Here is a 57671-nt window from a genome sequence, read left to right as displayed (position 1 = left end):
GAATGGCAAACAAAACCCAACAAAAAACTAAGTACCCAGGTGTTTATAAAGACCTAAAATCAGGTAAATTTTTTTATCAGATTGAGTTAGGTACTGATAAAGTAACAGGTGAAAGGATAAGGAGGAAAAAATCAAAAGATAGATTCGGGAATATCTTTACATCAGCACTTCAAGCGCATAAAGAAGTTACTAGGATAAAAAGAGAGTACCATAAAGCAGATGGCTATTCTTTTTATCATATGAAGTATCGAGAATTTATGGACACAGTATATATTCCTTACTATCGTTCATATGTCGAGACCTCAACGTTTAATACTAGATATCCAGCTTTACAACTGATTATTGAAAAATTTGGTGATATAAAACTACGTGAAATAAGCGTGACCGATGTTGATAATTTTAAGATTTGGCTACTGACAGACGAAAACAATGGAGGCTCAGGTTACAGTCAATCATATGCTTCCCTAGTTTTTGGTATGTTTCGTAAAACACTTGATAAAGCTGTCGAAAGAAATTTTCTTGAATACAATATTTCAAAAAAAGTAAAGGCAATTCCGAAAGGAAAGCAAATTGTCCCTTATTGGACAAGGACGGAATTCGAGTTAGTCTTGCAACAAATATGCCTAGATGATGTATATGAACATTTGTGTTTTGTAATGCTATATTTATATTATACGACTGGTATTCGAGTTAATGAAGGAACTGCTTTGTTTTGGAGTGATATTGCATTTGAGCAACAACAATTACGCATCCACCACATGCTTGAGGTTCAATCAAGAAAAAAATACATTAGAAAAGAATATACAAAAACAGATGATGGCAAAAGAATCATTGAATTAGATGATACAACTGTCAGTATATTGAGACAATGGCGAGAAATACAAACTCAAATAGGACTTGGTAAAGAAAATGACTTTATATTTACTTACGATGGTTACCCTATGATAAAGTCAACAATAAATCGAATATTAAATAGATATGCAGAGCTTGCGGGCGTTCGTAGGATTCAACCTAAAGGTCTAAGACATAGTCATGCAAGCTATGTTTTAAATGAGTTAAAAGCTTCTATTCTTGCGCTTTCAAAGAGATTAGGACATTCAAGTCCTGAGATAACTTTGCGTCACTATGCTCACTTGTACAGTGGTGCTGATAAAGAGATAGCCCAGTTACTCACTAATGCAATTAACATACAAACTGCACATGAAACTAGAGTAAAATTTAATGGAAACCAACATATGAAAAAATCAATCCCCCCTAAAACACCCCCCTTTGATGTATATACTACTTCTAATCCCTTGTCCCACAAGGGATAGGAGGATACCTGTTTCAATTGAGTGGGAATAATATATAAGAGTAACTTTGGCTAAGAATCCTTGATTTAACAGCATTCTAACTCCTATACAAAGCATTTAAATGAGATAAATTGGTTTGAACTGTCTCCAAATTGTCTCCAAATGAAGCTCAAGGTTGGGCTTCTTTTTTTATCTGTTACTCGTAGCAAAAAGAGATAGTGATGCTTATTATTCACTATCTCTTAATTTTAAATTCAATTGTTTTATCTAATCTTAAGAAGTTCAAAATTCTGTTTCACCACATTACTTAGAATAATGAATCAATAGATGACCTAATCTTTGCTGTTTCAAGTAATTGGATTGTTTGCATCCCAAGTGCATATTTTCCTTGGAGAGCACCTAATACAATACAAAATAAAATAAAAATTGCAAGAGCTTTGTTATACCAAGAACGAAGCTTTATATAATTTCCTGTAATTTTATTAGCTGCTCTATCTTGCACCCTTAAAATAGCATCGTCTAAATCTTTTACGGCTTTCAGAACTTGAAAACTATACCCCAACATTTCCATGAGTTCTTCTTTAGAATAGGTATTCATAAATTTATCTCCTCACACTCACAATATTGTAAATCAGTTCCATTTTATCCATGTCTACGTCTTCTTGCTCCTGCAAGACCTAGACCAGCTAAGACAACTCCAATGCCCATCAAAACAATATTATCCTCTGAGCCTGTATTTGGCAATGTATGAGCACGTTCAACACGTGAATAAGTTACTTTTTCTCCAGTGGCAGTTTGTTGAACAGTAATTCCTGCCTGTGGCTTATAAACTGTCGGAGCGACAACTGTCTTTTCATTATCAACATTGTCAATAACATTCAAATCTTGACCTTTATCACCATCTTTCGGTACTCCCACAGTTGTTTGTGGTTCTTCTGATGGTTTGCTGAACAAATCATTGAAGTCTACTGATGGCAATACTGGTGCTGTTGGTGCATCTTTTGGTGTTGCTGTTACTTCATCTTCAGTAATCACTGTGTTGAATTCTTCTTGCAAGGCAAACAAGGTTGCAAGGCGGTCTGCCTTAGCTTGTGATGCTTCAGCTTTCGCTACCAATTCAGAGAGCAATGCGCTTGACTCACCCTTAGCCACTTCGGCGTCGCTTAGGCGCACCTTAGCAGCTTCCAAATCAGCAAGCAATTGGTCTTGATTTGCAAGCAATGATTTCAATTCAGCAACTTTAGCCTTAGCTGTTGCCAAGTCAGCTTGTACATCTGCAAGTTCACCCTTAGCTGTTTCCAAGTTTGCAAGAGCTTCTTCTTGTGATGCGAGAGCTTGACGCAAGGTAGCGTTTGCTGTTTTAGCCGTTGCACTTGCATTGTCAAATGCCATTTGTGCTTCTGCAATTGCCGCAGTACGTTTTGCATTTGCAAGGGTAATGTCAGTCTTAGCTTGCTCCAATGTAGCAAGAGCGGATACTGCTTGATTCAATGCGTCAGATGCAAGTGACTGTTGCGCAAGCAAGGCTGATTTCTCAGCTTCAAGGGCAACGACTGCGTCTTTAAGCGCTTGGCTATTGTCTACCACTGTAGTTGTGACATAATTAAATGTACGTTTTGGCAAGAATTTCAAACGCTCACCGTTGTAAGTTTGTGTCAACTTACCATCTACTGTGGATTGTTGGAAAAGAATAGTGCGGGCATCATTATCAGATAAAAGCGCAAAATATTGACTTGTTCCGTCGGTTGCCATACCGACAGCCAAATTCCCGGTAGCATCACTTAACAGATGATTACGGTGACCGAATGTCACGCGCATATTACTATATTCACTAAACCATCCAAGTACCAAGTTATATGCTAATTCAGAGTGTGATAGAGCTTTTGATGTGTTATTAGTGGCGCTCACGAAACTGTAATTATCTTTTGCGATTGATTCGCCCAATTTATTGATATCATATCCATTGGTAGTGTCAGTTAATGTACTATTGTGTGAAAAATCGGTTGCCAATTCTTGCGCTCGTGTGGTTGCAAAGTCTACAAAACTATCGGTTACTTTCAACGCGATATCTTCTTGAGTCATACCATATCGTGGTGTCAATGTAATACCGTTGATACGACGCAATTCGTTAATGATATTCACCACTTCTTCTGATACTGCTTTCGCATCAAATGTGTAAGTGAATGAACCTGTTTCAGCCAATTCTTTAGCTTGTTTAGCTGTTAATTCAACTGTTTTGGTGTCTTCACCATCGAAAATGACGGTTTCAAATTGACGTGCGTAATCAGCTGGATTTGCGTCAGGGAATGTTTCACGGATAATGTCTTCCATATCACGGTCAGCACCTGTTGCTTCAACATAATTACTTGATGCTACTGTTTCAGTATCGGTTGTTGGTTTGTAGTTATCAACAGCTTCTTGTGCCGTTGCAATTTTACCGTCAGTTGCGGCAATTTCTACGGCTGTTTTAGCTACTTCAGCTTCTTTTTCAGAAATAGTGCTCTTAGTTTCAGCAATTTGAGCATCTACACTTTCAGCAGTTACTACTGGTTGTGCTTTCGCTTCTTCCAAAGTCGCTGATGCTTGAGCTTCAACTGCATTTGCTGTGTCAGCAGATGCTTGTGCTGTTGCTACTTCAGCATTCGCTGAGTCTACAACTTCTTGAGCTGTATCGACAGCCGTTTGAGCTTGTGCTACAGCTTCTGTTTGAGTAGCCACTTCAGCTTCAGCTGCTGGAAGAGCTTCTTGTGCTGTAGATGCTTGTGCTACGGCTTCAGTCAATGTTTCTACTGCTTGAGTTTCAGTCACAAGCGTTTGGCGAGCTGCTGTATCGACAGATGTTTGTGCTTCAACAGCTTGTGCGTCTGCTGTTGCGACTTCTTGTGCTTGTTCCACTTGTTCAGCAGAAATAGTAGTTGGTGTTGCTGTTACGACTGTTTCAGCGGATTCAGCCACTGGAGTAACCACTTCGTCAGCTTTTACCTGAAGATTTGTAGCAGATGCTCCAAGGGCGATGGTTAAAGCAAGTGAATTTACAACTTTTCTTTGTGTTCTCATATGATTCCCCTTTTTTTAATGTAAACAAAAAATATTTGTTTAAGACTATTATAGCATATAAAATTAGTCTGTAGACTAATTTATTTATTATTTTTAGTATAAAAACTAGTTATATTTGATTTCATTTCCTCGTATCATTTATATAGTAGTGAGGAAGTGAAAACAAATGACATTAAAACAATATATCGGTACACGTGTTCGACAATTACGAAAAGAGAAAAATCTGAGTCAACAACTGTTAAGTGAAAAAGCAGAGGTCGGAATAGACTATATTTCCAATCTCGAGACAAAAGGTTCGAATATAAAAGTTGATACACTTGAAAAAATCATTTCTGCTCTTGAAATTGAAGTGTCTGATTTTTTCCAGGTAGTAGATTCAACCACAAATTACAATGTTTTGAACGAGTTAAACAAACTTCCGATAAAGAAACGTGAAGAACTGGAAGAGATCATTCTGTTAATGATAAAAACTCTGCAATAAGAATAAATGTACAAAAAAGGCTTTAGCTAGTATTTATATGCTAACTAAGGCCTTTTGTTTTCTAGCTTAAAACTCTAACTAGTACCGTTTTGGAGGGGATAGAAAATGCGATGTAATGATGTCATCCAGTTGTTCAGCAATACTTGCAAACTGCAGGTTTAAGTCCAAATTTTTGACACTAATCTGGTTTCCATGCATTTGGTAGACCTGATTAGGTTGAATATCTATATCGGTTTTAGCGTATAGAAGCATTCCCGCTACTGTATCGTTTGTATCTGACAGGCGATAAGCCTGATTTTTCACATAGGTAAAAATCTGGTATAGATTATTTGAATGGAGTGTGCGCTTATCAAAGCGAATCTGTGTGTTACTAGAATAATATTTAGCATCAATAATCAATATAGTATCTTTATATTTGAGGTAAATATCACTCTGCATGATGGGGAGCATTTCTCCAAAACCATCATCTAGTGCCCAAGGTATCTGAGAGGCGGTAACCTGTATTTGGGGATAATGCTTTTTATAATATCCAAGAATGAACTTCTCATATAGCAAGGATTCCCTCCGCTCATCAAGAAAATTCATCAATTTCTTATTCCCCTCCCTCTCTGTATGAATTAATCCATTCACTACCAAATAGCAGATTGACATTAGTAATTGATACGATTGATTGTTTCGATTATATTGTAAATTCCAATTGATTGAGTGTAGATTAATTTTTGAGACTTCTCCAAAGAAAACTAAGAGTTTTCTCAATTTCTTTTTCCTGTCCCTGCTTATATCAGCTTTTAGCAGTATCTCAATGCTTGCTTTGATAATGCGATTCATTGTACTGTCAAGAGAAAAATCATCGTATTGGCAAACAAGTTGTTTTCTACGCCAATTCGGAGGTGTTAAAGATTCAGCGATATGTATTTTACCTTTAAGTGCCGAGAGTGACTCGGTTTGAGAACGATACTCTCGACCAAGTCCTCTTTTCACCTGTATCGAGAGGCTAATGATCATTATTTCCGCCAGTAGATCTGCAGCATTTTTAAATTCTTCAGTAGCGATCCGTTTATATTCCTGCTTATGAAGGATTTTGAATGCGTAGGATAGCATATAGTAGATATTTTGGACAGGTATCACTGGATGGTACTCCTTAACTTACTACTCCAATCATGAATTTTTGTCGGTTCATCAAACCAATATTCTTTCAAGAGGGGAATCAGTTCATATTCAACAATGGCTTCTAGCAAACCTTGGTCCAGTACTTCTGCCGATAAACCGCAGAAGTAACTATGCCCAATACAGAAGCTATCTCCCAGTACTTCCTCTGTTGAAATGGCCTGATTTAGCTTTTCTACACAGGAAATGAGTCTATCGAATTTTTCGTTTTTCAGATTTGTTTGATAATATTTGAATCCCGCAGTTGAAAAACCTGGCTTAATGTCAAAGAAGGCAAAGCGACGTCTCAGTGCATAATCAAGTAGGGCTAAACTCCTATCTGCGGTATTCATCATGCCGATGATATATAGATTTTCTGGAATTGAGAATTGCTCATCCGAGTAGAGGAGCTGTAAAGACTTGCCTCGTTTGTCATTTTCTATCAGCATAAACAGTTCACCAAAAATTTTGCTCAAATTTCCCCTGTTTATTTCATCAATAATAAAGAAATAATCATGACTCTTGTCAGACTCTGCTTTTTTGCAGAAAGTATAGAATGCCCCTCTTCTCAGCTCAAAGCCACTTGTCGAAGGTCTAAAGCCCATGATGAAGTCCTCGTAGGAATAGCTTTGGTGAAACTGAATTGTCCTGACCCTTTCTAAATCTGGTTTACCCATTAATGAAAATGCTAGGCGTTCTGCAACAAACGTCTTTCCAACTCCTGGAGCTCCTTGTAAGATGATATTCTTTTTCATTTGGAGTATGGAGGTTAATTTATCATACTCTTCTTCTGTCATATAGACTTCTGATAGGAAGTGATTTTTCGTATAGCTATCTTCTACTACCTCTTCTCCACCTATCTCGTTTCCAGTATCAGCTTCATCAGCCAGTGGAGAAATTGCTCTAGCACTTCTTTCCTTCTCTTCTTGATTGATCTGTTTAGAGTATTTCCAAGCCATGGATGATAATTCTTTAAAATCTTTCAGTTTGCTCTCTGCACTGTTTAAATATTGAAGTATGGAATCTGAAATATAAGAATACTCATCGGCAGAAATTTTTGACTTCATCTTTGGCAATTTTTGGACAATGTCAGTTGGAATCTCCCCAGACTCATACACATACGCTTCATTTTGCCTATCTAAGTTCAAGAAAAAGTCAGGAGCAATCCAATACAAGGCCATCGTAATCTTGCTGTTACCATTTCCTTTCTTGTTTATAGCCAAATCAAAATAGTGTGAAAATTTTTCTTTCTTCTCAGCCGTAGGCTCCTTGCTATAGGTCAAAGCAGCAATGAAAAGTTCCCATAAGTCATCAATATCTTTCTCATCACGATCTCCGATGAAGTAATAGAAAGTCGCATTCTGATTATTCAGTACTGGTATGCTTTCAAAAGAGGATGGGATTTCCGCTTGGAGGTGGAATAATTCTGCTATAGCTGTCAGAATTTTGATGCGATTCTCTTCTGTTATTTTCTTATTGAAGAGTCCAAATATCGTAAAAGGATCAATATCTATCAGTTGATTGTCCTTTTCTAACGTGGGCATATGTATCTTTGTTTTGGTATAGATAGCTTTTACTTTTTCAACCAGCTCTGCTCTATTATCTTTATAGTCTACTAATTTCCAAGCAAATTCCTTATAAAAGTTTACCCAATTGAATTGATTTTGTTCATCCATAGTATCCTCCAACGGTGTTGTATCTACACCTATTAAATTATGAGTTCGAATTTACCTATATTTTATCATTAAACATTCCTGTCGTAAACTTAGAATTTATATACTAGCGTAACCGTTTAATGCGGTACCTCAAAATAGTTGCTTTTGATATTTTTATATGATAATATGTGACTGAAAACATTTTAGAAAGGTGTGATGGCTGTGCTGAAATACTCGAAAGTGCTGTTACTTGTCTTGCTTATTGCCACTGGACTATCTTGTATCGGAATCTACTGGCTCGAAAAAGAGCAAAATAGACTATTAAATGAGCAGTGGCATTCCTTGAACATACGCATTATTAATGATCTAGGAACAAAAATTGATGCCATAGGTGGTCCGCAAAATCCGCGTATCATTGGATTCTATCAGCAAGATGACACTACTGCTATTAGCCAGCGGATTGGTACAGCTTCTGAGGAGGAACTGAAAATAGCTAAACCTGACAATCTATTCTAGAAAGAGTGGATTGTTCTTTATCCTCAAACGCGTAGCAGTCCCTTTGAAAATACTTCTGCCTATGCAGTAATGAAAACCAGTATCAAGGCTGACTGGCTCCATGTGACTACTTCGTCAGAGACGGAATTAGATATTTTTTATGAGAAGGCAGATGAAAGCTTGCTGACCTTGGAAGACTTGGTGCAAGACAAGGAGAGTTTTCGTACTACACTAAAAACAATCCTAGTTTCAGCTAAAAATGAGGCTGAAATTCAAGTTCAAAAAGATATTTTAGAAATGTTTGAGAGTGATGATTGGTCTGCTATTCCCTTTTCTTATACTGAAAAATCTCTGATATTGGAGAAAGCTATCATTTCAATTTCTGCATTTGTAGATAGTCTAAATCCCTACTATTTTTCAGAACAAACCCTTGCAGATTTGCGTTTATCAGAAGAATCGCGTCAGGCTTTGGAAGATTCGGTAGATAAGACAATTAGCACCTATCCTTGAATAAACGGTGGGAGTGGGAAAGTCGTTATGGATGTCTTTCCCAGCTTCTTTTTATTTTTGTTTAACAAATTAAACCTTTTTATGGATTTGAAAAATATTTTTTGTTATACTTGTGTTATGAAAACATCAACACTTGGAAAGTTACTAGAATTACCAAATTTTCACCACTTCTACACCGTTCCAATTAGAGAAAATACGGAGTCTTCTGGAAATTATATAATTGTTTTTGAACAGGACAAGCAACCTGTATTTGTTGATTTGAAAAATGAGACTGGTCACACTCGTGAGGTACGCTTTGCCAGTCATTTTGACAGCGCCGGTCTTCTGGTCGGATTAGGAGCCATTCCTATCAATTATTGGCCTACCTGCCAGATTCTTGGTGTGAAGAAAAATAATAATCGACGAGGGCTTAGTATATCTAGTCTGATGGATGGTTATGGACGTCTACCTATTTTTAAGGAAATGGCAGAGCGTTATAGAGTGCGTGGGCAGTCAACCATTTATGACCCCTACCGTTATTCGTATACTATTGATGAGAAAAAGGTTATTAAGGATAATCAATTAACCCTTATTCCAAAGGAAGAATACGAAAAGATAAAAGATTTCCATCCTTTTTTGCAAACAAAGCATGGAAATGTTTATGCAGTTCCTTGTTTCTATCAAGACAGAAAACGAAATCAGATTACTAAAATCTATATTATGGGCTGGTACTTTTATGAGAAGCAATTAAAAATATCTTGGAAACCTTCTCATTCTCGTAAAAGCCGCTGGCGTTCTTCGCTTGTTTCAGTTGATAAATTATCGGACCGCTTCTTCTTTCAAGGAGAATTGTATAAAAAAGGAACCTATCCAGTGTTCCTTGAAGACCTTACAATAAAAAATAAGGCCTACCAACATCGCCTGGATAGGGAGTTTGCAGCCTTTTTAAGTATTATTGAAGAACAAAAACGGAGGGCACAGCTCCGTGTTAAGTAGAAAATGGTTAGGTTGGTAAATTACCGACTATCATTTTTACGATTATCTTTTAGTTTTACAACGACTCGAAACTGGCGATCAGGATGATTTTCTGTATTGGACATCTGAATGTGAATGTCATGTCTAACCAACTAGAGAATCATTATGGTTGATAAACAATTTGATAATCTGCATTGATAATGACACCGTTTTGGTAAATAGTGTAACGGGCATTATCATCACCTTCCAAAATATTATAAGGAATAGATTCGGTGCGCGTGTAGTTACCTTCGATGACGCGCCAATTGTTTTCGCCTAAAATTGAGTTGGCATAATCAATCGTTTTGGGTCCACTATCCAACTGGACGCCCGTTTCAGTATTTTTTAATGGGTCTATACCGCTAGTGGCTGAATTGGTCAAGCGATAATAGACATCTACCACGTCTGCCGCTGTTTCTTGGCTTATTACAATCATTCTATCGCGCGTAGAGTCAGTAGTGTCTGTCTCAGTTGTATTTGCTTGTGTTCCTTTGGGAATCATTAATAGTGTTACATCGCCAATCGTTGTGTCTACATAGCCTGTTTCAAAAATTCCGTCAGTTATTTTTCCGCGGCCAAGTAAGGACTGGCTATCTGCTACTAATCCTTTGCTATTGAAGACTAGTGAATTTCCTTGACTATTTTGCCAGGTGCCTAGTATACTATCGTAATTGCCTTGCATTAGAGCATCTATATCCATAGAACTAAGAGAAATCTCACGTTGGATTGTTGATGAAGTGCTTGTATTGGCATTAGAAACCTGGGTATCAGCAGTTGAGGTACTTGCGGAACTGCCCTTCTTTTCAGTTTGACAGGCAGAAAGCGACATGATAGTGAGCAAGCCAAGAGCGAGTGCTAAATATTTTCTTTTCATTCTAGCTATCTCCCCTCTAATCCCTATGAATAGTAAAGCCAGTTGCCTGCTTGGTTGCCATAATGGTCATATCAGAAATCTGCACGTGTGCAGGTTGATTTGCAACAAATAGCGTACAGTTGGCAATATCATTTGCTTGAAGAGCATCGATTCCTTGATAGACTGTCGCTGCTCTCTCTTTATCTCCATGAAAACGAACTTGGCTAAAATCAGTCTCAACGATACCGGGTTGTAACGTAGTTACCTTGATATTTTTATCAATCGTGTCAATACGGATCCCGTCTGAAAGCACCTTGACAGCTGATTTGGTTGCAGCATAGACAGCAGCTCCTGCATAGGCGTAAATACCGGCTGTTGATCCAATATTGATAATATGACCCTCATTATTTTCAACCATTTGTGGCAATAACTGACGTGTTACAGTTAGTAATCCTTTAATATTGGTATCAATCATTGTCATCATGTCAGTCAAATCATAGTCTTGGAATTTGTCCAATCCCAATGCCAGGCCAGCATTGTTTACCAAAATATGAATTTGTCCAACTTCTTCTAAGATTTTTTGACAATTTACAATCGTTTGTTCCATATTTGTAACATCAAATGAACGAACTGATACCTGAACATGGTATTGCTTTTCAATATCTTGCTTAATTTCTTCTAGTTTGTCCAATCTTCGTCCTGTAATGATGATATTATCACCATTAGCAGCAAACACATAAGCGATTGCTTTGCCAATGCCACTACTTGCACCTGTAATCAATACATTTCGTTTCATCACTCTGTCTCCTATTCTCTTTATTATACTACAATTTTACCTAGTTTGTAAAAATGCTGTAGTTAAAAAAACTCATCAGATTTCCGATGAGTTTGATAGGTATTAAAATAAATTAATGAGGCGCATCAGGTGCATATTAAAACGAACCTGTCTAGCATAGTAGATATTTCCACCATTTACATATAACTTCCCACCATTTAGCAAAGCCAAAGGATGAAAATAGGTATACGTTTCTTCTGTAGTATTCCCTAAGCTTGGTGCTACTACTGTTCTGGAGTATTCTTTCGCTAAAGAAAGTGTATGTTCTCCACCATGCTCAGCAATATAGTCAATATAGGCTGGACCGAAATTATACGCCTGAACTGCTGTCCAAACCTCTACTCCTTTTTCCTCAGCCAACCGTAGGTTTTCTGTCAGGTAGATAATTCCTTGCCTGATACTCTCTCTACTATCCGTGATGGTGTTAGCATAGCCAGTAGCGGACTCACTTGATTGCATGACATCTGCTTCTAGTCCCTTGGTTTCTGTGTAAATCATTGCTAGGACTAGTTCTTCATTAGCTGGTGTGTCGTTTTCTGCCAATACTTCTTGTACCATAGTTTGATAGGTCATCACTTGCTTGACTGCACTGTAGGTTTGATAAAATTTGTAACCGAGAAAAATCAGCAAAAGAAGTATCAGCGTACGTATCAGTTTTTTCATTTACTTGCTCTTTATGTCTTCAATATTTTTGATAAGAATAGAATAGGTCCCGTTGTCATTTTGAATAAACTCAACCGATTCTGCATCCTCATAGATTGCATTTGGCACAATCAACTCAATTCCGTTTGATAAAGATAGCTTCTGATTTTCAAATTTCTTAAGTTGACGGCTACTATCAATTTCATCGAAGGAAATCTTATCAGGTATGACCTCTTTCAGTTGATCGACGAAATTTAAACGAGCGGTCAGGTTGTTGTCGAATAACTGATCAGCCAATTTTTCAGGTGAAAGCTCGTTATCTTCTTCCAAATTGTTGAAAATAGCTGACTTGACTTTCGATTGAAATTGAAAATCGCCTTGATGGAAATTGTCAGCAATCTTCTGTGCAGTTTGCTCTACTGCTTTGATTGATTTTTTTGCAGAAATAGCTGGTGTAACTTGCAGAAGATTATCTGAGAAATAATTGAGGAAGGCTCCATTGTGTTTGATTCTTTTCTCAATCAAATGATACTTCCGCGTTTGAAGATTGACAATCAAGGCTTCATCAGGTGCTGAACCCGCTCCAGGTAAATTGTTCTGGGTGATTTTTAAAGGACTTCCACTTTCCAGACCAACATGGGCGAGATTTTCACGTAAGGCAATTCTTAGAAAGGCGAAATGCTCCACACCATTTCGTTCAAACTCAATAAAGATTAAATCATTGGTCTTGAGATTTTCTGAAATGGAGAATTCCTCTTTCCAGAGATTAGCAATCTTGACAGAGTTGGTCAGTAGGTCGCCATCTAAATAGTCAAGAAAAGGATTGTCGGGGTTAAATTGTCCTGTTTTTGCTTCATCAGAAAAGACACGTTCAATCTTTTTACGCAAATATTCTTCTATTTTGGGGCTAACAGTCAAAAGCTGGTCGGCAAGGACCAGCTCTGTATCATCAGGACTAAATTGATGTATGATGGCTTTTTTTACAAATATATCCATTATAAACCTTCGTAAAGTGGGAATTGATCTGTCAAAGCACGCACTTCTTGACGGACTTCCTCAAGAGCGGTTTCATTTTCTGCATTTTCAAGTGCTTTGATAGTTAGTTGTGCAACCTTGCGAGCTTCCTCTACTCCAAAACCGCGAGCAGTAATGGCCGCAGAGCCAATACGGATACCGCTTGTTTTGAATGGTGAGAGTTTTTCGTAAGGAATTGAGTTTTTATTGAGAGTAATATTTACTTCATCCAAGAGATGCTGAGCAACTTTACCATTTTCAACAACTTTGGTCACGTCAACGAGGAAGAGATGGTTGTCTGTTCCACCTGTGATGACTTTAAAGTTAGGGTTTGCAAGGAAGACTTCGGCCATGGCCTTGCTGTTTTCAATCACTTTTTGAGCATAGTCTTTGAAATCTGGGTCCAAAACTTCTTTGAAAGATACGGCTTTTGCAGCAATAACATGCTCTAATGGACCACCTTGGATGCCTGGGAAGATAGCTGAGTTGATTTTTTTGATGAGCTCTTCATCATTGGTCAAAATCAAACCACCACGAGGTCCACGAAGTGTTTTGTGAGTTGTTGTTGTTGTGATATGAGCGTGAGGAACTGGGTTTGGATGGAGACCAGCAGCTACAAGACCAGCAATATGAGCCATATCTACCATCAGTTTGGCACCAACTGCATCTGCAATTTCACGGAATTTAGCAAAGTCAATTGTACGTGCATAGGCTGAAGCACCTGCTACAATCAATTTTGGCTGTACTTCTTTTGCCTGTTTTAAAATTGCATCGTAATCAAGCAAGCCAGTTTCTTCGTCAACATTGTAAGCGACAAAGTTATAAGTTTGACCCGAGAAGCTAACGGATGCACCGTGAGTCAAGTGACCACCTGCAGCTAAGTCCATTCCCATAACAGTGTCTCCTGGCTCAATCAAGGCCATGTAGGCAGCACAATTGGCCTGACTTCCTGAGTGTGGCTGAACGTTAGCAAATTTTGCACCGAATATTTCTTTAGCACGTTCAATAGCTAAACTTTCAACTACGTCAACGCATTCCGTACCGCCATAGTAACGACGACCTGGGTAACCTTCTGCGTATTTATTGGTCAAAATAGAACCTTGAGCTGCCATAACAGCTTTAGAAACAACGTTTTCAGACGCAATCAATTCGATATTATTTTGTTGGCGTTTTTCTTCAGCTTGGATAGCTTCCCAAACTTCTTTATCAAATTCTTTGTAGTTAACTTTGTCAAAAATCATGTACGGTACTCCTTTGTATTGGGCTAAATGTGCTTGATAAAACGCTTCTGCATTTTATCGGAGTGATAGCCATTCTTTTCGTAGAAAAGATGGGCTTGGAGACGACTTTCAGCAGAATTGAGGCGAATAAAATGGTAGTCCTCTTTCTGTGCAATTTGCTCAACGGCTTTCAGCAGACTTGCTCCAATCCCTTGTCCTTGATGACTAGGCAAAACAGCTAGTCCGAGAATATTGAGACCTGTATCTGAATAGAGACTTTCATAGACCTGTGCGTGAATATAACCTTGCACTGCGCCACTTATGTCATCTATATAGACCAACAAGATATGCCCCAATGTGCTCGTGCATCTAAAAAACTGTCGCTCAGTTTGTTCTAATGAACAATCATACCCTAAGGATTGAGCATTGATTTCTCGGATGACTACCAAGTCACCTTTCTCAATGGGACGAATCATAAAACTACCTCAAATTCTATTTCGGGAATGGCTTTCTGAATCTCTTCGCGGCTGATAGCACCTTGGCGCAAAATCCGCGCTTTCTGTCCAGAAAGGTCCAAAATCGTTGAATCAATACCTGTTAGAGCTTGGTCATCCTCAATGCCAGGCAAATTAACTGAAAATTGTGCCTGGATATCCGAAAACTTCTTGCCACTTTCGTTTCCTGAAATATTGGCGGACGGCCCAATAAGTGGGCCAGTCTCTGAAATCAAACGCAAGGTTTGTTCGTGATTGGGGAGACGAAATCCAACAGTATCCAGTCCAGAATTAACCCAAAAAGGAACATTATCGTTCGCTTTCAGGATAATCGTTAGTGGTCCTGGCATAAATCTATTATACAGTTTTTCCAGATAATGGGGTGGATTTTGACTGAAAAAATAAATATCGTTCAGATTTGAGACATTTAAGTTCATTGCCTTGTCCCTCGGACGCTGTTTCAACTGATAGACGCGATTGACTGCATCTTCATTCAAGGCTTGGGAAAAAAGCCCATAGACTGTTTCAGTTGGAAGGATAACAGCACCACCATTTTCAAGAATTGTTCGGAGTTTATCCATTGTCATCCGCGACAACCTTTCTATCTTGACCAAATTGGTCTTTGAGGACTCGAATTCGCTTTTTGGGGAAATGCAGAGCGAGTAAGTCGGTTAGGTCTTGCCCTTGTTTATATCCAATTTCAAAGTAGAGTTTTCCATTTTTCTTCAAAAATGCCCCTGCTTGCTCCGCAATTTGTCTATAAATAGCCATGCCATCTTCTTCCGCAAATAAGGCCAGATGTGGCTCAGAAGTCAATACATTGAGTCCAACTTCATCTGTGTCATCTGGTGAGATGTAAGGCGGATTGGAAACAATGAGGTCATACTGACCTGTCACAGCTTGCAAGACATCCGATTCTAAAAAGTGAACTGAGACCTGATTGGTTCTTGCGTTTTCCTGAGCCACTGCTAGGGCATCCTTTGAAATGTCAACCGCTACCACTTCCCAATCAGGTCTATCTTTTGCAAGGGAAATAGCTATGGCACCGCTTCCTGTACCGATGTCTAAGATTCGCAAACCTGCTCTGCTATTTTCCTGCAAAATCAAATCGACTAATTCTTCCGTTTCAGGTCTTGGAATCAAGACTCGCTCATCTACCGTGAACTCCAAGCCATGAAAATCAGCCTTGCCGATAATGTACTGGGCAGGTCGGTGCTGGGAAAGTTGCTGAAAAATCGCATCAATCTCTTCTTTGTCATTCGGTGTAACTTCCTGACGGAGCAGGAGGAGAAATTCCGTAAAGTTCAGTCCCTTTAAGCCACGAAAGGTGAAGGACAGGGATTCTGCCTCTTCACCAATTGCGACTAATTGTTCTTCGTATGCTGCAAATAATTGAGCGTAATTCATTATTTGTTAAGCTCTTCTAGTTTTTGCGTCTGATCGTAGAGAACAAGGGCATCTACGACTTCGTCCATCTTACCTGACAAGATAGTATCCAGCTTTTGCAAGGTCAAGCCGATACGGTGGTCTGTCACACGGTTTTGTGGGAAGTTGTAAGTACGGATACGCTCTGAACGGTCACCAGTACCAATGGTTGATTTACGCTCTGCATCCTGCTCATCTTGGGCAATCTGTGCAAAGTGGTCCGCAACACGGGCACGGATGATCTTCATGGCCTTTTCACGGTTTTTCTGCTGGGTCCGTTCTTCCTGCATCTCTACTTTGATGTTGGTCGGCAAGTGAACGATACGCACGGCAGTTGCAACTTTGTTGACGTTCTGTCCACCAGCACCAGATGCGTGGTAAATATCGACACGAAGATCTTTTGGATCGATGTCGTATTCCACTTCTTCAACTTCTGGCATGATGAGAACGGTTGCTGTTGAGGTGTGGACACGACCTTGGCTTTCTGTCACAGGGACACGTTGGACACGGTGAGCTCCTGATTCATACTTGAGTTTTGAATAAACGGATTGACCAGAGACCATGGCAACCACTTCCTTGATACCGCCGACACCATTGTAAGAAGCCTCCATGACTTCAAAACGCCAGCCTTGACCTTCTGCATACTTTTGATACATGGTCAAAAGGTCTCCAGCAAAGAGGGCAGCTTCATCACCACCTGCGGCACCACGGATTTCCAAGATGATATTTTTGTCATCGTTAGGGTCTTTTGGTAAAAGAAGGATTTTGAGCTTTTCTTCGTAAGCCTCTTTATCAGCCTTAGCTTGTTTGAGTTCTTCCTTTGCCATTTCCTCCAAGTCAGCATCACCAGAAGATTCCTTTATCATCTCTTCTGCATCAATAATGTTTTGAAGTACAGTCTTATATTCACGGTAGGCTGTAACCGTATCACGAGTTGCAGCTTCTTCCTTAGACAACTCCATAAAACGCTTGGTATCGCTGACTACGTCAGGGTCAGACAACAATTCACCAAGTTCCTCATAGCGGTCCTCCACCGCCTGTAATTGATCGTAGATGTTCATAAGATTAAGATACAAAGCCCGTTAAGCAAGCACAGTCAAAATTCCTATTTTGACACAGCTTGTAGGGCGTGTTCATTTCCTTTCTGTAATATGTAGGTCATGAAACAGGCACAGTTCGTAGCCCGTATTCAATTCCTTTCTAAATATTTGACCGAACACACTTCCAGTTAGCTTGTAGGGCGTGTTCATTTCCTTTCTGTAATATGTAAGTCATGAAAATTGGCACAGAGTCATAGGCAAATTCAGTTCTATATAGATGCTAGGTTTACAGCCGCTTCTCATTTCATTTTCAAAAATTAGGGTAAATCTTTAATTTCTGGTGAAAAATAATGTTTGCGACAGACAGGAATGTAGGTTTCATTGCCACCAATTTGGATTTGTTCTCCTTCATAAGTAGGTTTTCCATCCTGCGTTCTCAAAACCATTGTCGCTTTTTTAGAACAATATTGGCAGATTGTTTTGATTTCATCTAATTTATCAGCCAATAAGAGCAAATGTTGGGAACCTTCAAACAGTTCATTTCGGAAATCATTTTTAAGACCGAAAGCCATAACGGGTACATCTAATTCATCGACTACGCGAGCAAGTGCGTAGACATGATGACGTCGAAGAAATTGTGCTTCATCAATGAGAACACAGTAAGGACGCGGTTCCATTTTTTCAATAAAACCAAAGATATCCATATCATCGTCAATCGCCACTGCATCTCTTCGCATGCCTATACGACTGGATACAACACCAAAGGCATCACGAGTATCAAGTGCAGATGTCATGATAACAACAGGTTTTCCTTGTTCTTCATAGTTGTGGGCAACCTTCAAAATCTCAATGGTTTTTCCTGAGTTCATTGTCCCATATTTATAATATAATTGAGCCACTTTCTCTTTCCAATCTTAAATTTTCACTCCCTCCATTTTATCATAAAATGGTCCTTATGGAAATAGAAAAACAAGCCCGTTTTGAGCTTGTTTGATATTAAGACCAGGGGAATGATAAGAAATTTCCGACACACTCAAAAATGATTTTAGCTGCCGTTGGTTTCCACTTGTAGAGCATAACGCAACCATATATTAGGCTGTAAAAAGAAAATGCAAGAAACAAAGGTCCTTCCCAGATACTCTTGGCAAAAACAGTTGCTACTAGATACAAACATAATCCAGCGAGTAGGAACGATAAAATCATACGGTATTTATAGGCCATGAGTAATCCCTCCTTTAAGGATAGTATAGCAAACGATGTAAACGCTGTCAATGTTTTTCTTACTCACACCCAACTCCATCTCCATCACGGTCTAAATGACTACCGTAACCTGGTTCACCACGATAGATTGGTGCAGCTCCTGCTTGTCTAACTGCCTTACAATTTGGATAATATGTGTTTTGAGATGGTGTAGCAGCAAATTGCTGAACTTGGCTTTGTGCTTCTGCTTCTGCAACTTTTTGCGCTTCGGCGGCGAGACGTTCTTCCTCCTCTTTACGTGCTTTCTCAGCAATAGCTTTTTCAGCATTCCAATATTTGATAATGACTTTGCTATCTTTTTTGATGACCTTATCATTCATCTCGTTAAAAGATTTTCCATCAATCTCGACCGCAATGATTTGTCCATTTTTAGCAATTTCATTGGTTTCTGTTGCTACTTCAGATACTTGAGAAAAACCACCGTCAGTAAACAATTTTTTAGTATCTGCAGCTGTTTTTGTTGAAATGGATGATGGCAGTTCAGCGAAGCTAGAGAAATCGTAGTAGGTGATTACAATGGGGGTTGATTTTTTGCTGATAATCTCCTGTTTGGTGGGCAATTGAAGCTCTGCGCCACCCAGACTAATTTTTTGAATTTTTTCGTGCTTTGCTTTATCCTTGTCCGCAACAGCAGTCCACTTGATGTCTGTAAATCCTGCTGTTTTTAGCTGTTTTTCGAGCTCTGGTTTTGTTTTAGCCTCTGCTAGATTTTTTGGTAGTTTGATGTTATCTTTGCTAACGTCAAAATAGGTTAATGTAACAGGGAGACTAGTAGAGTAAAAATGATTGGATTGATAGGTGTGATTTCCGATTTGAAGGCGATCAATCTTATCTTTTTTGTCCGCATTGCCTTCTTCTACTAGCAGAACAGGAGTTAGTTCGACTTGTTTAAAACCTGAATCTTTCAGCTCTTTCTCGACATCTGCTAAATTTTTAGAAGCTGGTAGTTTGAATTCAACGGCATCTTTTTTGGGAACATGGTAGGAGATTGTAATTGGGATATTTTTTAAAGCCCGTCCTTCCTTCCAATCTTCTCCGTCAACAGAGACGAGTTCGACAAGATCGCTTTCACCTATTTTTCCAAATTCTAAATCAGTAATTTCCACCCCCTGAATATTTTTAAAACCTGCTTCCTGAAGATGTTTTACGACTGTTACATACTGTTGTCCATAAAGGTCATCTTTTTTCGGAAGCTCAGCAGTCATTAATTGTGAACCGATAAATGTTGTAAGTAGGACACCGCCAGTTATTCCTGCTGTTTTCCGATTAAGAAACTTTCTAGATTTTTTTATTGACGTTTTGCTAACTATCTGAGTTGCTTTTTTCTTAAACATAAATCATTCTCCTTATTGTTAATCGTGATATTATTATAACAAAATATAAATATATTTTGCAATACATTATGAAAATATCCTTGGAGAATCATAAAAACTATGGTACAATAAACGAAAAATAAAGGAGGAAATATATGCCGTTTGTACGTATTGATTTGTTTGAAGGACGCTCAGAAGAACAAAAGATTGCCTTAGCACGTGAAGTTACCGAAGTTGTATCTCGTAATACTAATGCGCCAAAAGAAGCCATTCATGTCTTCATCAATGACATGCCTGAAGGGACTTACTACCCACAAGGTGAAATGAAACGTAAATAAGAGAAAACACTCTTGCAACAAAATGCAGGAGTGTTTCTTTGTATCAAGTTTATTTCTTATCGTCTTCATCCATGCTGAGAACGCTGAGGAAGGCTTCTTGTGGAACTTCGACAGAGCCGATGGCTTTCATCCGTTTCTTACCAGCTTTTTGTTTTTCCAAGAGTTTGCGTTTACGGGAAACGTCACCACCATAACACTTGGCCAAAACGTTTTTGCGAAGGGCCTTGATGTCGCTACGGGCAACGATTTTCTGACCGATTGCTGCCTGGATTGGTACTTCAAATTGCTGACGAGGGATGATTTTCTTGAGTTTGTCCACGATGATTTTCCCACGTTCGTAGGCAAATTCCTTGTGGACGATAAAGCTGAGAGCATCGACCTTATCCCCATTGAGGAGAATATCCATTTTCACCAACTTGGATGAACGGTATTCAGAAATCTCATAGTCGAAGCTGGCATAACCACGAGTGGATGACTTAAGCTTGTCAAAGAAGTCAAAGACAATCTCCGCAAGTGGAATTTGGTAGATAACATTGACACGGTTATCATCAATATAATCCATAGTCACAAAGTCACCACGTTTCCGCTGAGCCAATTCCATGACTGCACCGACGTATTCCTGCGGTACCATAATTTGCGCTTTAACGTAAGGTTCTTCGATAGTAGCAATCTTTGTTGGGTCTGGGAACTCAGATGGGTTGGCTACATCAATCATTTCACCGTCTGTCATGTTGACATGGTAGACTACCGACGGTGCTGTCATGATGAGGTCAATGTTAAACTCCCGCTCAATCCGTTCTTGAATAACATCCATGTGCAAGAGGCCCAAGAAACCACAACGGAAACCAAAGCCGAGGGCCTGCGATGTTTCAGGTTCGAACTGCAAGCTGGCATCGTTGAGCTGGAGCTTTTCCAAGGCTTCACGGAGGTCATTGTACTTGTTGGAATCAATTGGATAGATACCTGCAAAGACCATTGGGTTCAACTGTTTGTAGCCTGAGAGTGGCTCACTGGCTGGATTATCCGCTAAGGTTACTGTATCACCGACACGGGTATCAGCCACAGTCTTGATAGAAGCTGCGATATAGCCAACATCTCCAACTGCTAGGAAATCACGACCAATGGCTTTTGGTGTGAAAATTCCGACTTCTGTTACATCGAAGGTCTTGCCATTGCTCATCATCTGGATGGTATCACCTGGCTTCACGACACCATTGACGATACGAACTTGGAGGATAACCCCACGATAAGGGTCATAGACAGAGTCAAAAATCAATGCTTGCAATGGAGCTTCGACATCACCAGTCGGTGCTGGAACCTTCTCCACGATCTGCTCCAAGATTTCCTCGATACCAATACCTGCCTTAGCTGATGTTGGCACTGCTTCTGATGCATCCAAACCAATCACATCTTCGATTTCCTGACGGACACGTTCTGGGTCTGCTGCTGGCAGGTCAATCTTGTTAATGATTGGCAAGATTTCCAAATCATTGTCCAAGGCTAGGTAAACGTTAGCCAAGGTCTGTGCTTCAATCCCTTGAGCCGCATCCACCACTAAAATAGCCCCCTCACAGGCCGCAAGAGAACGCGATACTTCATAGGTAAAGTCAACGTGTCCTGGTGTGTCAATCAAGTGGAAAATGTATGTCTCTCCATCTTTAGCTGTATAGTTGAGTTCGATTGCGTTGAGTTTAATTGTGATGCCACGCTCGCGTTCCAAGTCCATACTATCTAGCAACTGGGCTTGCATTTCACGGCTGGAAACTGTTTCTGTCTTCTCAAGAATACGGTCAGCCAAGGTTGATTTACCATGGTCGATGTGGGCAATAATGGAGAAATTACGAATTTTCTCCTGTCGTTTTTTCAAATCTTCTAAATTCATGTTTCTTCCTCTACAAGGGTATTACTCCTCATTATATCAGATTTAGTGATAATTTTCCATAAGAAAAACACCTAGAAAACTAGGTGTCTGCTCTGCTATTTTCCCAGCCAAAGACCGATCTCACGTCCGGCTGCTTCTGCACTATCTGAACCATGAACGACATTTGCCACAATTCCCTCAACGGGCACTGTCGCAAAATCTCCACGAATAGTCCCAGGTAGGGCGTTTACTGGATTGGTAGCTCCCATCATATCTCGCCAAGATTTGATAACTTCTGGCCCTTCTATAATGCCAGCTATCATCGGCCCGCTCGTCATATATTGTACTAATTGCGGGAAGAAAGGTTTATCTGTCAAATGATCATAATGCTGACTGATTAGCTCTTCTGTCGCTGTAACCATTTTTAAATCTCGGATTTGAAATCCCCTGCGTTCGATACGTGAAAGAATTTGTCCCGCAAGTCCACGCTTAAGAGCATCTGGTTTGATGATGAAGAAAGTACGTTCCATGATTTTTCTCCTGAACTGTTTATTAGATGTTACTTAAGATAGCATCCCATGCCTGATCGTATCCGTGACGAGTCTCAGAAGAAAAGATAACGAATTGATCATTTTTATCAAAATCCAATTTCTTTTTAATTATCGATTCGTGCTTATTCCACTTTCCTCGTGGGATTTTATCAGCTTTCGTTGCCACAATAATAACAGGAATTTCATAATATTTCAAGAAATCATACATTTGAACATCATCTGCTGATGGCTCATGACGCATGTCTACTAAACTCACCACAACACGTAGATTTTCGCGTGTCGTCAAATACTCTTCAATCATTTTGCCCCACTTAGCACGCTCAGTTTTGGATACTTTAGCATAGCCATAACCTGGAACATCTACAAATCGAATTTTATCATCTATATTATAAAAATTGAGTTGTTGAGTCTTTCCTGGTTTTCCTGACGTACGTGCAAGATTTTTTCTTCCTAGAAGAGTATTGATAAATGAGGACTTTCCAACGTTAGATCGCCCGGCAAGGGCAATTTCTGGAATGTCATCGCCAGGATACTGGGCTTTTGAAACAGCACTGAGCAAAATCTCAGCATTATGTGTGTTGATTTCCATTTTATACCTTTCATAAATAAGGGTAGAAATCAATCAGTTTCTACCCTTTATTTTTAAGCAGTTTCTAGTAAAGGCTTTTCCTTACCGTCTACTGCTGCTTTTGTTACACGAACACGTTTAACGTTATCTTGGCCTGGCACCTCAAACATGACATCCAACATCGTTTCTTCAATGATGGAACGAAGTCCACGAGCGCCAGTCTTACGTTCAATTGCTTTTTCTGCAATGGCTAACAAGGCGTCCTCATCAAAGTCAAGCTCCACGTCATCATAAGACAAGAGTGTCTGATATTGTTTTACAAGAGCATTCTTCGGTTCCGTCAAAATGCGTACCAAATCCTCTGTTGTCAATTGGTCCAAAGCTGCAAATACAGGCAAGCGACCAATCAACTCTGGAATGATACCGAATTTTTGAATATCGTCTGCAATGATATGTTGCATGTATGATTCTTTTTCATCAATAGCACGATTATTATGACCAAAACCGATGATTTTTTCACCGAGACGCTGTTTGACGATTTCTTCGATACCATCAAATGCACCGCCAACGATAAACAGGATATTTTTGGTGTCCACGTGAATCATTTCTTGGTTTGGATGTTTGCGTCCGCCTTGTGGTGGTACGCTTGCCACAGTTCCCTCGATAATTTTTAGGAGAGCTTGCTGGACACCTTCACCAGATACATCGCGGGTAATGGACACATTTTCACCTTTTTTGGCAATTTTATCAATTTCATCCACATAGATAATTCCTCTTTCTGCACGGTCGATGTTAAAGTCTGCAGCCTGCAAAAGTTTGAGGAGGATATTTTCTACGTCTTCACCAACATAACCCGCCTCAGTAAGAGCGGTCGCATCAGCAATAGCAAACGGGACATTCAAACTTTTAGCCAAGGTCTGAGCTAGGAAGGTTTTTCCTGAACCAGTCGGGCCAATCATAAGGATATTTGATTTTTGCAAATCAACATCGTTCTCATCACGGCTATCCTGGAAATTGATACGTTTGTAGTGGTTATAAACGGCTACTGCTAAAGCACGTTTTGCACGATCCTGTCCGATGACATAGTTGTTCAGGATATTGAGTAATTCTTGTGGCTTTGGCGTATCGGCTAAGTCTGTCAAAACTTCTTCTGCCAGTTCCTCACGAATGATTTCCTGTGCTAGTTCCACGCATTCATTACAAATGAAGACATTGTTCCCAGCGATAATTTTTTTAACTTCTTCTTGATTTTTTCCGCAAAATGAGCAATAGATTAGCTCATGTGTATGCTTAACAGCCATGTGTTTCCTCTTTCATATCTCTTATCTAAATAAAAATCCATAAATGGCATGAATACTATTGACCAGATTGGTAAAAGCATTCAGTAAAAATAAAATTGCTAAACCAAAACGTTTCTTCCGAAAGGCTTGAATCGCACAAAGAATACAAATCCCACAGAGAAATGCTGTAAATAAACCGAATAAACTTCTCTCCATGCCTAACCATCTCTTCTTTCATAGGTTTTTATTGTAAAATCATACGGGTTTTTCTCGTCTTTTGGACGTAAATTGGCGCTTTGTAGCTGAAATTTCTCCATAGGAAATGCTTTCGGAAAATACACATCGCCATTAAATTGACCGTGAATATCTGTCACTATTAATGTTTCAATGTAAGGTGCAAAGGCAGTAAAAATTTGTCCCCCACCAATCACAAATAGTGTTTGTTCCTGTTTGTGATACCAATCTAGGACATCTTCCACACTGTGTAAAATGGTAACACGTTCACTCTCTAGTTGATAGGTTTTATCCGTTGTCAAAACGATGGTGTGACGATTGGGAAGAGCACGTTTACCCATGCCGTCGAAGGTTATACGTCCCATCACCATCGTGTGACCTGTTGTCGTTTCTTTGAAATGAGCTAAGTCAGCTGGCAATGACCAAGGAAGTCTATCACCTTTTCCAATCAATCCATTTTCATCTTGAGCCCAAATGGCAACAATCTTTTTAGTCATTTTCTCTCACTTTCCGTCCTATCATTCTATCAAAAAAACATGAAAAATGCACTTACCAAGTAGGGCTAGTGCAAATTTTTATCATATTGAAACTATCACCGACTCCTAAGAGATAGGGAAGATTCCGAGATTCGTAGAATGTGAATCTTGCTGGTGCTGGAAAGCCCCCCTCATCTTAAATCGCCAAGTCAAATTTGAGTTGCTGTTTAACAGGCTTCGAAAGTCTGAGTATAGACTGTTGAAGGTTGGAAGTGAAACAGTTCGGGGAACTGTTTCAGCCCGAGCCTAAAAATAAAGAAGCGAGGTAAAAGAACGAAGTTCTTCACTGCTAATCCAGTTAAATTGCTAGATCGAATTTTAACTGCGGCTTAACCGGCTCATAGTCCACCAACTCAAAATCTTCTGCTTTAATGTCAAAAAAGTTTGTTCCGTCTGGGACGTTCAAGACCAAACAAGGCTCTATTTCAGATGGTGTACGACGGAGCAATTCTTCAGCTTGTTCAAACTGATTGTCATAGATGTGAAGATTGTTGATGAAATAGAAAAACTTCCCAACCTTCCAGCCAAAATGTTTAGCAATCATCATCTGAAGGGCTACATACTGCATAGCGTTGATATGATGGGCTACTAGCATATCATTTGACCGCTGAGTTAGAGTTGCATCTAGGTAAATCTCCCCATCCACTCGTCGAACGTCAAACATGGTCTGAAAGGCACATGGCAAGAGACCTGCAGATTGGTCAAATGCTTCATAATCCCACAAAGAAATCACATTGCGGCGATTCCATGGATTTTCCTCCAATTGCTTGAGGATTTTTGAAATGATGTCATGTTTTTTCACAATAGCACCGTAACGTTCACCGATTGTGCCAGTTCCATCAACTTCCCAATCATTCCAATACTGGACACCGTATTTTTCCTGTAAAACCGACAAATCATTGGTCTGGTCTTGGTAAATCCAGAGAATTTCCTTGATGGCCGACTTAATTGGAATAGGTCTAAGTGTTGTAATAGGAAACTCGCCCTTAGACAAATCATACTCAGCAAAGGCGCCTGTAACGTACTTGGAATTAGCTATATTTCCATCCTTGTAACGTGGGCGAGCATTTTCTGAAAAAACGCCCTCTTCCATAATCTTACGAATGTTTTCTTTAAAAATAATATCTGCTTTAGTCATGGTTTTAGTATAGCATGTTCTGAGAAAAAACTCCAGTTTGCACTGGAGTTCTCATTTATATAGCAAGGGGTAGAGGTTGAGCTGAAACAGACCAGAAAGGGCAGTTACTAAGCTGAACAATATAAAATACAAGGCAACCAAGAGAACACTCAACAATATCTGACGAACATTTTTAGTGTAAATAGCCGTTGGTAAACTAGCGAGACCGAAAAAGGGAATGATGAAAAATGTTAGTTTAAAATTCACATTTACAATATCAAACCATTGGCCTATTGGTAAAAATAGCATGACGATGAGAAAAATTGCGATACCATACAAAACTAGATTTAATCTTTTTAGTAAAGCCAGGTTCATAACTGCTCCTTCTAGGGACCAAATATAAAGTAGCCAATACCGAATATCAGAGGAAATGAGATCATTAAGAAGATACTAATCAAACCAGTCCACAATTTTTTATAATAGATAGATAGTATAAGAATTAGAGTCCCCAGTAGAGGGAGAATCAACATGGTTGCTACGTTTCCCCAGCTAGACGGGAAAAACCAGTCACGAATCCAGTTATCAAGGAAAAAGGCAGATAACAAAATCAATAAACCAAGAATGGTCAGATAGTTGATTATTTTAGACATGTTTACCTGTTTCATAAGGTGACACTCCTTTCTCTTTACATTTTCATTGTACGCTTAAATATTACATTTTTCAATATATGTATATAAAGAAAGTGTGACGGCGGATTTTAAAAAAGCAGAGGGAACTCTGCTTTTAACGATTATTTCAAGACGAGTGATGCTGCGCCCAATACACCTGCATCATTACCACGTGTTGCCAAGACAATTTGTGTACTTTCCTTGATTTGTGGGAAGCTATTTTCAGCAAAGACCTTGCGAACGCCGTCCAATAAGAAGTCACCCGCTGCTGATACACCGCCACCTAGTACGATGTAGGCAGGATTTAGGACTGCAGCAATGTTTGCACAAGCAACACCTAGGTATTCTGAGAAGTGACGGTAGACAATCAAAGCCAAATCATCGCCTTCTTTTGCCAAATCAAAGACATCCTTAGCCGTTACATCTTGCCCATCGTCAATCATTTGTTTCAGTTTTGCATCGCCAGCGTATTGATCAGCATAGCGACGGCTGAGATTGACAATACCTGTTGCTGAAGCAACTGTTTCTAGACAACCTTTCTTACCACAAGTACATGCAAATGGCTCATCAAAGTCAACTGTGATATGGCCCAATTCACCACCAGCACCTTTGATCCCACGAATCAAGTTTCCAGCAGCGATGACACCACCGCCGACACCTGTACCAAGCGTCATAAAGACAACGTTTGGATTGTTGTTTCCAGCACCAACCCATTGCTCACCAAGGGCCGCTACGTTTGCATCATTGTCGATAAAGAATGGCAAACCAAGGGCAGATTCAAACTGCTCTTTAACCAATTGCAAGGTTTTCCAGTTGAGGTTATAGGCACCGATAACAGTACCGGCTTCGCTATCAACGACACCTGGAGAACCCATACCAACTCCCAAGAAATCATCCTTTGTCAAACCATGAGTTTCAAATCGATGCTTGATACTGTCAATAATATCTGGAACAATATGACTTCCATCATCTAAAATATTTGTCTTGATGGACCATTTTTCTTGAATTTCTCCCTCAGTAGTCAAAATGGCCAATTTAACAGATGTACCACCCAAGTCAATACCGATAATTTTTTTAGACATAATCATCACCTCAAATGTATTTTCTTTATTATAACACAATGCAAAGGTTTGCGTAAAGCCTTTTCAAAAATTTGTACGGATAAAAATAAATTGCTCTATCGAAAGAGATAGAGCAAAATTAAAAATTGAATATGTAAGATAAACCTTCCAATGGAAAAGAGCATAACTGTCGTAAAATTACTACCTTCTTTCGTTCCATTATAGAGAAATAGAGTAGAAATAAAGGTAAATCCTAGAGCAAACCCCACCATCTGAAGATCATGATAAGACTGACTATAAAAATAAAGCGTGGCAGCCAGCAAGAGCATGGATAAGACCGTTAACACCAAGCGCAATGTATTCATTTTTTTGGTCTTTAAATAGCTAAACAGAGCCGCTCCCAAGGTCACCAAGAGATAGATGACCATATATGACATGACAAGAACTTTCATCTAGCCCTCCAACTCGCTCAGATACTCATACCGCTCATATTTTTCCAAGAGCAGGTCGTTTTTCTCATCCAATTCCTTCTGCAAATCGGATAATTTTGTAAAATCACTACCACAGGTCAGCATTTCCGCCTCGATTTTCGCAATCCGCTCCTCCAAGCCAGCAATATCCTCTTCGATGGTTGCCCATTCCTGCTTCTCAAAATAGGACATCCGCTTCTTGTTCTCTTTGACCTTTTCGCTTTTCTCCTTTGGTTTTTCCAAGGAAATAGCAGAGCTGGAAGCCAGAAAGGCCTTCTCATCCAGATAGTCTGTGTAGTTACCAAAGAAGGTCTCAATACCGCTATCTTCGAAAGCCAAGATTTTATTGGCTACCTTGTCTAGGAAATAGCGGTCGTGACTAACGGTAATGACTGGACCAGTAAAGCCCTGCAAGAAATGTTCTAAGACTGTCAGAGTCGCTATGTCCAAGTCGTTGGTCGGCTCATCTAGTAAGAGAACATTGGGTCGTTGCAAGAGAATTTTCAGCAAGTAAAGCCGCTTCTTCTCTCCACCTGATAGCTTTTCAATCAAGGTACCGTGGGTATTACGTGGGAAGAGGAATTGCTCCAAGAGTTCTGCGATAGAAACCATACCAGATGTCGTCTGAGCTTCTTCTGCCACTTCCTGCAAGAAATTGATGACCCGCTTGCTTTCATCCAATCCCTTGATGGTCTGAGAAAAATAACCGATACGGATGGTTTCACCAATATCTACCTTACCGCTGTCTGCTTGCAAATCACCTGCAATTAGATTGAGTAAGGTAGATTTTCCTTTACCATTATCTCCGACAATTCCGATGCGGTCCTTGTTTTGAATGAGCAGGTTAAAGTCTTTTAAAATGGGCTTGTCAGGATAGGAAAAGCTGACATTTTCAAAGTTAATGACTTTTTTACCAATACGAGAGGTTTCAAAATTGATTTCTAGTTCGCTATCGTCTATCTTGTTGGCTAAATCGCCTTTGAGGTCATGGAAACGATTGATGCGAGCCTGCTGCTTGGTTGCACGAGCTTGAGGTTGTCTGCGCATCCAAGCCAACTCCTGCTTGTAGAGTTGCTCTTTCTTATGGCGAAGGGCGGCATCTCGCTCGTCCTGTTCTGCCTTTAAACGAACATAGTCCTGGTAATTTCCCTGATATTCGGTTAAGCTGGCGCGGTCCAATTCAAAAATCCGTGTCGCCACATTGTCCAAGAAATAGCGGTCGTGGGTAATAAAGAGAACTGACTTTTTAGTGTTTTTCAAGAAAGTCGTCAACCACTCAATGGTATCAATGTCCAGGTGGTTAGTCGGTTCATCCAGCAAGAGCAAGTCAGCATTGCCAAGGAGGACTTGGGCCAATTGCACTCGTCTACGTAGACCACCTGATAACTCAGCAACAGTTTTGTTGAGGTCTGTTAGACCTAGTTTTGAAAGAACTGTTTTAACCTGGCTTTCAATCTCCCAAGCATTGAGAGAATCCATCTCTGCCATGACTTTCTCCAGTCTTGCTTGACTGGCTTCATCGTAATGAGATAAGAGCAATTCGTATTCACGAATCAGCTGGGTTTCACGGAGGTCAGATGAAAGAACGGTGTCTAAAACTGTCTTACTGTCATCAAAATCAGGTTCCTGAGTCAGATAGGCGATTTTATAGGCATTTTTAGTGCGAAAAGGTGACACATCTCCGTCAAAACCGATGCGACCTGACAGAACATCCAACAAAGTCGTCTTTCCTGTACCATTGACCCCGATAATCCCGATACGGTCGCCTTGGTGGATGATGAAAGACAGATCAGCAAAGACCGTTTTATCTCCGACAGATTTAGTCAGGTGTTCAACGATAAAATCACTCATTCTCTAAAATTCCTTTCACAAATGTCATAATCGCTTGCTCTTCATTTTCCAGCTGCCCTTCCACAATCTGGAATTCCACCTCTTTGAGTAGTTCTCCTAATACTGGACCTGGTTTGATGTCAAATGTCTTCATCAGATGTCCTCCATTGACAACAATTTCATGCTTGTCATGGATAGTCAAGGCTTGGTCAATCTTGTCAATTGCTGCAAAATCTGTAACAAGACCTTGTGCTTGACGGAGTTCCTCTACTAAGTACAAGAATTCTTTGCCATACTTGAAACAGATTTGCTTGGTAACAGGTCCTGCTTGACGAAGTTGATAAATCTCTACCAACTTGACCACGCTGCGTTGGAAATCATTGCTGGTTTTCCATTTTTTCAGGAAGGACTTGATGTTATCAATACCTAGGCAGACAAAGAGCATGGCCCAAGCTTGTTCAGAAGTCGAAAAGCGAAATTCTGCTGTTAGGCTTGTTAGCATGGTCTCTAATTCATCACTTTTTCCAGCTAAATCAGGCAAGAAATCATAAGCCTTGGAATTAATCATAGCGCGCAAGCCTTTTCGCCAAAAATCCGCCATCAAAAGTTTATCAAACTCGATAAAACTGCGTTCTACAGAGATTTTTTCCAAGAGCGGTGCGGTTTCAACCATAGCTGTAAAGGTCGTCGGCTCAATCTCAAAGTCCAAGGTCGCCGCAAAGCGAAATCCACGCATGATACGGAGGGCGTCTTCGTTGAAACGCTCAGCCGGGATGCCTACAGCCCGTAGGGTGCGGTTTTCTAAGTCGGTCATCCCATCAAAGAGGTCAACGATTTGAGCCTCTTCATCAAGGGCAAAGGCATTGACCGTGAAGTCGCGGCGTTTGAGATCCTCTTCTAAGGAACGCACAAAAGAAACCTGGCTCGGTCTGCGGAAGTCGACATACTCCTCCTCTGTCCGAAAGGTCGTGATTTCATACTCCTTTTTCCCCTCTAATACTAACACCGTACCGTGTTCAATTCCAACATCAATAGTCCGTGAAAAGATTTGTTTCGTTTCCTGAGGGTAGCTGGATGTCGCAATATCGACATCATGAATAGGCCTACCGAGAATGGCATCACGAACGGAACCGCCAACGAAATAAGCCTCGTAACCAGCTGCTTTAATTTTCTCTAAAATCGGCAAAGCCTCCTGAAACTCAGAAGGCAGATTGTTTAATTTCATAATAAGTGTTCCAAACCATAAACGAGTTGTGAGCGTTTGACTACCTCTTTAATGCCGAGGTTGACACCGCCCATAAAGGAAATGCGATCGTAAGAGTCATGACGAATGGTCAAGCCTTCTCCCTGTGCCCCAAAAATCACTTCTTGGTGTGCAACAAGACCTGGCAAGCGTACTGAGTGGATACGGAAGCCGTCAAATTCTGCACCGCGAGCACCAGCAATCAGTTCTTCTTCATCTGCTGCACCTTGAGTCTGTGACTGACGGACTTGGGAAATGAGTTCTGCCGTTTTGACAGCTGTTCCGCTCGGCGCATCCTTCTTCTTGTCATGGTGTAGTTCGATGATTTCAAGATTCGGGAAATACTTGGCTGCCTGTGCTGCGAACTGCATGAGCAAGATAGCCCCAATGGCAAAGTTAGGAGCAATCAAGCCACCCAAACCCTTCTCAGCAGACAAGACAGTTAATTCTTCAATTTCTTCTGGAGTAAATCCAGTCGTTCCAACCACAGGTGCGAATCCATTTTCCAAGGCAAAGCGGGTGTTTTCATAGGCAAATTTTGGCGTTGTAAAATCCACCCAGACATCAGCGTCTAGGCTGGCAACTTCTTCTTTTGTCTTGAAAACAGGAACACCATCTACTTCTGTTTCTGTCGCAAAGGGATCCACCAAGGCAGCCAGACTAAGTTCTGCGTCACCTTTGACCATCTCAACAGCCGTTGAACCCATTTTTCCTTTAAATCCTGCGATAATTACCTTAATTGTCATGCAAACTCCTATTCAATAATGGGAGAAATACCAAAGGCTACAGCTCCTTCTCCCAAGTGCGTACCGATGACCGAACCAAATGACACGATTGGTAAATCGCTACCGACACCTGCTTCTTCCAACTGCTGTTTAAAGTTTTCAGCCTTCTGAGGTGCGTTGGCGTGAATAATAGCAATCTGATATTGTCCTTCTTTGGTTTGTTCTTGGAGGATTTCCAAGAGTCGCTTAATGGCCTTCTTCTCCGTCCGAACTTTTTCATAAACTTCAATCTTACCCTCACCTGTAAAATACAGAATCGGTTTGATGCTCAAAAGATTGCCAAGCAAGGCTGCACCATTGGACAAGCGACCACCTTTTACCAAATGATTGAGGTCATCAACCATAATAAAGGCAGTTGTTTTGCCAATCTCTTGGTCCAATTTCCCAGTAATCTCTTCAAAACTAAGTCCTGCATCAGCCCATTTAAGGACATTTTCCACCATCATGCCCAAAGGAGCCGATGTGATTTTGGTATCTGGAAAGGCAACTGTCAGACCTTCAAATTCATCAGCCAAATATTGAATATTTTGATAAAAACCTGAAATACCTGATGACAAGAATAAGCCAAGTGCGTGTGTATAACCTTTCTCTGTTAATTTAGCCAGAATTTCTTCTAGTTCCATCAAACTCGGTTGACTTGTTTTAGGTAATTCTTTCGATGAAGCCATTTTTTGATAAAACTCTTCAACCGTCAAATTTTGCCCTTCGATATAATTTTCCCCATCGATGCTGACTGGAATGCTTAGGACAAACAGGTCATCCCGCTCAATACTTTGAACATTCAAAACAGCCGATGAGTCAGTTATAACTGCTAATTTCATATTAAAACTCCAAATTCACTCCTGGTGCATCAAAGGCGATTTCAGTAACCTCATAAGTCATTCGTTTTAAAATGTCCAAAAGAGGCTCTACCAAAACACGTTTTTCCTCATCAGTAAATTCAGTTGGCTCTTCTACCAATCGATTTGGTAAGTGAACGGCCTGACTCATGGCACCTGAAATCACAAAATGATCTAGTACAATCATAAAGCGCAAAATGGTAATCATAGATGTTCGATTTTCCGCACGATTTTGCTCAATCAATTGAAAGTCAACTTTCAATTTTGTTTCCGGAATTCCGTTCTCTTTTTCCCACGCGTGATTGCGGGCATCAAAATGATACTGATTGACAAATTCTTTATCGCGAATGATTTCCATTTCAAGACTCCTCTAATAACAATAATACTCACATTATACCATAATCCTCGTGAAATAGCTAAAAAACCTTGCCAGAAGCAAGGTTTCAATCAAAATTATTTAGCTTTACGAAGTGCTCCGTAAAGGACACCTGATACAACCGCACCAATCAAAACATAGGCGATGTAAAGCAATGGATTAGATGTCAAAGCGATAACGAAGATCCCACCGTGAGGAGCCATCAATTGGATGCCTGACAAACCAACCAAGGCACCTGCAAGGGCAGAACCAGCGATAAAGCTTGGGATTGCACGAGCTGGGTCAGCAGCACCAAACGGAATCGCACCTTCAGTGATGAATGAAAGACCCATAACGATGTTTGTCAAACCTGAGTTACGCTCTTCTTGTGTGAATTTGTCTTTGAAAAGAAGGGTTGCAACGAATACTGCCAACGGTGGAACCATACCACCTGCCATTACCGCTGCCATGGCAACAGACCCACCATCTGCAACAGTTGCTGCAAGTGTACCTGTACCGAAGACATAAGCTGCCTTGTTGACTGGACCACCCATATCGACTGCCATCATACCACCGAGGACAAGGCCGAGGAGAATAGCAGAGCTACCTTCAAGACCTGCAAGGAAGTTGTTCATACCTGTGTTGATAGCTGCCATTGGGATGTTGACGAAGAACATCAAGAAACCAGTGATTGCTGTTCCCAACAGTGGCAAGAGCAAGATAGCGTTCAAACCTTGGAGAGATTTTGGCATATTACGCAAAGCATTGCGAAGAACGAGTACTACACCACCAGCAAGGAAACCACCAACGAGGGCACCCAAGAAACCAGATGATACACCAGCAAGGGCAAGGGTTTCTTCACCACCAGCTGCGTAAGGGATTTTACCGAACGCAAGACCGCTACTAGCGATTGCACCAGCTACGAAACCTGCAACCAAACCTGGTTTTTCAGCGATTGAGTAAGCAATGTAACCTGCAAGAAGTGGCAACATGAAGCCAAAGGCTGCTCCACCGATCTTCATGAACATAGCTGCGATTTCATGGTATGAACCAAGACTACCAAGGCTGTCTTGCGGCACACCTAGAGCTCCATCGAATAGGAAGGCAAGGGCAATCAAGATACCGCCACCGATAACGAATGGCAACATTTGAGAAACACCGCTCATCAAGTGTTTATAGAACGCTTTACCAAGACTGAGTTTTTCTGAAGATTCCACAGTAGCTACTCCTTCTGACGCTGTGTAGGCTGATGCTTTACCCTCCAAGATAAGGTTAATTAATTCTTCTGGTTGCTTGATTCCAACTGCAACTGGACGAGATACCAAAGGTTTGCCATTGAAACGAGGCATATCGACAGCCTTATCTGCTGCGATGATAACACCAGCTGCATTCTCGATGTCTTCAGCGGTTAGTTTATTTCCAACACCTGAAGCACCGTTGGTTTCAACCTTGATGTCAACACCCATCTCAGCAGCTTGTTTCTTAAGTGCTTCTTCTGCCATGTAAGTGTGAGCAATACCTGTTGTACATGCTGTAACTGCAACGATAAATGGACGGTCACCACTTGGTGCTGCAACCACTTCTTCGGCAGTCTTGTCTGCTGCTTCAGCTGTATCGAAGACTGCAATCACTTCTTCAGGATTTGTTGCCGCCCGAAGTCTATCAGCAAATCCAGCTTTCATCAAGTATTTGGACAATTCAGCAAGGGCTGCCAAGTGGGTATCGTTAGCACCTTCTGGAGCTGCAATCATGAAGAACAAGTCGGTTGGTTGACCATCAAGACTTGCGTAGTCAACGCCTTTATTAGATTTTGCAAAGAGAACAGTCGCTTCTTTTACAGCAGCATTCTTAGCGTGTGGCATTGCGATACCGTCCCCAAGGCCTGTTGTCGTTTGTGCTTCACGGTTCATAATACCTGTTTTGAATACGTCAAAATCAGTTACATAACCTTTGTCAACCAAGCTAGTAATCATTTCATCGATAACAGCTTCCTTGCTTGTCGCTTGCAAATCAAGCAACATGACATCTTTTCTCAAAACGTCTTGAATTTTCATAGTGTTTCTACCTCAACTTTTTCATAAGTTTCCTTAATAAATTCGATACTTGCCAAATCGTCTGAAAAGGCTGTTGCCGTACCGCAAGCAACTCCCCATTTTAGGGCTTCGATTGGGTCTTGTGAGCGAACGTATTCGCCAGTAAATCCTGCCACCATGGAATCTCCAGCTCCGACAGAATTTTTCACTGTTCCCTTGATTGGTTTGGCAAAGTAAGTAGCTGCTGGAGTGACCAACAAAGCCCCATCCCCTGCCATGGAAATGATAACATTCTGAGCTCCCATATCTAAGATTTTCTTAGCGTAGGTCTCGATGTCTGCAATGCCATTCAACTCGACGTTGAAAATTGCTTCAAGTTCATGGTTGTTTGGCTTGACCAAGAGTGGCTTGTGTGCTAGTGAGTCTAGAAGTGTTTGACCTTCAAAGTCACAGACAACTTGCGCTCCTGCTTTTTTCGCCACAGGAATCAGCCTATTGTAGACTTCATTTCCAAGACTAGCTGGAGCAGACCCCGCAAAGACAACGGTGTCTTCCTTGGTCAATCCTGCTAAGACCATTTCTAATTCGGCCAACTGTGTATCTGTCACAATCGGACCTAAACCGTTGATTTCTGTTTCTTGGTCAGCTTTGATTTTCACGTTAATACGTGTATCTTGATCAACCTGAACAAAATCAGTATCAATTTCTTCGGCAATCAATCCATCTTTGATGAACTGACCTGTGAATCCCCCAAGGAAACCCGTTGCTGTATTCGGATAGCCCAAGCGCTTCAAAACACGGCTAACGTTAATTCCCTTACCGCCGGCATACTTATCGTCGCTCTTCATACGATTGACACTGCCCGTCTCGACATGTTCTAAACGAACGATATAGTCAATCGCTGGATTGAGCGTAACTGTATAAATCATACCTCGATTACCCTCGTTTTCTCTTTTATGATGTCCAACAAACTGCTTTCTGAAGATTGGCAGATAATGTTGGATTTTTCGATTGCCGCAACTTTAACAAAGGAGAATTGACCAATTTTAGAAGCATCTGCCAAAACATAGCTTTCTTTGGTATTGTCTATGATAGTACGTTTGATGGTCGCTTCTTCAATATCTGGCGTTGTAAAGTAATTTTTATCAATACCATTCATACCTAGAAATGCCTTATCAAAGTTGAGCTGTCGAATTTGTTCCAATGCTACTGCTCCAACGGAAGCATCTGTTGATTGCTTAACAAAACCACCTATAATGATTGTTTTTATCTTGCGTTCAACCAGCCTCACTGCGTGGTGAATAGAATTGGTAACGACTGTCAGATTTTCCTGCTGAAGATAATCAATCAGTACACCGGTTGTTGTACCTGCATCTAAAAAAATTACGTCTCCGTTAACAATCTGTCGAGCAGCTCTTTCCGCAATCTCTCGTTTTGCTTGAACGTTTTTGACAGATTTTTCTAGAATAGACTCTTCGAGTTGCAAATTTCCTGGCGCTTCAGCACCGCCGTGTACACGACGAAGCTTACCTTCGTTTTCCAACTCGTCCAAATCCCTACGTACAGTAGACTCAGATGTATCAAGAACTTCGATTAATTCCTCTAGCCGAACAAACTGTTGGGAGTGTATTCGCTCCAATATAATCTGTTTTCGTTCTGATTTGAGTATGTTCAACACCTCCTGCAATCGTTTACAAAAAACATTATACACGATTTTCTGCCATTGTCAATCATTTTCTATCATTTTCTTTCAAAAATACAAAAAAACTAGCAGAAACTAGCAGAATCTACGCTTCCACTAGTTTCTCAATCATTTTTTTCATCATGTCCATTTCTTCTGGACGGCCAATAGACAGGCGAATATATCCTTCTAATTTACCTGTTGGATAATATTTGAAATTCAAATCCTGTGCCAAGGCATGCTGATAAAATTCTTCTGCCCACGGTGCTTTAAACGTTACAAAACTAGCCTGACTAGGTAGAACTTGACAGTTATCTAACCCTTGCAAGAATAAAATCATTTCTTCTCGCAAATTCTGAATTACTCCCACCGTTTCTATAACTTTGTCTGTATAATTCAATGCAACGGCTGCCATTTTTGCAGTCAAGTTTGACAAGCTGAATGGGGGAATGACCTTGTCCAATTCATAAATTAACTCTTCGCTTCCTACCGCAAAGCCAACTCGTAAACCTGCAAGTCCAAAAGCCTTTGATAAGGTCCGTAAAACTAAAACATTGTCAAATTGTTGCAGACGACTGATGAAGCTTTCGACATTTGCAAATTCAATATAAGCCTCATCTACAACGAGTAGCCCTTTAAAAGAAATAGCCAATTTCTCCAAATCTTCTAGCGAATAAGCTACTGAAGAAGGATTGTTAGGGTTGGAAAGCATGATTATCTTCGCCTTCAACTCCTCTGCACGCGCCAACAATTTCTCTACTGGCAGGACGAGTGTATCGTTTTTGGCTTCCAAATCAATGGCTTCAAACCGGCTACCATGCATGTGATTATAGGTTTCATACATGAAGAAGTCTGGATTGACAGTCAAAAAAGTATCATCCTTTTCCATAAAGGTGGAAACAATCATGTGAATAAGGTGATCAGAGCCCACACCTACTGTTACTTGTTTGGGATTTAATCCAAGATAGACCGCATATTTCTCAATCAGTTCGGAGTAAGTGTTATCACCATAAAAGCTTAATTGACTGACATCCAAATTTTCCAAGGTCTCTTGTGGCAAAAAGGACCAATCGATGATACGATTTTCGTTATTTCCTAAATCAAATTTTGCCTTTTGTTTGATTTTATAAGGTTGGTAGTGTTCAAATACCTTGCGTTTCATCATTTCTCCTTCTAGCAAGAAAAACACAGTCTAATCAACTGTGTCTTCTGCTTTGATTTTTTCAAAAATAGTTAACTCTTCAGCTGTAAAATTGTAGTTTTCTAACAAGTCTGGACGACGTTGATAGGTTTTGCGTAGACTTTCTTCCAACCGCCATTTACGAATATTTTCATGGTGACCGCTCATGAGAACATCTGGAACTACCATTCCACGATACTCGTATGGTCGGGTGTATTGAGGATATTCCAATAGCCCTGATGAAAAACTATCATCCGTATGACTGACTTCCTTACCAATAACCTCTGGAATCAGGCGAACGGTAGCATCAATCATGGTCATAGCTGCCAACTCTCCACCTGTCAGAACATAGTCCCCGAGAGAAATTTCGTCTGTTACCAAGGTCTTAATCCGCTCATCATATCCTTCATAGTGACCGCAGATGAAAATCAACTGCTCTTCCTGTGCCAATTCTTCGGCATAGGCCTGATTGAAAGTACGCCCAGCGGGATCCAATAGGATAACACGTGGAGTGGTTTGTTCAATGCTATCCATGGTATCAAAAATTGGCTGGGCACGAAGCAACATACCTTGTCCTCCGCCATAGGGTTCATCGTCCACATGGCGAGCCTTTTCAGCCTTCTCTCGGAAATTGTGGTAATTGATCTCCAACAAGCCCTTGTCACGCGCCTTGCCCACAATAGAGTGTTCAAGTGGCGCAAACATCTCTGGGAAGAGGGTCAAAATATCAATTCTCATCGTCTAGGCCCTCGAGCAATTCCACATCGACACGGTTATTTGGAATATCAATGTTCAAGACAACAGGTGGAATATATGGCAAGAGTAAGTCTTTCTTACCTTTTCGTTTTACCACCCAGACATCATTGGCACCTGGCTGCAAGATTTCCTTGATTTGTCCGATCAGAATATCATTCTCATAGACATCCAAGCCGATAATTTCATGGTAATAAAACTCACCATCTTCAAGGTCGGTCAAGTTTTCCTCGGCAATTTTCAAACTAAAGCCCTTGTACTTTTCAATATCGTTGATATGGTACATGCCCTTAAACTTGATAATATCAAAGTTCTTAGCCTTACGATGACTAGCAATTTCCACTTCCATGACAAACTGGTCTTTGTCATTAAACAAGGCCAATATTGCCCCTTTCTTGAAGCGTTCTTCAGCAAAATCGGTCACAGACAAAACACGCATTTCCCCTTGTAGGCCTTGCGTGTTAACAATCTTTCCTACGTTAAAATAATTCATAATTTCTCCATTTGATTTTCTATCTTTTTATTTTAACATGAGCAAGATATTTTCACAAGAGAGAAAAAGCCGGATGCCTCCGACTTTCATAGTTAATTTATTTCACGGACAAATGAGTGTGAGCTATTTTGATCAAGCGTAAATTAAGAGCTATTCCGCAGACAAAAATCCCAGAAATAAGACCAATCCAATAGGCTTCTGGACCCATTTGGAAAAATCTTTCAAGCAAGAATGCGACGGGGAAGGTCATGGACCAATAGGCGACCAAACCAAGTACAAAGGGAATGGTGGTATCCTTGTAACCACGTAAAATCCCCTGAATAGGTGCTGTAAAGGCATCTGCTAACTGGAACATGAGGGCAAAGCTAAGAAAATGCGAGGTCAGACGGATAAATTCTGCATCATTACCATAAAGGTAGGCAACTTTGGAACGGAAAAAATATAGGAAAGTGAGTGTTAAGCCTGCAAAACCAAGTGCCACCAGGCGTCCTAGACGGCTGTAGGCTTTCACATCTTGTGGTCGTTTAGTCCCTACTTCATAGGCAATGACAATAGCTAGGGCTGAAGAAACTGAGGAAGGAAAGGCATATAATAATGTCGCAAAGTTCATAGCTGACTGGTGGGCTGCTATAATCTGGGCTGAAAATTTTGCCATGTATAGCCCTACTACTGCAAAAATTGCTACTTCTGCAAAGACTTGTAAACCGATGGGAAGTCCGATTTTCAGTCCTTCTTTCAGTAAAGCACCATCAATCGGACTCCACCGCCAAAGCTCATAAGAAGCAATGGTCTTATTTTTGCACATGACAATGACGATTACTAGCAGTACCGCCCAGTAAGCCAAAGCAGTACCCAATCCAGCTCCAGCTCCGCCTAGGGCCGGTAGGCCCATTTTCCCATAAATTAAGAGATAGTTAAATAGACTGTTAAATGGGACAAGGAGCAACATGAGGTACATGGATAGCTGAGTCAAGCCGAGGGCGTCGAAAAAAGAGCGACAGACGCTAAAGAGTAAGAGAGGCAGGATGCCAATGGAAATAAAATAGAGGTACTGTCTACCAACTTGAAAAACAGATTCATCAAGTCCAAACTGAGCCAAGGCGGGAACAGCGATAAATAGGATCGAGCACAAGAGTAAAATGGTTAATCCGATGGCTAGATAGACAAACTGATGAAACTCCTCACGAATCTTATCTCTTTCACCTTTTCCTAAATGTTGAGCGATGATTGGGACCAGTGCAGATACAATCCCTGTTAGAAATGAAAAAAGCGGATTCCAAAGACTTGTTGCCATGGAAACACCTGCCAAATCCATAGTGCTGTACTGGCCTGTCATCATGGTATCGATAAAGGATGCGGAGTAATTAGCAAATTGATAAATTAAAATGGGCAAAAATATTTTGATAAAGAGCCAGAGCTTCTCTTTGTTATTTCTTGTTTGGTACATGCTTATTCTCTTTCAATTTTATATAAATATTGTAACAAGAAAAGGACCTGCATTGCAAGTCCTCTTTGACTAGATAGAGTCACCATTCCAGATAGAGTTTTTCACGATAACATAGTCCACATGCTTCAAGCTGGTAATGTCACGTCCACCTGCATAAGAAATAGATGACTGCAAATCTTGCTCCATTTCAACCAGAGTATCTTTCAAATGTCCTTTGGCAGGGAGTAAGATTTTCTTACCTTCTACGTTTTTATAGGCACCTTTTTGGTATTCCGATGCAGAACCATAGTACTCTTTGAATTTCTCGCCATCAACTTCAATTGTTTTACCTGGGCTTTCAATGTGACCGGCAAAGAGCGAACCAATCATGACCATGCTTGCGCCGAAGCGGATAGATTTGGCAATATCTCCGTGGGTACGGATACCTCCGTCCGCAATAATTGGTTTACGGGCAGCTTTTGCGCACCAACGAAGGGCTGCCAACTGCCAACCACCTGTACCAAAACCAGTCTTAACCTTTGTAATACATACTTTACCTGGACCAATACCAACTTTTGTAGCATCTGCACCAGCATTTTCCAATTCACGGACAGCTTCAGGAGTACCGACATTTCCAGCAATGACAAAGGTCTCAGGCAATTCTTTCTTGATGTGCTTGATCATCTTAATCACACTGTCAGCATGCCCATGTGCAATATCAATGGTGATAAACTCAGGGGCATCAGCTTTCAAGCTAGTCACAAACTCATATTCATATTCTTTTACGCCAACAGAGATGGAAGCAATCAAACCTTGCTCGTGCATGCGTTTGATAAATGGAATACGACCAGCTTCATCGAAACGATGCATGATGTAGAAATACCCTTCTTTGGCAAGCATTTCTGCTACATCTTCATCAATAATAGTCTGCATATTAGCTGGAACAACTGGTAGTTTAAAGCTATATTTCCCAAGAGTCACTGTTGTATCTGCCTCGGAACGGCTATTGATGATACATTTATTTGGAATGAGCTGAATATCTTCGTAGTCAAAAACTGGAGTTTCGTTGAACATGCTTCTACCTCTTTTTCTTAACATTGGAACAGAAAAACAGTTTGTTTTTCGTATTTTTTCCTTATTACAAGATATAGTATAGCTTATTGTTTGTGTTTTGTCAATAAAAAAGAAACCTATCTAGACAATATTCGGATATATCACTTTTGGGACTCGTTTATAAAACATAACATTCGTATAATTCTTTTCTGAGTTACTATTCTTATAAAATTTTAAAAAATGTTCAGAATTTACTCAAACAATTTCACATAAAAACTAAAAAAATCTTCAAAAACAGAAGATTTTTTAGTCAAATTCATATAATTGTGGGAATTTTTCGCATTCAGGGTTCTTAGGATGGCAAACCTCACGACCAAAATAAATCATAGCTTGATGAGCAGGGAGCCAGAGTTCAGGAGGTAAGACTTCCATGACTCGTTTTTCTGTTTCCAGGGGTGTAGCCGATTTTTTGACAATATCGTGGTGTTTACAAATCCGTCCCACGTGGGTATCAACTGCAAAGGCTGGGATTCCGAAACCGACACTTAAGACAACATTGGCCGTTTTTCTTCCCACTCCTGCCAGAGCTTCTAATTCCTCACGAGTCTGCGGAACAATGCCATTATGCCGTTCCATCAACTGCTGGGCACAGTCTTTTAAAAACTTTGCCTTGTTTCGGTACAAACCCAAACGAGAAATATAAGGCTCAATATCCTTCACTTCTGCTGCCGCCATGGCTTGGGGAGTAGGGAAAGCTGCGAACAAACCAGGTGTTGCCTTATTCACCGCAGCGTCTGTAGTTTGAGCAGATAAGAGCACTGCACATACCAACTCAAAGTGATTTCGAAAGTCCAAGCTAGGCTTAGCATCAGGATATAGAGCGATGATTTCTTCAATAACTTTTCTTGCACGTTTTTTTGATAATACCATGAATTCATTATAACATGAAAACTTGGATTTATCTAAAATCTGGATTGTCATAAATCTCATTCCTCGTGATATAATAAGAAGAAAAGGGGGAATAAGTATGGACTTACAAGAACTCTGTAGAAAGGTTATTCAAGCAAGACCACGCAATAGCCATAAGGGAAGCTATGGTCGAGTCTTGCTGATTGGTGGACTGTATCCTTATGGTGGAGCGATTATCATGGCCGCACTAGCAACCGTCAACAGTGGAGCAGGCTTGGTAACTGTTGCTACTGAAAAAGACAATATATCAGCCTTACATAGTCATCTGCCTGAAGCCATGGCATTTTCATTTGACGATCAAGCCTTGCTGATAAGTAGCTTAGAAAATACTGACTTGGTATTGATTGGTCCAGGTTTTGGGGAAAATAGCAGAGCTGAACAGTTATTGGACTTTGTTTTTGAACATTTATCTGACCAGCAGATTTTGATTCTTGACGGCTCAGCCCTTACCTTAATTGCAAAGCAAAACAGGAAGAACTTCCCGTGTAAACAAGTTATCCTGACACCCCACCAGAAAGAATGGGAACGGTTATCAGCCATTCCGGTTGCTGACCAAACAAGCCAAAGAAATCTTGAAGCCTTGCAATCTTTTCAAGAAAATACAATCCTTGTAGCTAAAAGTTCTGCTACTCAAATCCTAAAAACCCAGCCAAACCAAGTCACTCCAATAGGAGCTGGTGGTCCCTACCAAGCAACAGGAGGTATGGGAGATACTCTTGCAGGTATGATTGCAGGATTTGCTGTACAATTTCCCCATGTTCAACTATATGAAAGAATCCTTGTAGCAACCTACCTCCACTCTTATATTGCCGACCAACTGGCTCAAGATTATTATCTTATAAAGCCAACTGATGTTTCAAGAAACATCCAAAAGACAATGGCTTCAATTTCAAACACAAACAACCGCCTAATCAATGATTAAGCGGTTTTATTATTTAGCAAACTTGTGATAAAGTTAGTGTTGGTTATACTTCTTCCTTATGACGTCGTTTGCTTACTAACAGAGTCCCTAGCCCAATAATGACACCAAGAACAAGATAGTATTTCGTATCATTTTCTCCAGTATTTGGTAGTTGAGTCACCTGTTTTTCTTGATTAGGACTAGATAGACTAGCTTGCAAAGTGACTGGACGAGGTAAAGTTGGTTGAAGGTTTGGCTTCTGACCTATCGGTACATGCCCTGAATTCCCAGTATCTTCTACAGGAGGTGCCTGTACATCAACTTTTTCTGAGTCTATAGGTGGAGGCGTTACAGTGCCTTCATCTTTTTTGTCAGTGGCAGTATTTGCTGGCTCTTTGGCATCATTTGTTGAAGTAGCAACACCATCCAGTTCTGCCTGAGCGCTTGTCAGAACGGCTAGAGCTTGATCGACACTTGCTTGGCTTGCAGATTCATCAACTAGAATCGCTTTCGCTGCTTCAACTGCCTGGTCATAAGCTTGTTTCACGTTCTCAGATGCATTGAGATACTTAGCATCTGTCGCTTTTAATACGGAAGAAACGGATACTGCGCTACGAAGGGCTGAAATATCAGTCTTTTGACCATCTAAGTTGGCTTTCGCTGCTAACAAGTCAGTCAACGCTTGGTTGACAACTGCCTGTGTTACATTCTCTTGGTTCAATACAAGTTGTGCTGAACGAACAGCTGTATCATAGGCAATTTGTTTGGTATTTTCAGCATTGTAATAAATAAAGTTTGCCTGAGTCGGTGTGTAGTTTGATACTTCAGCAATTAGTTTTTCCTTATCGGTAGCCTGACCGTTTAGCTGTTCTTTCGCCGCCACAAGACTGGCAACTGCTGAATCTACTTGTGCCTGATTGTGTTTGTTGGCATATACTGCATTGGCATCTTCTAATGCTTTAGCATAGGCAGTTTGAAGTTCTGGACTAGCATTGTAATAACGCGCTGTTTCTTCAAGTCCTGCAAGTTCAGCAATCAGTTCTTTCAAAGCAACTTTATTAATCAAGGTTAATTTCTTAACATTTGACTGGTTTGCAAGTACTGCTACGTCTAATTCTTCCAAAAATTCATAGCCTTCTGGGAGGGTTGGAAGGATAGTGTAGGTACCAACTGGTACAAATTTACCATAATCAGTCTTAGAATATTTAGCATTTGGTAGCTGAATAGTCTGGCCATCAGCAGTTACCAGTTGGATGGTTGAACCAGAAGGTAGTAATGCATCAATATCTACCAACAAGTTAGCCTTATCTTTCAAAGTCACATAGAAATTCACCTCAGCAATGCTATTTTCTTCCGAAATCGTCACGACTGCTTTTGTTTCACCTGCTAGGCTTGACCACTCTGTATCATATAGGAATAAATCAAAGGTGTAAGTACCAAATGGTAGCTTGAGAACGCTAGTATCGCCGGCATATCGTGGTAATTCTGCAACAATCTTGCCTGTTTCATCGGTGACTGAGTAAGAGAAAAGTATTGGTACAGGACTATTTGTGTCTTTATCAAGAATATTGACAGTTACCAATCCTTTTTCATTGCCAATACTGATCAGATTCTCTACTTTTTCATAGCTGATGTTACCAGCATAATCCTCTACTGTGTAGTAGAATTTTGAAATATCTGCAAGATCAAGAGGCAATGTGAAGGAACCATCGTCATTTTGTGCCACAAATACCTTGTTATCAGAAACGGTTACATCACCATTTTCTAATAAGGAAGGAATAGTTGTCGTACCATTGGCATCTGCTACAAGATAGAATACTTGCTCGCGATATAGACCGGATTCTCCTTTTTCAATGGCTGGACGAGGGTTAAATGTAAAGTTTGTTTCATCATAGGTTGCGGTCGTAATAACTGGTGATTGTCTATCAATGATAACATCGAAAATCATAGTTTGTACTGCTGCACCTGGAACTTCAGATGAGTAGGTCAAAACATATTGATATTTACCATCTGCTAAAGCATTCCCTTCACTGTCTGTTCCATTCCATTCAGTAGGGTAAACAATGCTTGATTTTGGATTTTTAGGATTGCCACTATAGAAGTTTTTATTGCCTGACTGTGGTTGACTTTCCCAAAGTGGATTTCTGCGCTCAGTGTCATCTGCGGCATAGACACTTGCGACTAAATTAGTATAATTTCTTAAGAATACACCTTTGAAGGCAAGAAAATCTTGGTTCTCATCCCCATTTGGTGAGATAGCTAAGTGAGGCTTACCAGATTCATCGAGCTCTAAAACAAAATACCCTGCTTTGTTTTTAAATGTTCCGAGGGTCTTGAGTGCAAAGTCAGAACGCTTATTTGTAGAATAGATTAACTCTTTACTTCCTGTCACGAGACCTGTGTAGTGATGGCTAATATCAACCGTATCTGGCTGTGCTACAACAGGTTCAAAGTAGAAGCCCCCTTTACCATCAGCAATAAAATTGTAAATCGGCTTTTCTAGAACGGCTAGATTTTGGAATTCCCCACGGAAACCAACGTATGGAATGCTGACAATATCACCACCATCGGCTACATCTGTAAATCGAACAAAGCCTTCAAGATAGTAACCATTTTTCATCAATCCTGTCAATTCTTCTGCAAAGCTTGATGCATCGACATTAATTGTAACAGTTGTACTTGAATTAGCTTTCACAGTCACCTTACCGCCAGCAATCTCTGCTAATAGACGTGGAGCCAAGGTGATCAATCCGTTTTGAACAGTATCCGTTGTTAACTGTGTTGAGTAGTTTAAAGTCTTATCTTCGTTTGTAATGTTATGAAGTGTGACCGTAAAGCTGAATGTATCCTCAACATTTCCCAAGGTAATGCTGCCATACCCATCTTCGCCAGTCAAATATAAACCTGTAGAAATAGCTGCCGCAGTATCAATAATACCCGCACCTTGTTGACGTGGTGAAGTGTAGGCATTCGTATCTTTGTTCACATGAGCTTTTGCAGTAGACATAAGCAAGTGTTTTACTAATGCTTCGATTTCTTGAGGAGACTTAGTTGGATAAGTTTCCTGTAAATATTGTTTTACTAATACAGCTACTCCCGCCACATGTGGAGAAGCCATACTTGTTCCCTGCATGTTGGCATAGTCATTATCATTAATCGCTGCATAAATAGCACCACCCGGAGCAGCTAAGTCTGGTTTTAGTTCGCCATCTGCTGATAGGCCCCAACTTGAAAAATCTGAAAGAAGACCTGCTTTGGGGTTAGGACGAATGTCTGTTTCATTATTGAACGCAATCTTATATGGCTTAGCCGCCAAAGCTTCACCGAATTCCAATGGAATGAAGATAGATGGAATTGCGGTAGCTGTATCATCCAGTTGCATGCTCACATTGGCTTCACCTGGGCGGCTATTGAAAATAACGACCCCTACTGCCCCTGCAGCTGTTGCATTGGCTATTTTTTCTGAGAAACTGATGGTTCCTCGTTTGATAAGTGCAAGTTTTCCAGTCAAATCTAAACCATCAAAATCCGAAGCCTGACCGATTCCTGCATAGACATATTCATATTCCTTTCCAACTTCAAATGGTACAGGACTTTTCTCTGGATTATCGAACGAACTCTTTCCGTAGTTCAAATCAGCATTATTTTCTAAGCCAATGATATTAATTACTTTACTGCCAACCGTTGTGTTATTGTAAGAAGCGACAGAAATTGCATCGCGAGCTGTTGAAGGAGCTCCGACCAAGCCATAATCTGGATAATCGGCTGACGGATTAGAATGACCTGAACCAAATGTTCCATCATTACCAGCGGCAATAACAACAGAAACACCTGCACGACGAGCAGCCTCGATTGCTGCAGTCACATTTTCATTCATGTTAACAACAGAGCCGTTAGCTCCTCCCAAGCTGAGGTTGATGCTATCGGCACCCAATTTTACAGCATCTTCAATCGCCTTTACGTACAATGCTGCGCCTGTTGTAGCTTTGAGATCTGAGAATACGCGCATAAACATGACTTGCGCTTCAGGAGCTACACCATACATTAATTGTCCAGCAACTGGTTGCGTCGGATTTCCTGTGGCAATGCTTGTCACGTGCATACCGTGTGAACGTTTATCTTCTTCTTTCAAGACAGTATTCACATCGACATAGTTATAACCAAATACAACCTTATCGTTAAACCATTCACCGTAGGTAATTCCTGCTGCCTTTTTAGCTGCTTCTATCTCTTTTTCTGATTTATATTTCGCAGTTGAGAGGTTTGAAATACGCAATACGTCGTGGTCAACATCAAGACCGGAGTCTATGATTGCAACTACTGTTCCTTCGCCTTTGTAACCACTGTCCCAAACTTTAGGTACTGTAATGATCGTATTACTATCAATGTTTTGTGGTTTCGCTTCTTCCTGATTAGTAATAGCGGTAGTCTCATCTGCTACGGAAAGCTTCTCCTCTTCTTCTACTTTTTCCTCTGAAGCAGCTGGAGTTTCTACAGCTGGTTGAGTTGCTTCTGTCTCTGCATTTGTGACATTTTCAAAAACAGTTCTTCCCTCTCCATTATCTGTAGTGGTTACATCAGTTGGGTTAGCCTCCACAGAAGTGTCAACTAACTCCTCGACTACAGGAGTTTTTGAGGCTGATTCTCTTACGATTGCGTCAGGAACAGTTGCTCCCACCTTAGTCTCTACAAGGCTTGTCAATTCATCTGCAGCTACCGATGGTGCACCTGCAAACAAAAAAACTGCACCCAAAAGAACAGACACAGTTCCAATTTTATACTTCCGAAGTGAGAAAGTTTCTTTCTTTTTCATAACTTTTCCTCCTAGTTTTTCTCCTTTATTATTGGCAAAGCCAATAAATATATTAAAACATAAAATTATCAGCATTGCAAGTATATTCTGAAAATTCAGTTATTTATTCAAACTATAACTAGCTATCAATAATATCTATAACCATAGATACAGATAATGCACACTAAAAAAGGAGCGAGCAAGACATTCATGATGGCTCCGTCCTTACCCACAGAATAATGAAAATAAGCATAAAGCCCTCACTAAGATTATATACCTAATGAGGGCCTTGTTGTTGGTGCATTATTAATGTTAATTATGATGACAAAACTGCTCTACCCTACTGATAAGAACCACAATATGCGCTCAAGAATATGACTAAAATTCAGTAGATAGGCTCTCTAATTTTAAGAAGAAAGGAATTGTCATAGATAATCATGTGTAGATCAAGTCGATATTGTCGTTTGTATTCCCCTCAACTTGTCCAAAGCGTTACTTAGCTACATTTGATACAACGACTAAAGGTCTACCGTGCTTACCACGATTTTCTCAGTCAATTTCATGTGGAAGCTGTTGGTATGGAAAGCACAGATGTCTATTGGTGACCTGTCTGGCATGCTCTATGTGATGACTTCGAGCTAATACTTGCTCAACCAGCCCACATGAAGGCCATTACAGGTCAGAAAACTGACAAGAAAGACGCTTACTGGATTGCCAAATAAATGCGGATTGGTCTGCTTCCTCGGAGTTTCGTTCCCGATGAAATCATTCCAGAATTGAGAAAGTTGACCAGACAACAGAAACATTATAATATTGGGACTTTTCTCATCTCTTTGTTAAGACAATCTAAAAAAATGCTAATCTCCCTCAAATATCCTACGAACGGCATGAATTTGAGAGATTGGAACTGCAACGAGCAAGGAATCACCCATAGAAAGTTGGCTATTTCCTTTCACAATCCTTGACTTACCATGATGAATTTGACTGGTGATCAAGCATGAATCCGGCAAACGTAACTCACTTACAAATATTTGATCCAATGTTTCGTTGACAACAACCTCTATTAAGGTCATATGTTCTTGCTGTTCTACTTCTTCTGGCAGAATTTTTTCCAACATTGCTTCATAGACTGGCGCGCCACCTAAGAGGTCCATCATCACATAGGAACTCAAAGCCACCAACCCGATGACCATCAATTGATTCAAACTTCCTACCATTTCAGTAACTAAAATAATAGCAGTTAGAGGTGCTTTGGAAATCGCTGCGAAAAAGCCTGCCATACCCAATACAATAAACAATAGCATCTGGTCCTGACTGATGAAACCAATATCAAGGAAGAACCGTGCGACAAAAAGCCCAAGGAGACTTCCTAAGGTTAATATGGGCAAAAAGATGCCCCCTGGTAGACCAGAACCATAGGAAATCATGCTCCAGACAAATCGTATTAAAATCAGGATTGCCAATGTCAGTAGTCCTTGTTCCAAATATGGAAGCTCTAAAATCAAATGATGCCCGCCACCCAACAGATTAGGGAAAAAATAACCAATCGGTATAATGAACAAAAAGGCAAATACACTGTAGTATGGAACTGAGAGAGGAATGATTTTTGAGAGGAGGGTATAGAAACCTTGTATATTGAGGATAACAACTTCATATACATATCCAGCAAGTCCAAGGAAAACTCCAAGTAAGATATAGATCCAATATTGGTCAAGAGATAGTAACTGTAAGTCCTTCGGCATATGTAAAACAGGCATTAATCCAAAAACATGTAAGGAAATAAAGTTCGCAGTGATACTGGCTGCCAGGGCTGAGACCCATACCAGACGTGAAAACTGATGATAGACTTCCTCCACAACAAATAAAAGTCCTGCTATTGGTGCATTGAAAGCTGCTGCCAAACCTGCCGCAGCGCCACTAGCAATCAAACTCCTTCTTTCCATTTCACTGGATTTAAGAAGAACTGATACACCTTTAGCCGTTACAGCTCCTAGTTGAATGCTGGGACCTTCACGCCCCAGCATTAGGCCAGATGCAATGGATAAAACACCGCCGATAAATTTTTTCCAAAGGACTGACCACCAGTTTAAATCCATAATTCCTTTTAGTTCTGCCTCTACCTGAGGTATACCAGAACCTTTTGCATTTGGATCGTCTTTGATCAACTTGCCAACAAGTAAAGCTATAACCAGATAAAGCCCTCCAATAAGAAGTAAATAGATTGCATTGTCTGTTGCCAGAGAATAGAGGTGCGTAAAGACAGAAAATAGTTTTTCAATGGCTAAGCGAAATGCAACGACCACTAAACCAGCGACAATGCCAACTAAACTACCACGCAGAACCGAATAGAGGATTGATCGAGAAATAAAACTAACTTCTTTCCGGTGATTTTCCATTGGGATTTCCCTTCCTTTCTATAGTATGTATGACCAAAAAATGGGAGCAATAAGTACTTAGTAAAGAACCTCACTCCCATTCTTTTATTTATATTGCTACCTGTCCAATCAGACTATTTCCGATACATCTTGAATTGGAGATAGAGGTCATTATACATTCCAAGCATCTCTGGTCCAAGATTATCATAAACTTCCATCTTCTTCATCGTTTCTTCTGAAGGATAGAAAGATTCGTCGTTCTGAGTCTCCTCATCCAGCATAGCCTTGGCTGCAGGAATTGGTGTTGAATAACCAACATATTCTGCATTGCGAAGCGCATTTTCAGGACGAAGCATAAAACTCATAAAGGCGTAAGCTCCATCAATATTTTTTGCTGTTTTTGGAATGACCATGTTATCAAACCAAAGGTTAGAACCTTTTGATGGTACAACATAGCGCAGATTTTCATTTCCATCTAACATTTCACTCGCCTCACCTGAGAATGAAACAGCAATTGCTGCCGCATCTTGTATCATATAACCTTTTATCTCATCAGCAACAATTGCTTTGACATTTGGAGTTAAATTATAAAGATGTTCGGCTGCCTTTTCAATCTCGGTAGGATTGTTGGAATTGAGACTATAACCCAGTGATTGTAGACCAAAGCCCATGACTTCACGCACACCATCAATTAACATGATATTGTCACGGTACTCCTCTGACCACAAGTCTTCCCATTCCTGAGGAGGATTTTCTACCATGGTTTCATTGTAAACAATACCCAAGGTTCCCCAGAAATATGGAATAGAATAATCATTATTCTTGTCAAAGCTAAGTCCCATAAATCGTGGATCGATATTTTCTATCCCTTCAATCTTAGATTTATCTAGCTTGATTAACATATTTTCTTCTGTCATCTTAGAAATCATGTACTCAGATGGGATTGTCAAATCGTAGGTTGTTCCACCCTGCTTAATCTTTGTGTACATGGATTCGTTGGAGTCAAAGGTCTGATAATCTACCTGAATACCTGTTTCAGCAGTAAATTCTTCCAGCAATTCTGGGTCAATATAATCGCCCCAGTTATAGATGACAAGTTTATCAGTTGTCCCCTGGGTTGAATCAGCTTCTAACTTATAACTAATTCCCCATAAAACTAGGACAATAGCTATAATTCCTACAAAAAATGAATACAATCGTTTCATTAGTTGGCCTCCTTTTCACGCGAGATGAAATAATAGCCCACTACCAATAAGATAGAGAAAAGGAAAACTAGGGTTGACAAGGCATTGATTTCTAGAGAAATCCCTTGACGAGCCCGCGAGTAGATTTCAACCGAAAGGTTTGAGTAGCCATTCCCTGTTACAAAGAAGGTCACGGCAAAGTCATCCAAGGAATAGGTAAAGGCCATGAAGTAGCCTGCAATGATGGCTGGTGTTAGGTATGGCAACATGATTTCTTTCAGCATTTGTGGCTGAGTTGCTCCCAAATCATAAGCTGCTGAAATCATATCTGCGTTCATCTCTTTCAGCCGTGGCAAGACCATCAATACTACGATTGGAATAGAAAAGGCAATATGACTGAGCAATACTGAGACAAAGCCGAGCTGGAAACCAATCATGGTAAAGAGAATTAGGAAACTTGCCCCAATCATGACGTCCGGTGCTACCATTAAGATATTATTGACAGACAAGAGTGCATTTTGAAAACGAGGTTTTGCCTGATAGATATAGATGGCGCCGAAAGTTCCGATAAGGGTCGCAATCAAAGAACTCAAAAAAGCTAATAGGAAGGTTTGAGCTAAGATGAGCATGAGACGGCTATCGCCAAGCATAGATGAAAAATGCTCCAAGGTAAAGCCTGTAAAGCCATTCATATCCCCGCCTTCATTAAAGGCATAAAAAATGAGATAGAAAATCGGTAAGTAGAGAAGGAGAAAGGCAACTGTTAAGTAGATATTTGCAAATTTCTTCATTATTTCTTCCTCTCTTTCGTCATCCACATAATCAAGAGCATGGCCAAAATCAAGACCACACCAATGGTTGAACCCATTCCCCAGTTTTGTGTTGTGAGGAAATGTTGTTCGATGGCTGTTCCCAGTGTAATGACTCGATTACCGCCAATCAAACGGGTCAACATGAAGAGGCTCAAACTTGGAATGAAAACCGCCTGAACACCAGAACGGACCCCATTCATAGAAAGAGGAAAAATAACTTTTGTAAAGGTCTGCCAAGGAGTTGCCCCCAAATCACGACTGGCATTGATTAGGTTTTTATCCAAATCATCCAAGGCGTTAAAGATCGGCAAAATCATAAACGGAATCTCGATATAGGCTGCAACTGCAATAAAAGAGAAATCCGTGAAAAGAATTTGCTGAGCTCCTAGACCAATAAATTCTAGGAACTGGTTGATAGAGCCGTGTTGCCCAAAAATACCGATAAAGGCATAGGCTTTCAGCAAAAGATTGACCCAGGTTGGCAAGATAATCAACATGAGCCAGAGTTGTCTATGCTTGAGTTTGGTCAAGAAATAGGCTGTTGGGTAAGAAACCAAAAGTGTGACCAGAGTAATAATACCTGCGTAAAAAATAGAGTTAAAACTCATTCGCAGATAGGTCATATTTGGCGAGTTAAAATAGGTCTGGTAGTTGGCCAAAGTGAAATTGCCATGAATATCAAAGAAAGATTTGAAGATAATCAGGGCAACAGGTGCGAGTACAAAGAGAAAGACCCATAGGGCATAGGGAATTGCAAAAAGCCTAGAGGTTTTCTTCATTGCGTTCCTCCTCAATGGCGTTAATCAAGCCATCTTCTACTTCTTCCACTTCCACATATTCTTCGATACGAGCATCGAATTCTTCCTCTGTTTCATTGAGACGCATGATATGAATATCTTCGGGCTCAAAGCTTAGTCCAATCACTTCTCCGACAATGGCCTTACGAGTTGAGTGAATCATCCACTCATTACCAAGGTCGTCATAGGCGATGATTTCGTAGTGAACACCACGGAAGAGCTGTGTATCCACTGTTACCTGCAATTTGCCTTCTTCAGGTAAGGTAATCTGCAAATCTTCTGGACGGATAACAACTTCAACTTCTTCGTTTGGTCGCATACCGCCATCGACAGCTTCAAAGCGTTTGCCGTTAAACTCAACCAAGTAGTCTTCTATCATGCGACCAGGAAGGATATTGGATTCACCGATGAAGGTAGCAACAAAATGGTTGATTGGCTCGTCGTAAATGTCCACTGGCGTCCCAGACTGGACAATCTCACCTTCGTTCATGACAAAAATCCAGTCACTCATGGCCAGAGCTTCTTCTTGGTCATGGGTAACGAAGACGAAGGTAATTCCTAGACGTTGTTGCAATTCACGCAGTTCGTACTGCATTTCTGTTCTTAGTTTCAAGTCCAGGGCAGAAAGTGGTTCATCTAGCAAGACAACGCGAGGCTGGTTGATAATCGCACGTGCAATAGCAACCCGCTGGCGTTGACCACCAGACAATTTCTGAATGGAACGATTTTCATAACCAGAAAGTCGGACCATTTGTAAGGCTTCTGTCACACGGCGTTCGATTTCAGCCTTGTCAACTTTTCGTAATTTAAGAGGAAAAGCCACATTTTCAAAGACAGTCATATGTGGGAAAAGGGCATAGGACTGGAAAACAGTATGGACATCCCGTTTATTGGTCGGAACATCATTAATCCGTTGACCGTCCAGATAAATATCACCTGAACTCGCATCCAATAGACCAGCAATAATGTTCAAAATCGTTGATTTACCTGAACCAGAAGCTCCTAAAAGGGTATAAAATTTCCCCTCTTCCAATTCAAAACTAATATCCTTTAATACAGTTGTTCCACTGTCTTCAAATACTTTTGAAACGTTCTTAAATTCAATAATTGGCTTTTTCAATTCTCATAAATTCCTTCTTTTTAAACAGAGCCAGATGGCTAGAGTGTATCAGCAGGGTCGCCGATAATACGCACCTCTCTCTCCAGAGTAATTCCTGAAGATTTTTCAACGACTTCAATCACATGGGCAATCAAATTTTCATAGTCCAATGCCGTTCCATCAGCAACATTGACCATAAAGCCAGCGTGTTTTTCAGAAACTTCGACTCCACCGATTCGATAACCTTTTAAACCCGCATCCATAATCAACTGTCCTGCGAAGTGACCAAGTGGACGTTTGAAGACTGAACCACAAGATGGATATTCCAAAGGTTGCTTGAGCTCGCGTAAATGTGTCAAACGAGCCATTTCTTGTTGAATAACCGTATGATTTCCTGGCTTGAGGGCAAATTTTGCAGACAAAACAATCGCACCGTTTTCCTGCAAAATAGAAGAACGGTAGCCAAATCGTAACTCACGATTGTCCAATGTTTCGACATAACCTGCTGGAGTCAAAATCTGCGCTGAAACTAGAATATGTGCTACTTCACCTCCGTAAGCACCTGCATTCATATAGACAGCACCACCAACGCTTCCCGGAATACCACAAGCAAATTCAAATCCTGATAAAGAATGGAAAAGTGCGACTTTTGTCGTTTCAATCAGATTGGCACCTGCTTCCGCTTCAATGGTGTATCCTGATACAGTAACGGAGTTAAGTTTATCCATACGGATAACAAAACCACGAATACCGCCATCGCGGACAATGATATTACTTGAATTTCCTAATACTTGCCATGGAATACCTTCGCGTTTAGCAAATTCTACTATACGAACAATCTCGTAACGATTCCGCGGAAAAGCTAGATAATCAACAGCTCCTCCTACTTTTGTATAGGTATATTCTTTTAAAGGCTCATCGAATCGAATATCGATGCCTTCTAATTCAAGCCTAATTTTATCTTTCATAACCTTCTCATTTCAATTTAAGATATACAGGATTTATTATACCAAAAATTACAGGAGAAAACGAATAAAATTCAACAAAAATACTTTCACAAGCCAAATTAATTTGCACCAATATTTTGAAATGGAGAATGGAATACACAAAAAAAGGAGTTCCCTTCCTACCGCATATAGTTGCGATGGCGAACTCCAATAAAATAAACATTTTTAGTTTTGCAAATGATAGATTCTCACTATCTATACAATAGCAATCCCCTTGGTATCAACTTGAAGGCGGTGGACAGTTCCGTCTAGATTTAGTTCCCCTAATGCTAGAACAATAGCGTCCTCCCTATCTTTGGGCGCTAATACCATCACTGTTGGACCGGCACCTGATAAGTAGGTTGCATAGGCTCCCAACTCCTGTGCAGTTTGTTTGATTGGACAAAACTCCTTAACAAGTAGCTGACGGAACGGTTCATGGAACATGTCTGACTGAATTGCTCTCCCAGCTTTTTCCAGATCACCTGCCATCAAACTGGCAACAGCAACGTTTGCAATGGCACTAGCAGCCACTGCTTTCTTGTACCCCATCTGAGAAGGTAGTACACCTCGGCTTTCAACCGTACGCAGTGGGTAGTTTGGAATAAAGGCAACAAAACTTGCTTCTGGGAATTCTGTTACAACTGCCTGTACTTTCTTATTAACATAGCTAGAGATGACTAAATTACCAAAAATCGCTGGGGCTACATTATCAGGATGTCCTTCAATTTCTGTAGCTTTGAGCAATTTTTCATCCGCTGTCATATTCAAACCTGCTAATTGATTAGCCAATTCGATACCAGCTACGATAACGGAACTGGATGAACCCAAACCACGTGCCAAGGGAATATCGCTAATCATTCTGATACGATGCGGCTGCAATCCTTTTTCAATCTTTAAAGCTGTCTTGATCAAAAGATTGTTCTTGTCTGATGGAACATGTTCAAGATTGTGCTCAATCACCCATTCATCAGTCTCTTCAAACACTTCAATCGTTAGATATTTCGAAAGGGCAACACCTACTGAATCAAATCCTGGACCGATATTAGCTGAAGTTGCTGGAATAATAATTTTCATTGCTTATTCTCCCAGTACTTTAAAGGTATTTAAGACAGTAAAGTCTGCTTCTTTGCTCAATTTGTCTGTTACATTTTCCAACTGAGTCTTACTCATTTCATGGGTCACAATCACTAGGCGAGCTGTTTCTCCATCTGCAGCTTGTTGCAGAATTTGCTTGAAGGAAATTTCTTCAGAATTGAAGATTTCTGCTAAACGAAGCATTTTTCCATTTTTATCAGGCGCATCAATTGAGAAATAATATTCGCTCTTCACATCGCTTGGGGCTGCCAATTGAAGTGGGCGGCTATATTCGTTAAAAGCTTTGCCGATAGTATTGTCTTTCAAGCGACGAACGATACGAATAATGTCAGCCATAACACTTGTTGCAGTCGGTTTTTGCCCAGCGCCCGGTCCATAGTACATAGACTGGCCGATGCCGATAGATTCGACAAATACAGCATTCATCACACCATTCACGCTTGCAAGTGGATGATTTTTCGGTAGGAAGGTTGGAGATACTTCGGCAGCAATACCAGAGGTAGTTTCTTGAATATCACCCACAAGTTTGATGACATAGCCCAACTCTTGTGCCACTGCTACATCTTCTGGCGTGATAT

The 57671-nt window shown here is 40.5% G+C and carries 55 protein-coding genes and 2 pseudogenes (2 of these 57 cut by a window edge); 8 read left to right on the top strand and 49 right to left on the bottom strand.

The features are described 5' to 3' along the window. Both ODU39_RS02725 and ODU39_RS02720 read left to right on the top strand, forming a co-directional pair. Positions 1–31, top strand: the 3' portion of a protein-coding gene (locus tag ODU39_RS02725) for a DUF3173 family protein (protein ID WP_024406347.1). The gene continues 200 nt to the left of window position 1, outside the view; 31 of the gene's 231 nt are visible here — the last part of the coding sequence; its start codon lies off the left edge, out of view; the stop codon is at positions 29–31. Then, positions 3–1313: a tyrosine-type recombinase/integrase gene (locus tag ODU39_RS02720; RefSeq protein ID WP_398579798.1), complete on the top strand. Its 1311-nt coding sequence runs from the start codon at positions 3–5 to the stop codon at positions 1311–1313. The genes ODU39_RS02725 and ODU39_RS02720 overlap by 29 nt, the downstream gene beginning before the upstream one ends. A 286-nt stretch (positions 1314–1599) precedes the next feature. On the opposite strand, the gene ODU39_RS02715 is transcribed toward ODU39_RS02720, so the two are convergent. Then, positions 1600–1890, bottom strand: coding sequence for a hypothetical protein (locus ODU39_RS02715; RefSeq protein WP_105153032.1), 291 nt, complete (start codon positions 1888–1890; stop codon positions 1600–1602). Between the two features lie 44 nt (positions 1891–1934). Continuing rightward, a complete protein-coding gene (locus tag ODU39_RS02710; RefSeq protein ID WP_398579797.1) occupies positions 1935–4349 on the bottom strand; it encodes an LPXTG cell wall anchor domain-containing protein in 2415 nt (804 codons plus the stop codon). Positions 4350–4515: 166 nt separating this feature from the next. Between ODU39_RS02710 and ODU39_RS02705 the strand changes: the two genes are divergently transcribed. After that, entirely contained in the window at positions 4516–4830 is a 315-nt protein-coding gene (locus ODU39_RS02705; RefSeq protein ID WP_044776260.1) for a helix-turn-helix domain-containing protein, read from the top strand. 78 nt (positions 4831–4908) lie between these two features. Here ODU39_RS02705 and mcrC read toward each other — a convergent pair whose 3' ends face one another. After that, positions 4909–5958, bottom strand: coding sequence for a 5-methylcytosine-specific restriction endonuclease system specificity protein McrC (mcrC, locus tag ODU39_RS02700; RefSeq protein WP_398579796.1), 1050 nt, complete (start codon positions 5956–5958; stop codon positions 4909–4911). Continuing rightward, positions 5955–7652, bottom strand: coding sequence for an AAA family ATPase (locus ODU39_RS02695; RefSeq protein WP_398579795.1), 1698 nt, complete (start codon positions 7650–7652; stop codon positions 5955–5957). The genes mcrC and ODU39_RS02695 overlap by 4 nt, the downstream gene beginning before the upstream one ends. A 195-nt stretch (positions 7653–7847) precedes the next feature. Here ODU39_RS02695 and ODU39_RS02690 point away from each other — a divergent pair. Then, positions 7848–8636, top strand: a pseudogene (locus ODU39_RS02690) (hypothetical protein). A 27-nt stretch (positions 8637–8663) separates the two neighbouring features. Then, a complete protein-coding gene (locus ODU39_RS02685) occupies positions 8664–9611 on the top strand; it encodes a hypothetical protein (RefSeq protein WP_398579794.1) in 948 nt (315 codons plus the stop codon). Positions 9612–9753: 142 nt separating this feature from the next. Here ODU39_RS02685 and ODU39_RS02680 read toward each other — a convergent pair whose 3' ends face one another. The 11 genes from ODU39_RS02680 to ODU39_RS02630 all read right to left on the bottom strand — a co-directional run bounded on the left by ODU39_RS02680 (position 9754) and on the right by ODU39_RS02630 (position 19746). Next, complete coding sequence (locus tag ODU39_RS02680) at positions 9754–10503, bottom strand: DUF6287 domain-containing protein (protein ID WP_398579793.1); 750 nt, start codon at positions 10501–10503, stop codon at positions 9754–9756. 16 nt (positions 10504–10519) lie between these two features. Then, positions 10520–11278, bottom strand: coding sequence for an SDR family NAD(P)-dependent oxidoreductase (locus ODU39_RS02675; protein WP_398579792.1), 759 nt, complete (start codon positions 11276–11278; stop codon positions 10520–10522). A 102-nt stretch (positions 11279–11380) separates the two neighbouring features. Continuing rightward, on the bottom strand, positions 11381–11980 hold the full coding sequence (locus tag ODU39_RS02670; RefSeq protein WP_208546434.1) for a lysozyme family protein: 600 nt from the start codon (positions 11978–11980) through the stop codon (positions 11381–11383). After that, positions 11981–12955, bottom strand: coding sequence for a nucleoid-associated protein (locus tag ODU39_RS02665; RefSeq protein WP_024397858.1), 975 nt, complete (start codon positions 12953–12955; stop codon positions 11981–11983). It abuts the gene before it with no gap. After that, positions 12955–14214, bottom strand: a complete 1260-nt coding sequence (gene glyA / locus ODU39_RS02660; RefSeq protein WP_024400565.1) for a serine hydroxymethyltransferase — start codon at positions 14212–14214, stop codon at positions 12955–12957. Before glyA ends, ODU39_RS02665 begins: the two co-directional genes overlap by 1 nt. A gap of 23 nt (positions 14215–14237) precedes the next feature. Then, positions 14238–14669: a GNAT family N-acetyltransferase gene (locus ODU39_RS02655; protein ID WP_398579791.1), complete on the bottom strand. Its 432-nt coding sequence runs from the start codon at positions 14667–14669 to the stop codon at positions 14238–14240. Continuing rightward, entirely contained in the window at positions 14666–15274 is a 609-nt protein-coding gene (locus ODU39_RS02650; protein WP_398579790.1) for an L-threonylcarbamoyladenylate synthase, read from the bottom strand. Before ODU39_RS02650 ends, ODU39_RS02655 begins: the two co-directional genes overlap by 4 nt. Beyond that, the gene (gene prmC, locus ODU39_RS02645; protein WP_398579789.1) at positions 15261–16094 is read right to left on the bottom strand and encodes a peptide chain release factor N(5)-glutamine methyltransferase; all 834 of its coding nucleotides are present in this window, start codon (positions 16092–16094) and stop codon (positions 15261–15263) included. Before prmC ends, ODU39_RS02650 begins: the two co-directional genes overlap by 14 nt. Then, the gene (prfA, locus tag ODU39_RS02640) at positions 16094–17173 is read right to left on the bottom strand and encodes a peptide chain release factor 1 (protein WP_002943195.1); all 1080 of its coding nucleotides are present in this window, start codon (positions 17171–17173) and stop codon (positions 16094–16096) included. The genes prmC and prfA overlap by 1 nt, the downstream gene beginning before the upstream one ends. Before the next feature lie 296 nt (positions 17174–17469). After that, on the bottom strand, positions 17470–18051 hold the full coding sequence (locus ODU39_RS02635) for a thymidine kinase (protein ID WP_012028098.1): 582 nt from the start codon (positions 18049–18051) through the stop codon (positions 17470–17472). 381 nt (positions 18052–18432) lie between these two features. After that, positions 18433–19746, bottom strand: coding sequence for an excalibur calcium-binding domain-containing protein (locus ODU39_RS02630; RefSeq protein ID WP_398579788.1), 1314 nt, complete (start codon positions 19744–19746; stop codon positions 18433–18435). A gap of 134 nt (positions 19747–19880) precedes the next feature. Between ODU39_RS02630 and ODU39_RS02625 the strand changes: the two genes are divergently transcribed. Then, positions 19881–20063: a 4-oxalocrotonate tautomerase gene (locus ODU39_RS02625; RefSeq protein WP_044762151.1), complete on the top strand. Its 183-nt coding sequence runs from the start codon at positions 19881–19883 to the stop codon at positions 20061–20063. Positions 20064–20112: 49 nt separating this feature from the next. Here ODU39_RS02625 and lepA read toward each other — a convergent pair whose 3' ends face one another. From lepA to nth, 25 genes are all read right to left on the bottom strand, one after another. Beyond that, on the bottom strand, positions 20113–21945 hold the full coding sequence (lepA, locus tag ODU39_RS02620) for a translation elongation factor 4 (protein WP_398579787.1): 1833 nt from the start codon (positions 21943–21945) through the stop codon (positions 20113–20115). Positions 21946–22040: 95 nt separating this feature from the next. Beyond that, on the bottom strand, positions 22041–22454 hold the full coding sequence (ndk, locus tag ODU39_RS02615) for a nucleoside-diphosphate kinase (protein WP_398579786.1): 414 nt from the start codon (positions 22452–22454) through the stop codon (positions 22041–22043). A gap of 22 nt (positions 22455–22476) precedes the next feature. Continuing rightward, a complete protein-coding gene (yihA, locus tag ODU39_RS02610; RefSeq protein ID WP_105105100.1) occupies positions 22477–23064 on the bottom strand; it encodes a ribosome biogenesis GTP-binding protein YihA/YsxC in 588 nt (195 codons plus the stop codon). Between the two features lie 53 nt (positions 23065–23117). Further along, complete coding sequence (gene clpX / locus ODU39_RS02605; RefSeq protein ID WP_002934974.1) at positions 23118–24344, bottom strand: ATP-dependent Clp protease ATP-binding subunit ClpX; 1227 nt, start codon at positions 24342–24344, stop codon at positions 23118–23120. Between the two features lie 21 nt (positions 24345–24365). After that, the gene (locus tag ODU39_RS02600) at positions 24366–24539 is read right to left on the bottom strand and encodes a hypothetical protein (RefSeq protein WP_024411302.1); all 174 of its coding nucleotides are present in this window, start codon (positions 24537–24539) and stop codon (positions 24366–24368) included. Between the two features lie 2 nt (positions 24540–24541). Beyond that, positions 24542–25054, bottom strand: coding sequence for a dihydrofolate reductase (locus ODU39_RS02595; protein WP_398579785.1), 513 nt, complete (start codon positions 25052–25054; stop codon positions 24542–24544). Positions 25055–25391: 337 nt separating this feature from the next. Continuing rightward, entirely contained in the window at positions 25392–26231 is an 840-nt protein-coding gene (locus ODU39_RS02590) for a thymidylate synthase (protein WP_398579784.1), read from the bottom strand. Positions 26232–26282: 51 nt separating this feature from the next. After that, positions 26283–26585, bottom strand: a complete 303-nt coding sequence (locus ODU39_RS02585) for a hypothetical protein (protein WP_024406323.1) — start codon at positions 26583–26585, stop codon at positions 26283–26285. 11 nt (positions 26586–26596) lie between these two features. Further along, entirely contained in the window at positions 26597–26875 is a 279-nt protein-coding gene (locus ODU39_RS02580; RefSeq protein ID WP_002934968.1) for a hypothetical protein, read from the bottom strand. A 125-nt stretch (positions 26876–27000) separates the two neighbouring features. Continuing rightward, positions 27001–27960: an ROK family glucokinase gene (locus ODU39_RS02575; protein ID WP_105134243.1), complete on the bottom strand. Its 960-nt coding sequence runs from the start codon at positions 27958–27960 to the stop codon at positions 27001–27003. Positions 27961–28055: 95 nt separating this feature from the next. Continuing rightward, positions 28056–28391 carry a hypothetical protein gene (locus ODU39_RS02570; protein ID WP_395315430.1) on the bottom strand — a complete coding sequence of 112 codons (336 nt, stop codon included), beginning with the start codon at positions 28389–28391 and terminating at the stop codon, positions 28056–28058. Continuing rightward, complete coding sequence (locus tag ODU39_RS02565) at positions 28392–30260, bottom strand: ABC-F family ATP-binding cassette domain-containing protein (RefSeq protein ID WP_398579783.1); 1869 nt, start codon at positions 30258–30260, stop codon at positions 28392–28394. Continuing rightward, the gene (locus tag ODU39_RS02560; RefSeq protein ID WP_398579782.1) at positions 30253–31464 is read right to left on the bottom strand and encodes a CCA tRNA nucleotidyltransferase; all 1212 of its coding nucleotides are present in this window, start codon (positions 31462–31464) and stop codon (positions 30253–30255) included. Before ODU39_RS02560 ends, ODU39_RS02565 begins: the two co-directional genes overlap by 8 nt. Next, positions 31461–32228, bottom strand: a complete 768-nt coding sequence (gene dapB / locus ODU39_RS02555; RefSeq protein WP_398579781.1) for a 4-hydroxy-tetrahydrodipicolinate reductase — start codon at positions 32226–32228, stop codon at positions 31461–31463. Before dapB ends, ODU39_RS02560 begins: the two co-directional genes overlap by 4 nt. Positions 32229–32236: 8 nt before the next feature. Then, a complete protein-coding gene (locus ODU39_RS02550; RefSeq protein WP_014637961.1) occupies positions 32237–33088 on the bottom strand; it encodes a DegV family protein in 852 nt (283 codons plus the stop codon). A 1-nt stretch (position 33089) separates the two neighbouring features. After that, entirely contained in the window at positions 33090–33464 is a 375-nt protein-coding gene (locus ODU39_RS02545) for a DUF1149 family protein (protein ID WP_002934959.1), read from the bottom strand. A 95-nt stretch (positions 33465–33559) separates the two neighbouring features. Further along, positions 33560–35515 (bottom strand): fructose-specific PTS transporter subunit EIIC, encoded by a 1956-nt coding sequence (locus ODU39_RS02540; protein WP_398579780.1) that lies wholly within the window; start codon positions 35513–35515, stop codon positions 33560–33562. Next, positions 35512–36423, bottom strand: coding sequence for a 1-phosphofructokinase (gene pfkB / locus ODU39_RS02535; protein WP_398579779.1), 912 nt, complete (start codon positions 36421–36423; stop codon positions 35512–35514). The genes ODU39_RS02540 and pfkB overlap by 4 nt, the downstream gene beginning before the upstream one ends. Continuing rightward, positions 36420–37169: a DeoR/GlpR family DNA-binding transcription regulator gene (locus ODU39_RS02530; RefSeq protein ID WP_398579778.1), complete on the bottom strand. Its 750-nt coding sequence runs from the start codon at positions 37167–37169 to the stop codon at positions 36420–36422. Before ODU39_RS02530 ends, pfkB begins: the two co-directional genes overlap by 4 nt. Positions 37170–37281: 112 nt before the next feature. After that, positions 37282–38337 carry a pyridoxal phosphate-dependent aminotransferase gene (locus ODU39_RS02525; RefSeq protein ID WP_398579777.1) on the bottom strand — a complete coding sequence of 352 codons (1056 nt, stop codon included), beginning with the start codon at positions 38335–38337 and terminating at the stop codon, positions 37282–37284. Between the two features lie 30 nt (positions 38338–38367). Continuing rightward, positions 38368–39093, bottom strand: coding sequence for a tRNA (guanosine(37)-N1)-methyltransferase TrmD (gene trmD / locus ODU39_RS02520; RefSeq protein WP_024406314.1), 726 nt, complete (start codon positions 39091–39093; stop codon positions 38368–38370). Further along, positions 39083–39601, bottom strand: coding sequence for a ribosome maturation factor RimM (gene rimM / locus ODU39_RS02515; protein WP_172026829.1), 519 nt, complete (start codon positions 39599–39601; stop codon positions 39083–39085). The genes trmD and rimM overlap by 11 nt, the downstream gene beginning before the upstream one ends. A 97-nt stretch (positions 39602–39698) precedes the next feature. Next, positions 39699–41048 carry an MATE family efflux transporter gene (locus ODU39_RS02510; RefSeq protein WP_398579776.1) on the bottom strand — a complete coding sequence of 450 codons (1350 nt, stop codon included), beginning with the start codon at positions 41046–41048 and terminating at the stop codon, positions 39699–39701. A 69-nt stretch (positions 41049–41117) separates the two neighbouring features. Continuing rightward, positions 41118–42101, bottom strand: coding sequence for a GMP reductase (gene guaC / locus ODU39_RS02505; RefSeq protein ID WP_024410089.1), 984 nt, complete (start codon positions 42099–42101; stop codon positions 41118–41120). Between the two features lie 285 nt (positions 42102–42386). Further along, positions 42387–43010: an endonuclease III gene (nth, locus tag ODU39_RS02500; protein WP_012775083.1), complete on the bottom strand. Its 624-nt coding sequence runs from the start codon at positions 43008–43010 to the stop codon at positions 42387–42389. 97 nt (positions 43011–43107) lie between these two features. On the opposite strand from nth, the gene ODU39_RS02495 reads away from it, so the two are divergent. Continuing rightward, positions 43108–43971 carry an NAD(P)H-hydrate dehydratase gene (locus ODU39_RS02495; protein ID WP_398579775.1) on the top strand — a complete coding sequence of 288 codons (864 nt, stop codon included), beginning with the start codon at positions 43108–43110 and terminating at the stop codon, positions 43969–43971. Positions 43972–44014: 43 nt separating this feature from the next. Here the strand turns inward: ODU39_RS02495 and ODU39_RS02490 are convergent, their stop codons facing one another. Further along, a complete protein-coding gene (locus ODU39_RS02490; protein ID WP_398579774.1) occupies positions 44015–48763 on the bottom strand; it encodes a S8 family serine peptidase in 4749 nt (1582 codons plus the stop codon). 454 nt (positions 48764–49217) lie between these two features. Here ODU39_RS02490 and ODU39_RS02485 point away from each other — a divergent pair. Continuing rightward, positions 49218–49551 (top strand): annotated as a pseudogene (locus tag ODU39_RS02485) (transposase); the annotation flags it as partial. Between the two features lie 48 nt (positions 49552–49599). Here the strand turns inward: ODU39_RS02485 and ODU39_RS02480 are convergent. The 8 genes from ODU39_RS02480 to ODU39_RS02445 form a co-directional block, all read right to left on the bottom strand. After that, the gene (locus ODU39_RS02480) at positions 49600–51138 is read right to left on the bottom strand and encodes a ClC family H(+)/Cl(-) exchange transporter (protein WP_398579773.1); all 1539 of its coding nucleotides are present in this window, start codon (positions 51136–51138) and stop codon (positions 49600–49602) included. A gap of 113 nt (positions 51139–51251) precedes the next feature. Continuing rightward, positions 51252–52322: an ABC transporter substrate-binding protein gene (locus tag ODU39_RS02475; protein ID WP_074414472.1), complete on the bottom strand. Its 1071-nt coding sequence runs from the start codon at positions 52320–52322 to the stop codon at positions 51252–51254. After that, on the bottom strand, positions 52322–53092 hold the full coding sequence (locus ODU39_RS02470; protein ID WP_015646880.1) for an ABC transporter permease: 771 nt from the start codon (positions 53090–53092) through the stop codon (positions 52322–52324). The genes ODU39_RS02475 and ODU39_RS02470 overlap by 1 nt, the downstream gene beginning before the upstream one ends. Beyond that, positions 53092–53892 (bottom strand): ABC transporter permease, encoded by an 801-nt coding sequence (locus ODU39_RS02465; protein WP_002938659.1) that lies wholly within the window; start codon positions 53890–53892, stop codon positions 53092–53094. Before ODU39_RS02465 ends, ODU39_RS02470 begins: the two co-directional genes overlap by 1 nt. Continuing rightward, positions 53876–55030 (bottom strand): ABC transporter ATP-binding protein, encoded by a 1155-nt coding sequence (locus ODU39_RS02460; RefSeq protein ID WP_398579772.1) that lies wholly within the window; start codon positions 55028–55030, stop codon positions 53876–53878. The genes ODU39_RS02465 and ODU39_RS02460 overlap by 17 nt, the downstream gene beginning before the upstream one ends. Positions 55031–55068: 38 nt before the next feature. After that, complete coding sequence (murB, locus tag ODU39_RS02455) at positions 55069–55977, bottom strand: UDP-N-acetylmuramate dehydrogenase (protein WP_024406308.1); 909 nt, start codon at positions 55975–55977, stop codon at positions 55069–55071. A 234-nt stretch (positions 55978–56211) separates the two neighbouring features. Further along, positions 56212–57072 (bottom strand): homoserine kinase, encoded by an 861-nt coding sequence (thrB, locus tag ODU39_RS02450; protein ID WP_398579771.1) that lies wholly within the window; start codon positions 57070–57072, stop codon positions 56212–56214. Positions 57073–57075: 3 nt separating this feature from the next. Next, on the bottom strand, positions 57076–57671 hold the 3' portion of the coding sequence (locus ODU39_RS02445) for a homoserine dehydrogenase (RefSeq protein ID WP_398579770.1). 691 nt of this gene lie beyond the right edge of the window; 596 of the gene's 1287 nt are visible here — the last part of the coding sequence; the start codon falls outside the window, past its right edge; its stop codon occupies positions 57076–57078.

The sequence above is a fragment of the Streptococcus sp. 2021WUSS126 genome (assembly GCF_044427255.1).
Taxonomy (GTDB): domain Bacteria; phylum Bacillota; class Bacilli; order Lactobacillales; family Streptococcaceae; genus Streptococcus; species Streptococcus hashimotonensis.
The sequence above is the reverse complement of the archived record's forward strand: the minus strand, read 5'-3'. Positions and strand labels throughout refer to the sequence as shown.

Bases quoted from the DNA above. Each gene is read 5' to 3' on its own strand.
- ODU39_RS02720 (WP_398579798.1), top strand. From the start codon at position 3: ATGGCAAACAAAACCCAACAAAAAACTAAGTACCCAGGTGTTTATAAA.
- ODU39_RS02715 (WP_105153032.1), bottom strand. From the start codon at position 1,890: ATGAATACCTATTCTAAAGAAGAACTCATGGAAATGTTGGGGTATAGT.
- ODU39_RS02710 (WP_398579797.1), bottom strand. From the start codon at position 4,349: ATGAGAACACAAAGAAAAGTTGTAAATTCACTTGCTTTAACCATCGCC.
- ODU39_RS02705 (WP_044776260.1), top strand. From the start codon at position 4,516: ATGACATTAAAACAATATATCGGTACACGTGTTCGACAATTACGAAAA.
- ODU39_RS02695 (WP_398579795.1), bottom strand. From the start codon at position 7,652: ATGGATGAACAAAATCAATTCAATTGGGTAAACTTTTATAAGGAATTT.
- ODU39_RS02685 (WP_398579794.1), top strand. From the start codon at position 8,664: ATGGATGTCTTTCCCAGCTTCTTTTTATTTTTGTTTAACAAATTAAAC.
- ODU39_RS02680 (WP_398579793.1), bottom strand. From the start codon at position 10,503: ATGAAAAGAAAATATTTAGCACTCGCTCTTGGCTTGCTCACTATCATG.
- ODU39_RS02675 (WP_398579792.1), bottom strand. From the start codon at position 11,278: ATGAAACGAAATGTATTGATTACAGGTGCAAGTAGTGGCATTGGCAAA.
- ODU39_RS02670 (WP_208546434.1), bottom strand. From the start codon at position 11,980: ATGAAAAAACTGATACGTACGCTGATACTTCTTTTGCTGATTTTTCTC.
- ODU39_RS02665 (WP_024397858.1), bottom strand. From the start codon at position 12,955: ATGGATATATTTGTAAAAAAAGCCATCATACATCAATTTAGTCCTGAT.
- glyA (WP_024400565.1), bottom strand. From the start codon at position 14,214: ATGATTTTTGACAAAGTTAACTACAAAGAATTTGATAAAGAAGTTTGG.
- ODU39_RS02655 (WP_398579791.1), bottom strand. From the start codon at position 14,669: ATGATTCGTCCCATTGAGAAAGGTGACTTGGTAGTCATCCGAGAAATC.
- ODU39_RS02650 (WP_398579790.1), bottom strand. From the start codon at position 15,274: ATGACAATGGATAAACTCCGAACAATTCTTGAAAATGGTGGTGCTGTT.
- prmC (WP_398579789.1), bottom strand. From the start codon at position 16,094: ATGAATTACGCTCAATTATTTGCAGCATACGAAGAACAATTAGTCGCA.
- prfA (WP_002943195.1), bottom strand. From the start codon at position 17,173: ATGAACATCTACGATCAATTACAGGCGGTGGAGGACCGCTATGAGGAA.
- ODU39_RS02630 (WP_398579788.1), bottom strand. From the start codon at position 19,746: ATGTTTAAGAAAAAAGCAACTCAGATAGTTAGCAAAACGTCAATAAAA.
- ODU39_RS02625 (WP_044762151.1), top strand. From the start codon at position 19,881: ATGCCGTTTGTACGTATTGATTTGTTTGAAGGACGCTCAGAAGAACAA.
- lepA (WP_398579787.1), bottom strand. From the start codon at position 21,945: ATGAATTTAGAAGATTTGAAAAAACGACAGGAGAAAATTCGTAATTTC.
- ndk (WP_398579786.1), bottom strand. From the start codon at position 22,454: ATGGAACGTACTTTCTTCATCATCAAACCAGATGCTCTTAAGCGTGGA.
- yihA (WP_105105100.1), bottom strand. From the start codon at position 23,064: ATGGAAATCAACACACATAATGCTGAGATTTTGCTCAGTGCTGTTTCA.
- clpX (WP_002934974.1), bottom strand. From the start codon at position 24,344: ATGGCTGTTAAGCATACACATGAGCTAATCTATTGCTCATTTTGCGGA.
- ODU39_RS02600 (WP_024411302.1), bottom strand. From the start codon at position 24,539: ATGGAGAGAAGTTTATTCGGTTTATTTACAGCATTTCTCTGTGGGATT.
- ODU39_RS02595 (WP_398579785.1), bottom strand. From the start codon at position 25,054: ATGACTAAAAAGATTGTTGCCATTTGGGCTCAAGATGAAAATGGATTG.
- ODU39_RS02590 (WP_398579784.1), bottom strand. From the start codon at position 26,231: ATGACTAAAGCAGATATTATTTTTAAAGAAAACATTCGTAAGATTATG.
- ODU39_RS02585 (WP_024406323.1), bottom strand. From the start codon at position 26,585: ATGAACCTGGCTTTACTAAAAAGATTAAATCTAGTTTTGTATGGTATC.
- ODU39_RS02580 (WP_002934968.1), bottom strand. From the start codon at position 26,875: ATGAAACAGGTAAACATGTCTAAAATAATCAACTATCTGACCATTCTT.
- ODU39_RS02575 (WP_105134243.1), bottom strand. From the start codon at position 27,960: ATGTCTAAAAAAATTATCGGTATTGACTTGGGTGGTACATCTGTTAAA.
- ODU39_RS02570 (WP_395315430.1), bottom strand. From the start codon at position 28,391: ATGAAAGTTCTTGTCATGTCATATATGGTCATCTATCTCTTGGTGACC.
- ODU39_RS02565 (WP_398579783.1), bottom strand. From the start codon at position 30,260: ATGAGTGATTTTATCGTTGAACACCTGACTAAATCTGTCGGAGATAAA.
- ODU39_RS02560 (WP_398579782.1), bottom strand. From the start codon at position 31,464: ATGAAATTAAACAATCTGCCTTCTGAGTTTCAGGAGGCTTTGCCGATT.
- dapB (WP_398579781.1), bottom strand. From the start codon at position 32,228: ATGACAATTAAGGTAATTATCGCAGGATTTAAAGGAAAAATGGGTTCA.
- ODU39_RS02550 (WP_014637961.1), bottom strand. From the start codon at position 33,088: ATGAAATTAGCAGTTATAACTGACTCATCGGCTGTTTTGAATGTTCAA.
- ODU39_RS02545 (WP_002934959.1), bottom strand. From the start codon at position 33,464: ATGGAAATCATTCGCGATAAAGAATTTGTCAATCAGTATCATTTTGAT.
- ODU39_RS02540 (WP_398579780.1), bottom strand. From the start codon at position 35,515: ATGAAAATTCAAGACGTTTTGAGAAAAGATGTCATGTTGCTTGATTTG.
- pfkB (WP_398579779.1), bottom strand. From the start codon at position 36,423: ATGATTTATACAGTTACGCTCAATCCAGCGATTGACTATATCGTTCGT.
- ODU39_RS02525 (WP_398579777.1), bottom strand. From the start codon at position 38,337: ATGAAACGCAAGGTATTTGAACACTACCAACCTTATAAAATCAAACAA.
- trmD (WP_024406314.1), bottom strand. From the start codon at position 39,093: ATGAGAATTGATATTTTGACCCTCTTCCCAGAGATGTTTGCGCCACTT.
- rimM (WP_172026829.1), bottom strand. From the start codon at position 39,601: ATGAATTATTTTAACGTAGGAAAGATTGTTAACACGCAAGGCCTACAA.
- ODU39_RS02510 (WP_398579776.1), bottom strand. From the start codon at position 41,048: ATGTACCAAACAAGAAATAACAAAGAGAAGCTCTGGCTCTTTATCAAA.
- guaC (WP_024410089.1), bottom strand. From the start codon at position 42,101: ATGTTCAACGAAACTCCAGTTTTTGACTACGAAGATATTCAGCTCATT.
- nth (WP_012775083.1), bottom strand. From the start codon at position 43,010: ATGGTATTATCAAAAAAACGTGCAAGAAAAGTTATTGAAGAAATCATC.
- ODU39_RS02495 (WP_398579775.1), top strand. From the start codon at position 43,108: ATGGACTTACAAGAACTCTGTAGAAAGGTTATTCAAGCAAGACCACGC.
- ODU39_RS02490 (WP_398579774.1), bottom strand. From the start codon at position 48,763: ATGAAAAAGAAAGAAACTTTCTCACTTCGGAAGTATAAAATTGGAACT.
- ODU39_RS02480 (WP_398579773.1), bottom strand. From the start codon at position 51,138: ATGGAAAATCACCGGAAAGAAGTTAGTTTTATTTCTCGATCAATCCTC.
- ODU39_RS02475 (WP_074414472.1), bottom strand. From the start codon at position 52,322: ATGAAACGATTGTATTCATTTTTTGTAGGAATTATAGCTATTGTCCTA.
- ODU39_RS02470 (WP_015646880.1), bottom strand. From the start codon at position 53,092: ATGAAGAAATTTGCAAATATCTACTTAACAGTTGCCTTTCTCCTTCTC.
- ODU39_RS02465 (WP_002938659.1), bottom strand. From the start codon at position 53,892: ATGAAGAAAACCTCTAGGCTTTTTGCAATTCCCTATGCCCTATGGGTC.
- murB (WP_024406308.1), bottom strand. From the start codon at position 55,977: ATGAAAGATAAAATTAGGCTTGAATTAGAAGGCATCGATATTCGATTC.
- thrB (WP_398579771.1), bottom strand. From the start codon at position 57,072: ATGAAAATTATTATTCCAGCAACTTCAGCTAATATCGGTCCAGGATTT.